This is a genomic window from Pseudomonas sp. o96-267 (assembly GCF_003935465.1).
Classification (GTDB): Bacteria; Pseudomonadota; Gammaproteobacteria; order Pseudomonadales; family Pseudomonadaceae; genus Aquipseudomonas; species Aquipseudomonas sediminis.
On sequence record NZ_RHQP01000013.1, the window covers coordinates 96,166 to 142,278 of the forward strand.

General features: G+C 62.5%; 47 protein-coding genes, 1 pseudogene and 1 riboswitch. Of the genes and pseudogenes, 16 read left to right on the forward strand and 32 right to left on the reverse strand.

The window, feature by feature from the left end:
• Positions 1-149: 149 nt before the first annotated feature.
• The 3 genes from EGJ86_RS11255 to EGJ86_RS11265 form a co-directional block, all read right to left on the reverse strand.
• A complete protein-coding gene (locus EGJ86_RS11255) occupies positions 150-1,517 on the reverse strand; it encodes a DUF1329 domain-containing protein (protein WP_125835161.1) in 1,368 nt (455 codons plus the stop codon).
• A 30-nt stretch (positions 1,518-1,547) separates the two neighbouring features.
• On the reverse strand, positions 1,548-3,347 hold the full coding sequence (locus tag EGJ86_RS11260; RefSeq protein WP_125835162.1) for a DUF1302 domain-containing protein: 1,800 nt from the start codon (positions 3,345-3,347) through the stop codon (positions 1,548-1,550).
• Between the two features lie 217 nt (positions 3,348-3,564).
• A complete protein-coding gene (locus EGJ86_RS11265) occupies positions 3,565-5,247 on the reverse strand; it encodes a fatty acid--CoA ligase (protein WP_125835163.1) in 1,683 nt (560 codons plus the stop codon).
• Positions 5,248-5,437: 190 nt separating this feature from the next.
• Here EGJ86_RS11265 and EGJ86_RS11270 point away from each other — a divergent pair, with 190 nt between their 5' ends.
• On the forward strand, positions 5,438-6,613 hold the full coding sequence (locus tag EGJ86_RS11270) for an acetyl-CoA C-acyltransferase (RefSeq protein ID WP_125835164.1): 1,176 nt from the start codon (positions 5,438-5,440) through the stop codon (positions 6,611-6,613).
• A 45-nt stretch (positions 6,614-6,658) separates the two neighbouring features.
• Here the strand turns inward: EGJ86_RS11270 and EGJ86_RS11275 are convergent, their stop codons facing one another.
• The gene (locus EGJ86_RS11275; RefSeq protein WP_125835165.1) at positions 6,659-7,288 is read right to left on the reverse strand and encodes a LysE family translocator; all 630 of its coding nucleotides are present in this window, start codon (positions 7,286-7,288) and stop codon (positions 6,659-6,661) included.
• Between the two features lie 79 nt (positions 7,289-7,367).
• On the opposite strand from EGJ86_RS11275, the gene EGJ86_RS11280 reads away from it, so the two are divergent.
• From EGJ86_RS11280 to EGJ86_RS11295, 4 genes are all read left to right on the forward strand, one after another.
• Positions 7,368-8,333 (forward strand): 2-hydroxyacid dehydrogenase, encoded by a 966-nt coding sequence (locus EGJ86_RS11280; RefSeq protein ID WP_125835166.1) that lies wholly within the window; start codon positions 7,368-7,370, stop codon positions 8,331-8,333.
• Positions 8,334-8,507: 174 nt separating this feature from the next.
• The gene (locus EGJ86_RS11285; protein ID WP_125835167.1) at positions 8,508-9,503 is read left to right on the forward strand and encodes a class I SAM-dependent methyltransferase; all 996 of its coding nucleotides are present in this window, start codon (positions 8,508-8,510) and stop codon (positions 9,501-9,503) included.
• A 36-nt stretch (positions 9,504-9,539) separates the two neighbouring features.
• A riboswitch (yybP-ykoY riboswitch) is annotated at positions 9,540-9,672 on the forward strand.
• 81 nt (positions 9,673-9,753) lie between these two features.
• Entirely contained in the window at positions 9,754-10,335 is a 582-nt protein-coding gene (locus tag EGJ86_RS11290; RefSeq protein WP_106733600.1) for a TMEM165/GDT1 family protein, read from the forward strand.
• Positions 10,336-10,445: 110 nt separating this feature from the next.
• Positions 10,446-10,889, forward strand: coding sequence for a ketosteroid isomerase-related protein (locus EGJ86_RS11295; RefSeq protein WP_125835168.1), 444 nt, complete (start codon positions 10,446-10,448; stop codon positions 10,887-10,889).
• A 54-nt stretch (positions 10,890-10,943) separates the two neighbouring features.
• On the opposite strand, the gene EGJ86_RS11300 is transcribed toward EGJ86_RS11295, so the two are convergent.
• Positions 10,944-11,765: a M48 family metallopeptidase gene (locus EGJ86_RS11300; protein WP_125835169.1), complete on the reverse strand. Its 822-nt coding sequence runs from the start codon at positions 11,763-11,765 to the stop codon at positions 10,944-10,946.
• A 1,287-nt stretch (positions 11,766-13,052) separates the two neighbouring features.
• Between EGJ86_RS11300 and EGJ86_RS25610 the strand changes: the two are divergent.
• A pseudogene (locus EGJ86_RS25610) lies at positions 13,053-13,253 on the forward strand (HAMP domain-containing protein); the annotation flags it as partial.
• Positions 13,254-13,268: 15 nt separating this feature from the next.
• Positions 13,269-14,111, forward strand: a complete 843-nt coding sequence (locus tag EGJ86_RS25615; protein ID WP_371919668.1) for a methyl-accepting chemotaxis protein — start codon at positions 13,269-13,271, stop codon at positions 14,109-14,111.
• Positions 14,112-14,194: 83 nt separating this feature from the next.
• Here EGJ86_RS25615 and EGJ86_RS11310 read toward each other — a convergent pair whose 3' ends face one another.
• Genes EGJ86_RS11310 through EGJ86_RS11320 form a run of 3 tightly spaced genes read right to left on the reverse strand, consistent with a single transcriptional unit; the run spans position 14,195 to position 15,282 of the window.
• Positions 14,195-14,812 carry an SOS response-associated peptidase gene (locus EGJ86_RS11310; RefSeq protein ID WP_125835171.1) on the reverse strand — a complete coding sequence of 206 codons (618 nt, stop codon included), beginning with the start codon at positions 14,810-14,812 and terminating at the stop codon, positions 14,195-14,197.
• Between the two features lie 27 nt (positions 14,813-14,839).
• Positions 14,840-15,100, reverse strand: coding sequence for a putative signal transducing protein (locus tag EGJ86_RS11315; RefSeq protein ID WP_092377504.1), 261 nt, complete (start codon positions 15,098-15,100; stop codon positions 14,840-14,842).
• Positions 15,100-15,282: a CPXCG motif-containing cysteine-rich protein gene (locus tag EGJ86_RS11320; RefSeq protein ID WP_092377507.1), complete on the reverse strand. Its 183-nt coding sequence runs from the start codon at positions 15,280-15,282 to the stop codon at positions 15,100-15,102. Before EGJ86_RS11320 ends, EGJ86_RS11315 begins: the two co-directional genes overlap by 1 nt.
• Before the next feature lie 98 nt (positions 15,283-15,380).
• Between EGJ86_RS11320 and EGJ86_RS11325 the strand changes: the two genes are divergently transcribed.
• Positions 15,381-16,544 carry a 1-acyl-sn-glycerol-3-phosphate acyltransferase gene (locus EGJ86_RS11325; RefSeq protein WP_125835172.1) on the forward strand — a complete coding sequence of 388 codons (1,164 nt, stop codon included), beginning with the start codon at positions 15,381-15,383 and terminating at the stop codon, positions 16,542-16,544.
• Positions 16,545-16,611: 67 nt separating this feature from the next.
• Here the strand turns inward: EGJ86_RS11325 and EGJ86_RS11330 are convergent, their stop codons facing one another.
• The gene (locus tag EGJ86_RS11330; RefSeq protein ID WP_099526148.1) at positions 16,612-16,887 is read right to left on the reverse strand and encodes a hypothetical protein; all 276 of its coding nucleotides are present in this window, start codon (positions 16,885-16,887) and stop codon (positions 16,612-16,614) included.
• 274 nt (positions 16,888-17,161) lie between these two features.
• Between EGJ86_RS11330 and EGJ86_RS11335 the strand changes: the two genes are divergently transcribed.
• Entirely contained in the window at positions 17,162-17,368 is a 207-nt protein-coding gene (locus EGJ86_RS11335) for a hypothetical protein (RefSeq protein ID WP_004424534.1), read from the forward strand.
• A gap of 61 nt (positions 17,369-17,429) precedes the next feature.
• Here EGJ86_RS11335 and EGJ86_RS11340 read toward each other — a convergent pair whose 3' ends face one another.
• Complete coding sequence (locus tag EGJ86_RS11340) at positions 17,430-18,014, reverse strand: YajG family lipoprotein (protein ID WP_099526150.1); 585 nt, start codon at positions 18,012-18,014, stop codon at positions 17,430-17,432.
• A 165-nt stretch (positions 18,015-18,179) separates the two neighbouring features.
• On the opposite strand from EGJ86_RS11340, the gene EGJ86_RS11345 reads away from it, so the two are divergent.
• The gene (locus EGJ86_RS11345; RefSeq protein WP_125835173.1) at positions 18,180-18,410 is read left to right on the forward strand and encodes a hypothetical protein; all 231 of its coding nucleotides are present in this window, start codon (positions 18,180-18,182) and stop codon (positions 18,408-18,410) included.
• 194 nt (positions 18,411-18,604) lie between these two features.
• Here EGJ86_RS11345 and EGJ86_RS11350 read toward each other — a convergent pair whose 3' ends face one another.
• Positions 18,605-18,844: a hypothetical protein gene (locus tag EGJ86_RS11350; protein WP_106733581.1), complete on the reverse strand. Its 240-nt coding sequence runs from the start codon at positions 18,842-18,844 to the stop codon at positions 18,605-18,607.
• A gap of 29 nt (positions 18,845-18,873) precedes the next feature.
• Here EGJ86_RS11350 and mqo point away from each other — a divergent pair, with 29 nt between their 5' ends.
• On the forward strand, positions 18,874-20,373 hold the full coding sequence (mqo, locus tag EGJ86_RS11355; protein ID WP_125835174.1) for a malate dehydrogenase (quinone): 1,500 nt from the start codon (positions 18,874-18,876) through the stop codon (positions 20,371-20,373).
• Between the two features lie 56 nt (positions 20,374-20,429).
• Here mqo and EGJ86_RS11360 read toward each other — a convergent pair whose 3' ends face one another.
• From EGJ86_RS11360 to rplU, 5 genes are all read right to left on the reverse strand, one after another.
• On the reverse strand, positions 20,430-20,891 hold the full coding sequence (locus tag EGJ86_RS11360) for a CreA family protein (RefSeq protein WP_125835175.1): 462 nt from the start codon (positions 20,889-20,891) through the stop codon (positions 20,430-20,432).
• 151 nt (positions 20,892-21,042) lie between these two features.
• Positions 21,043-22,161, reverse strand: coding sequence for a glutamate 5-kinase (gene proB / locus EGJ86_RS11365; protein WP_125835176.1), 1,119 nt, complete (start codon positions 22,159-22,161; stop codon positions 21,043-21,045).
• Between the two features lie 81 nt (positions 22,162-22,242).
• Positions 22,243-23,463, reverse strand: coding sequence for an Obg family GTPase CgtA (gene cgtA / locus EGJ86_RS11370; protein ID WP_106733579.1), 1,221 nt, complete (start codon positions 23,461-23,463; stop codon positions 22,243-22,245).
• Positions 23,464-23,629: 166 nt separating this feature from the next.
• Positions 23,630-23,887 (reverse strand): 50S ribosomal protein L27, encoded by a 258-nt coding sequence (rpmA, locus tag EGJ86_RS11375; protein ID WP_004424545.1) that lies wholly within the window; start codon positions 23,885-23,887, stop codon positions 23,630-23,632.
• A 36-nt stretch (positions 23,888-23,923) separates the two neighbouring features.
• On the reverse strand, positions 23,924-24,235 hold the full coding sequence (gene rplU, locus EGJ86_RS11380) for a 50S ribosomal protein L21 (RefSeq protein ID WP_004424548.1): 312 nt from the start codon (positions 24,233-24,235) through the stop codon (positions 23,924-23,926).
• Positions 24,236-24,481: 246 nt separating this feature from the next.
• Between rplU and EGJ86_RS11385 the strand changes: the two genes are divergently transcribed.
• Complete coding sequence (locus EGJ86_RS11385; RefSeq protein ID WP_125835177.1) at positions 24,482-25,450, forward strand: polyprenyl synthetase family protein; 969 nt, start codon at positions 24,482-24,484, stop codon at positions 25,448-25,450.
• A gap of 39 nt (positions 25,451-25,489) precedes the next feature.
• On the opposite strand, the gene EGJ86_RS11390 is transcribed toward EGJ86_RS11385, so the two are convergent.
• Together EGJ86_RS11390 and EGJ86_RS11395 are read right to left on the reverse strand one after the other, a co-directional pair.
• Positions 25,490-25,768 (reverse strand): YdcH family protein, encoded by a 279-nt coding sequence (locus tag EGJ86_RS11390; RefSeq protein ID WP_099522587.1) that lies wholly within the window; start codon positions 25,766-25,768, stop codon positions 25,490-25,492.
• Positions 25,769-25,836: 68 nt separating this feature from the next.
• Entirely contained in the window at positions 25,837-26,085 is a 249-nt protein-coding gene (locus EGJ86_RS11395) for a YdcH family protein (protein ID WP_099522588.1), read from the reverse strand.
• A gap of 196 nt (positions 26,086-26,281) precedes the next feature.
• Here EGJ86_RS11395 and EGJ86_RS11400 point away from each other — a divergent pair, with 196 nt between their 5' ends.
• Positions 26,282-27,307, forward strand: a complete 1,026-nt coding sequence (locus EGJ86_RS11400; protein ID WP_106732618.1) for a CNNM domain-containing protein — start codon at positions 26,282-26,284, stop codon at positions 27,305-27,307.
• Here EGJ86_RS11400 and EGJ86_RS11405 read toward each other — a convergent pair whose 3' ends face one another.
• From EGJ86_RS11405 to EGJ86_RS11435, 7 genes are all read right to left on the reverse strand, one after another.
• Positions 27,308-28,084: a ferredoxin--NADP reductase gene (locus EGJ86_RS11405; RefSeq protein ID WP_125835178.1), complete on the reverse strand. Its 777-nt coding sequence runs from the start codon at positions 28,082-28,084 to the stop codon at positions 27,308-27,310. It lies immediately after the preceding gene.
• 76 nt (positions 28,085-28,160) lie between these two features.
• Entirely contained in the window at positions 28,161-29,339 is a 1,179-nt protein-coding gene (locus tag EGJ86_RS11410) for a glycine hydroxymethyltransferase (RefSeq protein WP_125835179.1), read from the reverse strand.
• Between the two features lie 15 nt (positions 29,340-29,354).
• Positions 29,355-30,089: an amino acid ABC transporter ATP-binding protein gene (locus EGJ86_RS11415; protein WP_125835180.1), complete on the reverse strand. Its 735-nt coding sequence runs from the start codon at positions 30,087-30,089 to the stop codon at positions 29,355-29,357.
• Between the two features lie 12 nt (positions 30,090-30,101).
• Positions 30,102-30,794 (reverse strand): amino acid ABC transporter permease, encoded by a 693-nt coding sequence (locus tag EGJ86_RS11420; protein ID WP_125835181.1) that lies wholly within the window; start codon positions 30,792-30,794, stop codon positions 30,102-30,104.
• Between the two features lie 2 nt (positions 30,795-30,796).
• The gene (locus EGJ86_RS11425; RefSeq protein WP_125835182.1) at positions 30,797-31,534 is read right to left on the reverse strand and encodes an amino acid ABC transporter permease; all 738 of its coding nucleotides are present in this window, start codon (positions 31,532-31,534) and stop codon (positions 30,797-30,799) included.
• Positions 31,535-31,603: 69 nt separating this feature from the next.
• Positions 31,604-32,503, reverse strand: coding sequence for a transporter substrate-binding domain-containing protein (locus EGJ86_RS11430; RefSeq protein ID WP_125835183.1), 900 nt, complete (start codon positions 32,501-32,503; stop codon positions 31,604-31,606).
• A gap of 237 nt (positions 32,504-32,740) precedes the next feature.
• Positions 32,741-33,400 carry a GntR family transcriptional regulator gene (locus EGJ86_RS11435; RefSeq protein WP_256579229.1) on the reverse strand — a complete coding sequence of 220 codons (660 nt, stop codon included), beginning with the start codon at positions 33,398-33,400 and terminating at the stop codon, positions 32,741-32,743.
• A 226-nt stretch (positions 33,401-33,626) separates the two neighbouring features.
• Here EGJ86_RS11435 and EGJ86_RS11440 point away from each other — a divergent pair, with 226 nt between their 5' ends.
• On the forward strand, positions 33,627-34,751 hold the full coding sequence (locus EGJ86_RS11440) for a class I SAM-dependent methyltransferase (protein WP_125835184.1): 1,125 nt from the start codon (positions 33,627-33,629) through the stop codon (positions 34,749-34,751).
• Between the two features lie 5 nt (positions 34,752-34,756).
• Here the strand turns inward: EGJ86_RS11440 and EGJ86_RS11445 are convergent, their stop codons facing one another.
• The 6 genes from EGJ86_RS11445 to EGJ86_RS11470 all read right to left on the reverse strand — a co-directional run bounded on the left by EGJ86_RS11445 (position 34,757) and on the right by EGJ86_RS11470 (position 42,023).
• Positions 34,757-36,082: a TldD/PmbA family protein gene (locus EGJ86_RS11445; RefSeq protein WP_125835185.1), complete on the reverse strand. Its 1,326-nt coding sequence runs from the start codon at positions 36,080-36,082 to the stop codon at positions 34,757-34,759.
• Positions 36,082-37,524 (reverse strand): TldD/PmbA family protein, encoded by a 1,443-nt coding sequence (locus EGJ86_RS11450; RefSeq protein WP_125835186.1) that lies wholly within the window; start codon positions 37,522-37,524, stop codon positions 36,082-36,084. The genes EGJ86_RS11445 and EGJ86_RS11450 overlap by 1 nt, the downstream gene beginning before the upstream one ends.
• A 70-nt stretch (positions 37,525-37,594) precedes the next feature.
• Complete coding sequence (locus EGJ86_RS11455; RefSeq protein ID WP_099522599.1) at positions 37,595-37,744, reverse strand: DUF2474 domain-containing protein; 150 nt, start codon at positions 37,742-37,744, stop codon at positions 37,595-37,597.
• A gap of 10 nt (positions 37,745-37,754) precedes the next feature.
• Positions 37,755-38,762 carry a cytochrome d ubiquinol oxidase subunit II gene (gene cydB / locus EGJ86_RS11460; protein WP_099522600.1) on the reverse strand — a complete coding sequence of 336 codons (1,008 nt, stop codon included), beginning with the start codon at positions 38,760-38,762 and terminating at the stop codon, positions 37,755-37,757.
• A 2-nt stretch (positions 38,763-38,764) separates the two neighbouring features.
• A complete protein-coding gene (locus EGJ86_RS11465) occupies positions 38,765-40,204 on the reverse strand; it encodes a cytochrome ubiquinol oxidase subunit I (RefSeq protein ID WP_125835187.1) in 1,440 nt (479 codons plus the stop codon).
• A 541-nt stretch (positions 40,205-40,745) separates the two neighbouring features.
• The gene (locus EGJ86_RS11470) at positions 40,746-42,023 is read right to left on the reverse strand and encodes an acetyl-CoA C-acetyltransferase (RefSeq protein ID WP_125835188.1); all 1,278 of its coding nucleotides are present in this window, start codon (positions 42,021-42,023) and stop codon (positions 40,746-40,748) included.
• Between the two features lie 388 nt (positions 42,024-42,411).
• Between EGJ86_RS11470 and EGJ86_RS11475 the strand changes: the two genes are divergently transcribed.
• Positions 42,412-43,767 (forward strand): 3-oxoacyl-ACP reductase, encoded by a 1,356-nt coding sequence (locus EGJ86_RS11475; protein ID WP_125835189.1) that lies wholly within the window; start codon positions 42,412-42,414, stop codon positions 43,765-43,767.
• 127 nt (positions 43,768-43,894) lie between these two features.
• Here EGJ86_RS11475 and EGJ86_RS11480 read toward each other — a convergent pair whose 3' ends face one another.
• The gene (locus tag EGJ86_RS11480; RefSeq protein ID WP_125835190.1) at positions 43,895-44,887 is read right to left on the reverse strand and encodes an AraC family transcriptional regulator; all 993 of its coding nucleotides are present in this window, start codon (positions 44,885-44,887) and stop codon (positions 43,895-43,897) included.
• Between the two features lie 190 nt (positions 44,888-45,077).
• Between EGJ86_RS11480 and EGJ86_RS11485 the strand changes: the two genes are divergently transcribed.
• Complete coding sequence (locus EGJ86_RS11485) at positions 45,078-45,935, forward strand: MaoC/PaaZ C-terminal domain-containing protein (protein ID WP_125835191.1); 858 nt, start codon at positions 45,078-45,080, stop codon at positions 45,933-45,935.
• Positions 45,936-46,113: the final 178 nt, after the last annotated feature.

Sequence of the window (46,113 nt, forward strand, 5' to 3'; positions counted from 1 at the left end):
AGGGGGCGCTTTTCGTAGGAGCCAGCTTGCTGGCGATGCTTTTTATGGCGGATCGCCGGCAAGCCGGCTCCTACAAAGATCGAGTGCAACGGCTTAACTGACTGGCATTAGGCGCAAGGCCGGCTTCATCGTGTTGCCTGAGGCAGGTTTTAGCGCACGCCAGCCTGGCGCAGAGCCGCCGGGGTGAAGTCGCTGCCCGAGGCCTTATAGTTGAAGTCGTAGGCTTGTTTCTCCTCGTTCTTCATACCCAGGGCCAGGTAGCGACCGGACAGCAGGTCGTAAAGGGTTTCCACGGTGTACCACGGCACTTGCTTGTCGTAGTAGTACTGGGCATGCGCCTCAGCTACGCGCCACAGGGTGCCACGGCCATCGTAGTGGTCGATCAAAGCAGCTTGCCAGGTGTCCTCGTCGATGTAGAAGTCACGCTTGGCATAGATGTGGCGCTCACCCGACTTCAGGGTCGCAGTCACGTGCCATACACGGTGTAGCTCGTAACGAGTCAGGTCCTGGTTGATATGGCCAGCCTTGATGATGTCGGAGTACTTCAGGCTGGGCGAATCGAGCTTGTAGGCGTTGTAGGGGATATAGATCTCCTTCTTGCCTTCCAGTTTCCAGTCGTAACGATCCGGCGCACCGTTGTACATGTCGAGGTTGTCCGAGGTACGCAGGCCGTCAGCTGCGGTGCCCGGGCCATCGTAGGACACCTGCGGCGCACGGCGCACGCGACGTTGACCGGCGTTGTACAGCCACGCCAGACGCGGCTCTTTCACCTGATCGAGCGTCTCGTGTACCAACAGTACGTTACCAGCCAGACGCGAAGGCGCAGTCACCCGCTGTTTGAAGTAGAACAGCACGTTGCTGGACTTGCTCGAGTCGTAATCAGTCAACGCATCGCGAAAGACGAACTCGTCCTGGAAGTAGACCAGCGAGTAGGAACCGTTCGGCTGCGGAGTCGCCTGGGTCACCAGACGACGCACGCTGCCACCGCGGTAGCGGGTGATGTGGTTCCAGATCACTTCCAGACCGTTCTGCGGGATCGGGAAGGGGTTGGCGGTCTGGAAGTTCTCCAGGCCGTTGCCACCTTCCACCATCCTGGTGTTCACCGCGTTCTGCTTGGTCGCCTCGAGCACCGCAGCCGGCAGGCTGGCCGAACGGTGAGTCGGGTAGACCGGCATCTTGTAGCTTTCCGGGTAGCGCTTGAACATCGCCAGCTGGCCGGGAGTCAGCTTGTCCTTGTACTGGTCGACGTTCTGCGCGGTGATGGTGAACAGCGGCTGCTCGTTGGCGAACGGATCGGCCAAAAAGCCACGCGGATCGACCGCACCGGCGTTGGCCGGCAGACCGCCAGTCCAGGCTGGGATCGACCCATCGGCATTGCCTGCCATCTCGGCGCCTACCGGAGTCAGGGTGTTGCCCAGCTTCGCAGCCTCGTCAGGCGACACTGCCGCCATCACGCTGGTCGCCAGCAGAGACAGGGTCAGCACGCCGGATTGCAACAGGTTTTTTTTCACGTTCATCTGCATAGTGTCCTTATTCCTCGTTCGCATTTAGAAGCTCACGCCGAAGCTGACGGCCAGGAAGTCGCGGTCGACCAAAGTGTTGTAGTCGCCGCCGAAGAAGTTGGTGTAGGAGAGGCTGGTGGTGTAGGTGTTCTGGTATTCGGCATCGAGTCCGATGCTGATGGCCTTGGCGCCTTCGTTGAACACCGGCCCATAGCCGTCCACGTCATGGGACCAGGCTACATTCGGCTTGAGGTTGATACCGGCGAACACGTTGTTGTAGTCGAGGATGCCACGCGCCCGGTAGCCCCAGGAGCCGGAGGTGTAGAAGCCATGCCGGCCGTTCATGGCGATGGCGCTCGCATCGTTGTAACCGCCGTAGATCGCATCGCGGCCATAACGTACCTTGTCCAGGCTTTCCAGGCCACCGATGCGGGTGTAGCCGATCTCGCCGACCAGGGTCATCCGCTCGGCGCCGAGTACCTGATCGATGAAGTGGGTGAAGGTGGTCTGCAACTGGGTGACTTCCTTGCGGTTGTAACCTCGGTGCGCCTGCCCGGCCTGGGCCAGCGCCGCCGATACGTTGCCGACGGCCAGCGCACCGCCGATGCCGCTGGCCAACCAGCCGGTAGTGTCGACTGTATTGATCTGCAGCGGCATGTTCGGCCGGTAGCTGATCTCGCCCTGCCACGCGGTGCCGGTGGGCAGGGTGGTCGAGAAGCTGGCGCCATACAGGCGGATGTCTTCCGGGTAGTCCAGGAAGTAGCTGCCGGTTCCCAGCAGGCCCAGGGAAACGAATGGCGTCTGGAAAGCCGCCGGAAGACCTCCCGCGGTAGTCGCGATGGCGGCAATGGATGCCGCATCGGCATTGATGTAGCTCACGTTCGGCGTGCGGCTATGGTAGTTGAGCGCATACAGGCCGTATTCGGCCTCGTCGCCCAGCCAGCGCAGGGCCACGCCCCACTGGCCGCTGTCGCGCGCATCGTTGTCTCCGGCACGGCGCAGCATGACACCCTCGGAGCTGCCGGCGGCTCCCACGGCGCCCCGGGCGCCGGCCAGTCCCGCGGGATAGCTCTGCACATGGTAGTTGCTGGCACAACCATCCTGCAGCACGTCGACGGCGAAGAAGGTACCGCAGTTGTCGACGACCGTCTGGTCCCACTCCAACTGGTAGAAGGCCTCGGCAGACAACCGGTCGGTCAGACTCTGAGCCACATAGAGCATATTGACCGGGATCAGGCCTTCCTTGACCTCGGCACCTGGGCGGCGGAAGGCGGCGACGTCGACCGGGTTGATCGCGTTGATGCCGTTGATGATGAAGGTGCTCTCACCCCAGCTCACCACCTGCTTGCCCAGACGTACCGATCCAGGCTGGTCACCGATCGCGTAGTTGTGGTAGATGAAGGCGTCGAGAATCTCGGCCCCCGATGACTGTGCTCCCTCCTTGCGGTTGCTATCGCTGATGTCCTTGAAAAGGCGGCTTTCGTCCTTCAGTTCGAAGTCATACCAGTACTTGCCGCGCACGAATACGCCGGTGTCGCCGTATTTAAGTTCAAGATCGTGGATACCCTTGAAGATCTTCGAGAAGGTCTCGCCGCGCTTGAAGTTCAGGCGGCCGTCGTCACCGGTCTGGGTGAAGCCGGTACCGCCATTGGACGAACCGATCAGGTCACGATCCCGTTTGGCGGTCGACCAGCTCGCCCCCACCGACAGCGACGAATCGAACTGCCCTTCGATCTCACCGATATTGAAAGTGACGCCGAATGCCGGAGCGGCAAGGGTGGAAGCGAGGCTGACGGCCAGCGGCAGTTTTGCCAGGCGCCAGTAGGGTTTTGTTTTTGTTGTCATCGACGCTACTCCATGTGTTTTTTGTTATGGATGCTTGGACTATAGCCAGCAGGTGGTACTGCTTGATCCCTCGAAAGTGTGATTTGCAGCCCCCAGCCACTCTGGCTCGCAGGTTTCAGGCCCTGCCCCTAGCCAAGCATGGACGTGAAACAGCAATTAGCAAGCCAAACGCTTGTTTGACTGAGCGGTCACTTTCACCGCACAGTCAATTCGCACCTCACAGCGTAGACAGGAACGCGCTGCCCGCCTCCTGCCACTGGGCGATTTCGACGCGGATGCGCTTCTTGTCCAGTTTGCCGACACTGGTCTTGGGAATTTCAGTAACAAGGGCGATCTGCGTGGGAATCGCCCACTTGTTGATGTGACCTTGCTCGACGAAAGGCTTGAGATGCTCTTTCAAGCCTTTGGCATCCAGCCCCTGCTCTTCGCGCAGTACCAGCAGCGCAAACGGGCGCTCGCCCCACTGCGGGTCAGGCACACCCACTACCGCCACCTCACGCACCGCCGAGTGGCGACTGATCAGGTCCTCCAGCTCCAGCGAGGAGATCCACTCGCCACCGGTCTTGATCACATCCTTGATGCGGTCACGGATTTCGATGAAGCCCATACCGTCGATGGTCGCCACATCGCCCGTATGCAGCCAGCCGTGAGCCCAGAGTTCCTCGCCCTTCTCCGGCTCGCGAAAGTAGCCCTGAGTCAACCAGGGCGCACGCAGCACCAGCTCGCCCTGGGATTCGCCATTGCTCGGCAGCAATTTGCCATCGGCATCCATGATTGCGGCTTCCACCAGCGGCACCGGAATACCGGCCTTGATTCGATAGGTGGTGCGCTCGTCCTCGCTACCGGCGCGCAGCTCTTCATTGAGGTAAGCGCAGGAAATCAGCGGGCAGGTCTCGGACATGCCATAGGCCGCGGTCAACTGGATGCCGCGCGCCTTAGCTGCTTCGTACAGAGAACGGTTCAGCGCACTACCGCCGATGATCATCTTCATGCCGCCGAAATCATGGCCCTGCGCACCCGGCGCGCTCAGCACCATCTGCAGGATGGTCGGGACGCAGTGGGAGAAGTTGACCTTCTCCTCCTTGATCAGGCGGCAAAGCATGTCCGGCTCGTAGCGACCGGGGTACACCTGTTTGACCCCGAGCATGGTGGCCACGTACGGCACACCCCAGGCATGCACGTGGAACATCGGCGTGATCGGCATGTAGACATCGTCGTTGCCCAGCAGGCGGATGCTGTCGAGTCCACCCATGGTGGTCGCCATGGACATGGTGTGCAGCACCAGCTGCCGATGAGTGAAGTACACGCCCTTGGGGTTGCCGGTGGTGCCGGTGGTATAGAAGGTGGTGGCCACCGAGTTCTCGTCGAAATCGGCGAAGTCGTAGTGCGGGCTGGCGCCTGCCAGCAGGCTCTCGTACTCGCCGACGAGGTTCGGCAGCTCGGCGTTCTTGTCCTCGCCATCGGTAAGCAGCAGGGTCTTGTCGACGGGGGTGAGTTGCCCGGCAATGCCGTTGTACAGCGGCACGAACTCGCTGTTGACCAGCACGAAACGATCTTCTGCATGGTTCATGGTGTAGAGGATTTGATCCGGCGACAGGCGGATGTTGATGGTGTGCAGCACCGCGCCGAGCATCGGGATGGCGAACATGCATTCGAGGTAGCGGTGACTGTCCCAATCCATCACCGCCACGGTATCGCCGGCCTTGACCCCTGCCTCGCTGAGTACGTTGGCCAACCGTGCGACACGCTCGTTGAAGGTGGCGTAGCTGTAGCGCAGCTTGTCGCGATAGACGATTTCGCGGGTCTTCTCGTAACGACTACCGGACAGCAGCAGGCGCTTGATCAGCAGCGGATAGGCATGAGCGTTTTCAGCGGGGGGGATCAGTCGGGTCTGCAGCATGAAATCACCTTGAGGCACGCTAGGATTAGGTATGCAGCGACTCTAGAGCGGCTCGCGCAGCGCTCAATCAGCCCAAAGAATGATTTGCCACGTGACTCTATGGCCACTTTTGGTCACAGGTTAGAATCGAGCTCACCAGCCAGTCCTTAAAAAGGCGGCACAGAGCCACTCTTTCGTTCGAGGTAACAGCATGTCCGATATCGTCATCGTCAGCGGCGCACGTACCCCCATGGGCGGTTTTCAAGGCAGCTTGGCCAGCGTGCCAGCCGTAGAGCTGGGCGCGGCCGCCATTCGTGAAGCGGTCAAGCGCGCCGGTATCGAGCCAGCCGACGTACAGGAAGTGATCATGGGCTGCGTACTGCCGGCGGGTCTCAAGCAAGGTCCGGCCCGCCAGGCCTCGCTTAATGCAGGCCTGCCTGCAGCCACCGGCTGCACCACCATCAACAAGCTGTGCGGCTCAGGCATGAAGGCCGTGATGATGGCCTTCGATTCGCTGAAAGCCGGCAGCAACCAGGTAATGGTCGCCGGCGGCATGGAAAGCATGTCCAACGCGCCCTATGTACTGGAGAAAGCACGCACGGGCCTGCGCATGGGGCATGGCGAGATCAAGGATCATATGTTCCTAGACGGCCTGGAGGACGCGCGCACTGGCCGCCTGATGGGCTCTTTCGCTCAGGAAACCGCCGATAAGTACGGCATTACTCGTGAAGAAATGGATGCCTACGCCATCGAGTCCCTGCGCCGAGCTCAGGCAGCCATTCACGACGGCTCACTGGCTGCCGAGATCGTTCCGATTACCGTCACCTCGCGCAAGGGCGAGGTGGTGGTCAAGGATGATGAACAGCCGCTGACGGCCAACCTGGACAAGATCCCCACACTCAAACCCGCCTTCAAGAAAGACGGCACCATCACCGCGGCCAACGCCAGTTCTATTTCCGACGGCGCCAGCGCACTGCTGCTGATGACAGCCGATGAAGCGGCCAAGCGCGGTCTCAAACCGGTCGCCAAGGTGGTTGCCCACGCGACCCAAAGCCAGGATCCGAGCGAGTTCACCCTGGCGCCCATCGGCGCGATGAGCAACCTGCTGAAGAAGACCGGCTGGAGCAAGGATGAGATCGACCTGTTCGAGATCAATGAAGCGTTCGCCATGGTGACCATGCTGGCCATGCGCGAGCACGGCCTGGACCATGCCAAGGTCAACGTGTTCGGCGGCGCCTGTGCCCAGGGCCACCCGGTGGGTTCCACCGGCTCGCGGATCATCCTCACCCTGATCAACGCCCTGCAGAAGAAAGGTGGCAAGCGCGGCGTCGCCTCGCTATGCATCGGCGGCGGCGAAGCGACAGCAGTGGCCATCGAACTGCTGTAACCCAGCCCATCAGCAAAGAGCCCCGCAACTGCGGGGCTCTTTCGTTTAACGCATCTCGGTCAGCGCCAGCTTCACGCCAATCCCCCCCAGCACCGCGCCCATCAGTCGGTCGAACCAGTGCCCCATGCGGGCGAAGCCGGCGCGCACGCGTTGCTGGCTGAACAGCCAGGCCACCAGGCAGAACCAAAATGCGGTTGCCAGGGCCAGATAAAGGCCGTAACCCGCCTGCACCGCCACCGGCGTATGCGGATTGATCACCACGGTGAACAGGGAAAGGAAGAACAGCGTCGCCTTGGGGTTGAGCCCATTGGTAATGAACCCGGTGACGAACGCGCCACGGCCGCTGCGCTCGCCGGCGACCAGGCTCAGCTCGGCACTGGCCGGATCGGCCGGGCGCGCGCGCAGCGCCTTGATGCCGATGTACAGCAGGTAAGCCGCCGCCAGCCATTTCAGTGCGTTGAACAGAACGATGGACTGCGACACGATCAGGCCGATACCCAGCAACGAATAGGTAACGTGCACCAGAATGCCGGTGCCTACGCCAAAGGCGGTGAACAGCCCGGCGCGGCGGCCGTAGCCGACGCTCTCCCGCACGACGATGGCGAAATCCGGCCCTGGGCTGGCCACCGCCAGCAGATGAATCAGGGCAACGGTGAGAAATTCACTCCAGTACATGGCGGCTCCGCATCGACAGTGAAGGTCTGGTAGGCTCGCCAATCTACTCCTGCGACCCTCCTGCGAAAAGGTACAGCTGATGAGCAAAAGTCCCCGCGCCGTCTTCCTCGATCACGCCTCTCTCGACCTTGGCGACCTCGACATGCAACCGCTGCATCAGGCCTTCGCCGAGCTGACCCTGCACGCGCATACGCGTCCGGATCAGGTCGCCGAACGCCTGCAAGACGCCCAGGTCGCCATCAGCAATAAGGTGCCGCTGGACGCAGCCACCTTCGCCGCCTGCCCCGAGCTGAAGCTGGTGCTGGTGGCTGCCACCGGCACCAATAACGTCGACCTCAAAGCCGCCAGCGCCCACGGCGTGACCGTCTGCAATTGCCAGGGCTACGGCACGCCATCCGTGGCGCAGCACACTCTGATGCTGTTGCTGGCCCTGGCCACGCGACTGCCCGACTACCAGCGCGATATCGCCGCAGGCCGCTGGCAACAAGCCAGCCAGTTCTGCCTGCTCGACCACCCCATCGTCGAGCTCGAAGGCAAGACTCTGGGCATGCTCGGCCATGGCGAACTGGGCGGCGCCGTTGCCCGTCTGGCTGAAGCCTTCGGCATGCGCGTGCTACTCGGTCAACTGCCGGGCCGGCCCGCGCGCGCTGATCGCCTGCCTCTGAATGAACTGCTGCCGCAGGTCGATGCCCTGACCCTGCACTGCCCACTCAACGAGCAGACGCGCAACATGATCGGCGCCGAAGAGCTGGCACTGATGAAGCCGCGCGCATTTCTGATCAACACCGCACGCGGCGGCCTGGTCGACGAACAGGCGCTGGCCGATGCTCTGCGTAGCGGCCATCTCGGCGGCGCGGCAACCGACGTACTGCTGCAGGAGCCGCCCAAGGACGGCAATCCGCTGCTGGCCGCAGACATTCCGCGTCTGATCATCACCCCACACAGCGCCTGGGGTAGTCAGGAAGCACGCCAGCGCATCGTCGGCCAGATGATCGACAACGCGGCTGGTTTCTTCGCCGGTGCACCGTTGCGAGTCGTCGGGTAACAGGCCATTGAAAAACGTAGGCGAGGCAGGCAAGACAAGACAAAAGCGGCCGAAAAAGCGCAGTTTAGTTTTCTAAATGAGCATTTTGAGGCCGCTTTTAACGAAGTATTGTCAACGTAGGTAGTTTTTCAACGGCCTGTTAAGCTGCGCAGCTTTTTTAGGCAGGACCCCACCATGGATGCACGAAGCGAAGTTCTCTTGCGCCAGGCCGAGCTATTCGGTGGCGAGCTGTTGCTGGCCGGCCTGCCGGCTGACGACCTGCTTGGTGCCCTGCCTCAGGCACGTGGCTGGAACTGGCATGCCGGCGATCAGGCACTGCTCACCGCGCGCTTTGCCGGCCGCAGCCACTTCGACACACGTATGCCGGAAGGCGACTACCGTGCTGCCGTGCTGTTCCTGCCCAAGTCACGCGAGCTGAGCGACTACCTGCTGCAAGTGCTTGCATCGCGCCTGGCCGGCAAGCCGCTGTACCTGGTCGGCGAAAAACGTGGCGGTATCGAACGCGCATCAAAGCAGTTGGCAGCCTATGGCAAGCCACGCAAGCTCGACAGCGCACGGCATTGCCAACTCTGGTGCGTCGAGGTAGAGCAGGCGCCGCCCGTCCCCGACCTACATGCCCTGGCACAGAGCTATCCACTGCAGTTGGTCGACGGCGCACTGGAGATCGTTACTCTGCCCGGCGTTTTCGCCCATGGCAGGCTTGATCGGGGTAGCGCGCTGCTGCTCGAGCATCTGGATGAACTGCCTAACGGCCACATGCTGGACTTCGGCTGCGGTGCTGGCGTGCTCGGCGCCGCACTCAAACGGCGTTATCCAGACAGCGAGCTGAGCCTGCTGGATGTCGACGCCTTCGCTCTGGAGAGCAGCCGCCTGACCCTGGCTCGCAATGGCCTGACGGCCAACCTGATCGCCGGCACCGGAATCGAGTCGGCGCCAGAAGGATTGAGCGCCATCGTCAGCAACCCGCCGTTCCATCAAGGCGTACATACCGACTACCAAGCCAGTGAGAACCTGCTGAGCCAGGCAGCCCGCCACTTGATAAAAGGTGGCGAACTGCGCCTGGTGGCCAACAGCTTCCTCAAATACCCGCCACTGATCGAACGTCATCTGGGCCCTTGCCGCACCCTGGCAGATGCCGATGGCTTTCGCATCTACAGCGCCCGGCGCTGATTGGGGTTGCTCCCAACGCAGCGCTTGGGCACAATTGCGCCCGTCCTAGGGGAGTAGTCTCCCGCGAGCGCCCTGCTCGCCCGGTATACGTCAACACACTTGCTCCGCAGAGCATGGCGTATACGACCCAAGGCCTACATAGAGAGGCCTGCGGTTTGACAAGACCTATGACACGCACAACCTATACCCGGGGCGGGAAGGTCGTTCGTGTCATAAGCCGTGTCGACCCGCCCCTTTAGGAAACCTGATGCTGGAATCGCTGTTCGTCCCCACCCTGATCGTTGCCCTCGCCGAAATCGGCGACAAGACCCAGTTGCTCGCACTGCTGCTGGCCGCCCGTTTTCGCAAGCCGTGGCCGATCATCTGGGGCATCGTCGTCGCCACCCTGGCCAACCATTTCGCGGCTGGCGCCGTGGGTAACTGGGTAGCCGGTTTCTTCTCTCCTGCCACCCTCAGCTGGATTCTCGCAGCCAGTTTCGTCGCCGTAGCGGCCTGGACCCTGGTGCCGGACAAACTGGACGACGACGAGGAATCCGGCCTGAAGAAATACGGTCCCTTCCTCACCACCCTGATCGCCTTCTTCCTCGCCGAGATGGGCGACAAGACTCAGGTCGCGACCGTGATGCTGGCGGCGCAGTATCCGCACTTCATCCTGGTGGTGATCGGCACCACGCTGGGCATGCTGCTGGCCAACGTACCGGTGGTACTGGCGGGCAACTTCGCAGCCGAGCGCCTGCCATTGACGCTGATTCGCCGCCTCGCGGCCTGTGCCTTCGCCGCCCTGGCAATCTATGCCGGCTATCAGGCAATGAAACTCAGCGGCCTGATATGACGAATCACTGACGTCAACGGACTGGCATTTCGGCCAATCCCAGCCCCCTACCGCCTGCTGCTAAAGTGCGTGCCACGTCACGTCATACGGTATGCAGTCGGGAGGGCGGCATGTCATTGGATGATCGCAAGAAGGTGGTGTGCAAGCACATCGACCTGACCTGGAACAAGGGGCGCCTGGCCCTGGCCGAACAGCTGCACAGCCGCGACTTTCTCTACAAGAGCTCGTTCATGGGCCGCCCACTCGACAGTGCCGGCTTCGCCCGAATGGTGCAGGATATCCGCTACGCCATGCCGGACCTGCAGATCGTGATCGAGGAGTGCGTCGCCGAAGGCTACAAGGTGGTGACCTGGAGCACGCTGATCGGCACCATTCAGAAACCCGCGCTGGGCTATCCGCCCAGTGACAAGGTGCTGAGCATCTCGGCCATGGCCTTCTGGACACTGACGCCCAGCAATGAGATTCAGGAGATCTGCACCATGTTCGACATGGAAAGCTTCCGCGCCCAGCTGGGCCTGCAACCTCGCCCCTTCGCCGAAACGGCACTACCCTGAACGCAAACGGCGCGCCGTGAACCATCACGCCGCGCCGTTTTTTCGTGCCCGAACTTAGCGCCCGGACTTGGCCTGCTCGTACAGCGGCATCACCTTGGGAATCGCCGCCTGCAGCGAAGCGATACGGCTGCTGGAGGATGGGTGAGTGCTCATGAACTCGGGCGGCGCACCACCACCGGCGGCCTCCATCTTCTGCCACAGACTGATGGCCGCATTCGGGTCATAACCCGCGCGAGCAGCCAGTTCGAGACCAATCAGATCAGCCTCGTTCTCGTTACCCCGGCTGTTGGGTAGCGTCAGGCTGTACTGCACCACTGTATCCGCCATGGCCATGCCGCTCTCGCCGAGACCGAGCAAAGCGCCGGCACCCTGCTTGGCGACCTGAATGCCATAGGCCTTGGACATCGCCTCACGGCTGTGTTCGCGCAGGGCATGCGCCATCTCGTGGCCCATGATCGCGGCGATTTCGTCATCGCTGAGCTTCAGCTGCTCGATGATCCCGCTGTAAAAAATGATCTTGCCGCCCGGGCCACAGTTGGCGTTGAGCTCGGGACTCTTGATCAGGTTGACCTCCCATTGCCAGTTGGCGGCATCCGGGCGAAAACGCGGCGCCTGCGGAATCAGGCGATTGGCAACGGTCTGCAGACGCTTGGCATTGTTGCTGGTCTTGTCCAGCACGCCCTTGCTCGATGCCTCGCTTAGCGTCTGCTGATAGGACTGCGCGTACATCTGATTGACTTCATCAGCTGACAACATGCTGAACATGTACTGCTTGCGCTCTACGCCAACCGCACCACCACTGGTGGTATTGACGGCCTGACAACCTGCCAGCAGCACGGCCGCCGCCAGGCCACTCAGATATAGAACCTTGCTCATCGAGCTACCTCCTTGAATCGGACGCCCTATGCTAGGCCGCCCCCGCAGCACGAGCAACCGCGTTACTTGCGCGATAGCCGTACGCCATCTTTGCTGAATACGACACCAGCCTGTTCGTCACCACCAGTCCATTAAGGTTTTCATCTGTCACTGCCGATAGTTCGTGACAGGCGCGCTCTGCGCTCGGGAGCTCTCATGAAGTTCAAGTCGATCCAGTTTTCCGTCGCATTCCTTGCTGGCGCCAGCGTACTCGCGGTCGTTGTGGCTCTGGTGCTCTACGCCCTGTTCGCCAGTGGCCGAACCCAGAACCTGGTGCAGGAACGCACGCAGAAACTCCTGGAACAAGTCATCGAGCAGCGCCTGTCGGCATTGGCGCAAGCCCAGGTCAGCGAAATCCAGCGTGAACTGGAAGCTCCCCTGCAGATCACCGCCGACCTGGCACGCGTCAATGCCATGCTCGGCATGACCGATACCAACGGCAGCCCGATGCTCAGCATCAGCCGCGAAGAACTGGCCAACCTGGTGCATGAAACCACGGCGCAGAACCCTAAATTACTTGGCAGTTACCTGGGCTGGGAGCCGAACGCCTTCGATGCCAGCGACTACATCTATGCCGGTAGCAAGGAAAACGGCTACGACGGCACCGGCCGCTTCCTGCCCTGGTGGTATCGCAATGCCGACGGCAGCCTGGGCATCGACTCGATCGGCTCGACCGAAAGCGAAGAACTGCTGCCAACCGGGGTGCGCGCGGGCGAATATTACCTTTGCCCCAAAGAACGCAAGCGCCCCTGCGTGATCGATCCAGCCCCCTATGATGTCGGCGGCAAAATGACCATGCTTGCCTCCTTCACCTCGCCGATTCTGGTCAATGGCGAATTTCGCGGCATCGCCGGTGCCGACCTGGCGGTCAATTTCATTCAGGAGCTGCTGGTAAAGGCTGACACCCAGCTCTATGACGGTGCCGGCGAGATGGCGCTGATCGCCAGCAACGGGCGCCTGGTCGCCTCGACCAAGGCACCGGACAAACTTGGCGAGCCGGCCACCGCCCTGCTCGACGCCAATGAAGTGAGCAACCTGGGTACGCTGCAGTCCGGGCAGGTGCTGTACTCCATCGATGCCAAGGAAGATCCTGAGCACAGCCATATCGAACTGTTCCTCAGCTTCAACATCGGCCAGAGCGACACCCGCTGGGTGCTGATGCTGGTGCTGCCGCTCAAAGCGGTGATGGCCGATCTGCACCAGTTGCAGGGCGATCTGGCCTCGCAGCGCGACGCCGATACCCTGGGCATGACCCTGGTCGGCCTGCTGATCGCCGGGCTGGGCCTGTTGGTGATCTGGTTCGTCGGTTACGGCATCGCCCGCCCGCTGCGGCAGATGGTCGGTATGCTCGACGATATCGCCAAAGGCGATGGCGACCTCACAGTGCGCCTGCAGGTTGACCGCAAGGATGAACTCGGACAGATCGCCGCCGGCTTCAACGCCTTCCTGGCCAAACTGCAAACCATGATCGGCGCCGTGGTGACCTCGGTGCAGCAGGTCAGCGACTCATCCGAACACACTGCCGACATTGCCATCCGCACCAACCAGGGCGTGCAGAAACAGCTGGCAGAGATCGAGCTGGTGGCCACGGCAGTTCATGAGATGACCACCACCGCGCAGGACGTCGCGCGCAACGCCACCCACGCCGCCGAAGCCGCCAACCACGCCGATCGCGCGGCCAACCAGGGCAAACAGGTGGTACAGGAGACCTCGGCCGCCATCGCAGCCCTGGCCAGCGAGATCGGCCGCGCCGTGGGCGTGGTACAGAACCTGGCCAAGGACAGCGAGAACATCAACGCCATCCTCGTCGCCATTCGCGCCATTGCCGAGCAGACCAACCTGCTGGCGCTCAACGCGGCCATCGAGGCAGCTCGCGCCGGCGAACAAGGCCGCGGCTTCGCCGTGGTCGCCGATGAAGTGCGCAACCTGGCGCAGAAGACCCAGCAGGCCACCGAAGAAATCCAGACCATGATCCAGCAGTTGCAGCAAGGCACGCGCGAGGTGGTCAAGGTGATGGAGCAGAGTCAGAGCAAGACCGACGACAGTGTCGAACACGCCAACCAGGCAGCTCAATCGCTGGAGTCCATCACCCAGGCAGTGTCGGTGATCAACGACATGAACACGCAGATCGCCAGCGCAGCCGAGGAGCAGAGTGCAGTGGCCGAAGACATCAACCGCAACGTCACCAATATCGGCCAGGTCGCGAACGAGGTGGCAGGCGGTGCCGACGAAGCCAGTCAGGCCAGCGCTCAACTGACCAAGCTGGCCGAACAGCAGCGCAGGCTGATCAATCAGTTCAAGGTCTAAGAGACTGCATCAGATAGGGTGCACCGCACGCACAGGCTCTTGGTCAGCTGCGGTGCACCGGCCCCTCGACACCCTGCGTAGGCTCAAGCCGGCGTCAGGCACTCCGGCGCATCCAGCTTCGGGTCGTTGACCAGCGTCGACAGCGCGCGCTCACGCAGCGCAACCTGCGGCTTGGCCAGCAGCGCCGCCAACTGTTCGGGCGACGTTTCGTTGCTCAGCCACAGCGCCTGTTCATGCTCGTCGAGAATCAACGGACGCCGTAGCGTGGCCGCTTCCTGGGTGATCAGCGCAACGCTCAGGTACTCCTGCCCGCCCACCGGATAAAGCTCCCACAAGGCCGCGAAATACATCAGCGGCTCACCGCTGCTCATCCAGTACGGCCGCTTGCGCGCGCCCCCGCGCCATTCATAGAAGCCGTTGGCCGGCAGCAGTGCGCGGCGCTGGCGAAAGGGCTCGCGAAACATCGGCTGCACGGCCAGGGTTTCAGCACGCGCATGCGCCGGAGTCTTGGACAGGTCCTTGAGCCAGGCGGGCGTCAGCCCCCAACGTGCCGCTGCCGCCTGCGCCCCTCCCTCGCCCGCACGCAACCTCAGCACCTGGCCGTGGGGCGCCAGGTTCCAGTGCGGTTTCTGGTCAGTGGGAACGCCGGGCAACGCCGCAAACGCGGGCGACCAGCGGAACAGGGCATAACGCCCACACATCAAACGACTCGACAGGCAGGGGGCGCGTCAACAGAGCAACACGCCCTGAAAGGACTCTGGCTCATCGCCAGGCACAGGTTGCGCCGCATTGTACTCAGCGATCAGCGTACGCGCCCGTTCAGCGTGAGGATCAGCGACGACCAAACCGAGCAGGCCGCATGCCGGCAACTCCCCCACCGCACCGACCAGATGCTGACCGAGCAAATGCGCCTCGACACCTTCACTGGCCAGCATATCCACCAGCATCTGCCCTTCCAGAAGGTTTTCCGGTTCGTAGATTCGTTGCATCAATCGTTCTCCGCACGAACGTCCAACTCCCACTCGGTGCCGTCCGTGCGCAGCTCGAACTCGATCGGCCGGCAGCACACCGGACAGTCTTCGATGTAAGACTGATCCCCAGCCGACAGATCCAGCAGTGCTTCGGCCGGCTCACCGCAATAGGGGCAATAATACGACTCGCTTTCCAGCATCGCGGCCTCCTTGTGACTTGGCGTTATAATCGCCGGTCTACTGCTCACCCTGTTAAGCAGACACCATTCCAACCTTAGCCGTTCTAGAACAAGAGAGCATGATGGGCGCATTCGATGCCATCCGACCCTATGCCGATGCAGAAGTGCGCCCCGTACTGGCGCGCCTGCTCGCCGATCCGGCGTTTCTCGGTACCCTCACCCGTTTCCGCTTTCCGCGTCTGGCAGGGCCATTGGGCTGGCTGCTCAAGCCGCTGATTGCCGCACGCCTGCGCAGCGAGTTCGCCGATATCGACTCGGTCGCTGGCCTGCAGGAAAAGATCGAGCCTTACATCGACCGTACCATCGAGCATGCCAGTGATGGCATCAGCTACTCCGGCCTGGAGCACCTGCAGCCCGGCAAGCCTTACCTGTACCTGGCCAACCACCGCGATATCGTCATGGACCCGGCCTTCGTCAACTACGCCGTCTACCATGCAGGCCTGCAGACGCCTCGTATCGCAATCGGCGACAACCTGTTGCAGCGCCCCTTCGTCAGCGACCTGATGCGCCTGAACAAGAGCTTCATCGTGCACCGATCGATCAGCGGGCGACGTGAGAAGCTGGCGGCTTATCAATTGCTCTCGGCCTATATCAACCACTCGATCCGCGAAGATGGCGAGTCGATCTGGATCGCTCAGGCCGAAGGACGCGCCAAGGACGGTGACGACCGTACCGATTCGGCCATCCTCAAGATGTTCCATATGAGCCGCAAGGATGAGCCATTCGCAGACGTGATCGAGTCGCTGAACCTGATCCCGGTGTCGATCAGCTACGAGTACGACCCCTGCGACCTGGCCAAGGCCCGCGAGCTCTGTGTCCGCGCCGCCACGGGCAGCTACACCAAGGCGCCGGGCGAAGACGACGCCAGCATCGCCCTGGGCATCACCGGCTATAAAGGCCGCGTGCACCTGCACTTCAGTCCGCCTGTCGCCGGTCTGGAGGATACCAAGCAGCTTGCCCAAGAGATGGATCGTCACATTCTCGGCCAGTATCGCCTGTTCCCTGTGCACTACCTGGCCTACGCCATGTGGGAAGGCCGTGAGGCCGAGCTGAACGTGCCAGCAGCAAGCGAAGTATTCGATGCCGCGGAACTGGCCAAGGCCGAAGCGCAGTGGAACAAACGCCTGGCCGCCTGCAGCGCCGAGGAAAAACCGTTCCTGATCCTGCAGTACGCCAACCCGGTGCGAAACCAGTATCGGATCAAGGCAGGCCTGCCTCTGTAAGAGGCAGCCATCGCCACAAACGAAAACGGCAGCCCGATGGCTGCCGTTTTCATTTATCGCTCAAGCGTCAAAGCCGCGTACTGAACCAGGACAGCACCAGGGCTGCACCCAGGCAAATGCCACCGAAGCGATAGAAGAAGCGGTTGATCCGCAGGGTACGCTCGTCCTGAACCTCGGCTTCATCCAGCTCGCCTTGCGCCAGCACTCGTGCTACGCCGCGCTGCTCGCGCAAGTGAGTCATCAGGCACAGCCAGGCGCCCGCCAACGCGAAGAACAATGCCAGCGAATTGACCGCCCCTGCCGGATGGGCGAGGAACAGTGACCACAACATCTGCAGCGACATGCAACACCTCGAGAACAGCATGGTGCAGCAGCCTCGCCACTGCACCAGAATGGGGATTTTGACCGAGAAGCGGTGCGTCTCGACCCTCGAAAAGTCGTCGCGCAGTGTACTGAAATACCTCTTTTATAAGGTTCGTTTCCGACGAACGCGGCCCGCTATCCCGAAATCGTCTGAAAACTGTCATATGCCTGGCCTAGGGTTTGTATCTCCAAGAGTGACCAAACAGTCACGACTGTTACTGGAGCCAAACCTCAATGTCCCTGGAGGACCTGCCATGCTCAATTCTCAACCGCTGGACCGCGATTACCTGATCGACTCGCTAGATGAAGTGGACGCCGTGGTCGACGAGCTATCTTTCAACGTGCAGGACCAGCACTGGCTGGTGTACTGCGCCCTTGGCGGCCATGAGCATTACGACCTGCCGGATATCGACAACCGTACCGGCATGAGCCTGCCGGAGTTCTACGCCGAAGCAGCATGAAGACCCTGGACAAATGAAAACGCCCCGCAATGCGGGGCGTTTTTTATAACGATGCGCCGAATTACTGCAGCAGTACCTGGCCGATGGTCGGGTCCTTGAAGGCACGAGTCAGCGCGTCGCTGAGCACGTCACCCACCAGCTTGCTATTGGTCTGCTGGTTCGGTGCGGTGCCGAAACGCTGGTTCAGCGAGGCACCGTAACGGCCGGTATAGCGGCGGCTGCCACCTTGCACGTCGGCACGGATCGAGGCCGAGATATCCGCCTCGGTGACGTACATGCCCTCTTTGGGCGACTGATACTTCAGTTCCGCCAGGGTGATGGTCAGCTGTGGCGCGTTATAAGCATTGGGCGACGGTGTAAAACCGAGCAGACGCACAGCCGCTTCGGCCTCAGCCTGCAGCTTGGGCAGCACATAATCGGGGTTGACGCTGATGGAGCTGGTCTCTGGATACAGACCGCCGCGGGTGCCAAGCACCGGCGAAGGACGGCCGTCGACCACGCGCACCACCACCGGCTGACCCTGGCCGACTGGGGTCAGCGAACTGGTCAGCTTGGGTTGTGGGGTGAGTTGCTGAGGGCTGAGGGCGCAACCGGCCAGAGTCAGGCTGGCGGCAGCAAGCAAGGCGATCAACGCACGGTGCAGCATGCTCATCTCTCCGAGTGAGGTAAAAGTGGCCGGCAGTATAACCAGCGCGGCCTGAGGCCGACAGTAGCGCTGCATAGGACCGTTGGCATATCGCTGCGGTTCCTGTCATCAGCCTGTCACCGCGCGCGGGCATAAAGTACCTGTCACCACGCTGGAGCCTTCGCCATGCTGTTGCGCCGCCTGTTCAGCCACGCTCGCCCGATGCGCCATTTTGCCCTGATTGATGATCGTGGCGTTTGCTGTGCCCTGCGGCAGATGCAGGAACACCCGATCCAGGCGGGATGGGTGGAAGTTCGCGAGCCGAGCATCTCCTGGCTGGGCGCCCCACTGCCCGCCGGTGCCCGGCTCACCCCGGTCGCCACACACGCATCAGCAGCCCGCCCGTTGGCGGCCTGACCGGTGAAAGAATAAAAGTCACGCAGGGGCTCAATTTCCCCTCATTCACCGTTATAATCACGCCCCGATTATAAGGACGTCTCCTGATCGGGCCGAACGACCTCGCCGATGCAACGTCATCGCCCCGCCCCAGAGAGTCGCCCACTTCGAGCTGCCGCTTCCGGCCAGCCGCTTTCAGCCCATATGCAGAGCAGTTATGCAGCCATGCATTGCATGATTTGCACGGGCAAAAGCGCGCCGAGGCAGTCGAGCTTTTGAGGTTCACCGCTCCAAAAGAGCGTGAAAAAGACGGTTTTTACAAACTTCACAAGAGTGTGGCGAACAGATGAACAGTTTTGCGTCCGCAAATCCCAGCCTTGACCCTCCCCGCCGAACGACAGGGCATCACGCCTGAGTCTGCCGGTATCGCCCTGAAAGGCCGAACGGCCGTCCATCTGGTGCAGTTTTTCTTGGAGAGAGGTTAATGGCGCACAACGATTCCCAAAGCGTAGATGTGGTGCTGGTTGGTGCCGGCATCATGAGCGCGACCCTGGGCGTACTGCTCAAGGAACTCAACCCCGGCATCACCCTGGAAGTGGTGGAGCTGCGCGAGTCCGGCGCAGTGGAAAGCTCCAACCCCTGGAACAACGCCGGCACCGGTCACGCGGCCCTGTGCGAGCTGAACTACACCCCGGAAGGCGCTGACGGCAGCATCGACATCAAGAAGTCGGTGAACATCAACGCCCAATTCGAGGAGTCCAAACAGTTCTGGGCTTACCTGATCGAAAAAGGCGCGATCAACTCGCCGAAGACCTTCATCAACCCAGTTCCGCACATGAGTTTCGTGCGCGGCAACAGCGGTATCGCCTTCCTCAAGAAGCGTTTCGAGGCCCTGCGCCAGCACCACGCCTTCACCGAGATGGAGTACACCGAAGATCGTGCCACCATCGCCGAGTGGGCGCCGCTGCTGATCCCGGGCCGCGACAGTGGCGAGCCGCTGGCGATGACCCGCGTGCAAGCCGGTACCGACGTCAACTTCGGTGCGGTCACCGAACAGATGCTCGCCTACCTGACCACCCAGCCCGACGCCAAAGTCACCTGCAACCAGAAGGTCACCGACCTCAAGCGCGACGGTGAAGGCTGGCTGGTGGATATCAAGGACACCCGCTCCGGCGCCACGCGCAAGCTCAAGAGCAAGTTCGTCTTCCTCGGCGCTGGCGGCGGCGCACTGCCGCTGCTGCAACTGTCCGGCATCCCCGAAGGCAAAGGCTTTGGCGGCTTCCCGGTGAGTGGCCAGTGGCTGCGTTGCGACAACCCGGAAATCGTCAAGCAGCATCAGGCCAAGGTCTACAGCCAGGCTGCCGTCGGCTCACCGCCGATGTCCGTGCCGCACCTCGACACTCGCGTAGTGGACGGCAAGAAATCCCTGCTGTTCGGCCCTTACGCCGGCTTCACCACCAAGTTCCTCAAGTACGGTTCATTCCTCGACCTGCCGCTGTCGGTGCGCCCCAACAACCTCGGCCCGATGCTGGCGGTGGCGCGCGACAACCTGGATCTGACCCGTTACCTGATCAAGGAAGTGATGCAGTCCGAAGAGCAACGCCTGAACACCCTGCGCGGCTTCTACCCGGAAGCCAAGGCCGAGGACTGGCGCCTGGAAGTGGCCGGCCAACGCGTGCAGATCATCAAGAAAGACAGCAAGAACGGTGGCATCCTGCAGTTCGGCACCGAACTGGTGGCAGCTGCAGACGGCACCATCGCTGCCCTGCTCGGCGCCTCGCCGGGCGCTTCGGTGACCGTGTCGATCATGCTCGACCTGATCCGTCGCTGCTTCCCCGAGCAAGCCAAGAGCGAAGGCTGGCGCACCAAGCTGGATGAGATCTTCCCGGCCATGGCCGAGGTTCTGTCCCACGACGCCGAGCGCTATCGCCAGGTACAGACGCAATCGAACCAGCGCCTGCAGCTCGATACACCCAGCGCCTGATCGTCACGCACAAAAAAACCGCCCTTCGGGGCGGTTTTTTATGGGCGTTGCTCAGGTTACTGCTGACCCCAGGGCAGGATCGGAATGGCCGTCACCGCATTCTGCGGGCTGCCCTCGATCACCCGGTCGCTGTAGACCAGATACACCAGCGTGTTGCGCTTGACGTCGAAGAAACGCACCACCTGCATGGTCTTGAACACCAGCGAGGTGCGCTCCTTGAACACCTCTTCGCCATCCTTGAGCTTGCCCTTGAAGGCAATGGGGCCGACCTGGCGGCAGGCGATGGAGGCCTCTGCACGATCCTCGGCCAGGCCCAAGCCACCCTTCACGCCGCCTGTCTTGGCGCGCGACAAGTAGCAGGTCACACCGTCGACCTTGGGGTCATCGAAAGCTTCGACGACGATCTTGTCGTTCGGCCCTACCCATTTGAATACCGTCGACACCTCACCGATGGTTTCGGCCAGTGCCAGGCCAGGTAGCACCAGCAGGCTCAGCACACATCCCTTGAATAGACGCATCTTTCTCTCCTAGAACCTGTTCACGATCTCGCGAGCTAGAGCCATACAAGGCAAAAACAGGCGAGGAAGCGCAGTGTACTTCTGTACATGAGCATTCCGAGCCTGTTTTTAACGCAGTAGGGCCGACGCGCAGCAGATCGTGTACAGGTTCTCAAACCAGGATGAGATTATCCCGGTGCACCAACTCCGGCTCATCGACATAGCCCAGCAGCTTCTCGATGGCATCGGACGGCTGACCGATGATCTTCTGCGCCTCCAGCGCACTGTAGTTGACCAGGCCACGGGCAATCTCGCGGCCGTCAGGCGATACGCAGACCACCATCTCGCCGCGACGGAAACTGCCCTGCACCGCCTTCACGCCCACCGGCAGCAGGCTCTTGCGATCCTGGCTCAACGCCTTCACCGCACCAGCATCCAGCACCAGGGTACCGCGCGTTTGCAGGTGGCCGGCCAGCCATTGCTTGCGCGCCGCCAGCAAGCCGCGCTCGGGAGCCAGCAGCGGGCCCAGGCGCTCGCCGCCCTTGAGGCGGGCAAGCACCTGCTCGATGGCGCCGCCGACGATGACGGTATGCGCGCCGGAGCGCGCAGCCAGACGCGATGCACGCAGCTTGGTCTGCATGCCACCACGACCCAGTGCGCCACCGACACCACCAGCCACTGCATCCAGCGCCGGGTCATCCGCACGGGCCTCGTGAATCAGCTTGGCATCGGGATTGTGACGCGGGTCGGCATCAAACATACCGTCGCGATCGGTGAGGATAACCAGCAGATCGGCTTCGACCAGGTTGGCCCCCAAGGCGGCCAAAGTGTCGTTGTCGCCAAAGCGAATCTCGTCAGTGACCACCGTGTCGTTCTCGTTGATCACCGGCACCACGTCGAGATCGACCAGCGTGCGCAAGGTGCTGCGCGCGTTCAGGTAGCGTTTGCGGTCGGACAGATCATCGTGTGTCAGGAGAATCTGTGCAGTACGGCGGCCGTGCTCGGCAAAACTGGATTCCCAGGCCTGCACCAGCACCATTTGACCGATCGCGGCGGCAGCCTGCAGCTCGTGCATCGCACTAGGTCGACTGGTCCAGCCCAGGCGGCTCATACCGGCCGCCACAGCGCCGGAGGACACCAGCACCAGTTCCACGCCCTGCTCACGCAGCGCGCCCATCTGCTTGACCCACACTGCCATGGCCGCACGATCCAGGCCACGCCCGTCAGCGGTCAGCAGCGCACTGCCGATCTTCACCACCCAGCGCCGCGCGCCGGTCACCTTGTCACGCATGATCTTCCAACCTTAGCCAGAAAATGATGGGGTCCACCCCACCTACAAAAACGCCGCAATTAAGCGGCGTTGGAAACTTGCTTAATCCCGGACGTAAATGATTTCCGGGCCATCGTCGTCTTCTTCGTCGAGGAAGTCATCGTCCTCGTCGATATCGTCGACACTGCGCACACCGGATTTACGCAGCGCGCGCTGATCGTCCAGCGCCTGCAGACGGGCACGCGCCTCGTCTTCGATGCGCTGATCCAGCTCGGCCAGCTCTTCGGCGAATACCGGGTCTTCAGCGATGCGCTCGGCACGCACTTCCAGGTAATGCATGATGTCGCGGCTGATGCGCTCGGTGCCGTCGCGGCTGATGGCCGAGACCACATAAACCGGACCCTGCCAGTTCAGGCGGGCAACGATATCGGCCTTGCGCGCCTCGCGCTCGTCTTCGGGCACCTGGTCCATCTTGTTCAGCACCAGCCAGCGATCACGCTCGGCCAGCGCCGGGCTGAAGCGACCCAGCTCGTCGATGATCACCTGCGCAGCCTCGGCCGGATCGCTCTCGTCCAGCGGCGCCATGTCCACCAGGTGCAGCAACAGGCGGGTACGCGCCAAGTGCTTGAGGAAGCGAATACCCAGGCCAGCACCGTCGGAGGCGCCTTCGATCAGCCCCGGAATGTCGGCGACGACGAAGCTCTTGAAGCGGTCGACACTGACCACACCCAGGTTCGGCACCAGGGTGGTGAAGGGGTAGTCAGCGACCTTCGGCTTGGCGGCGGAAACCGCGCGAATGAAGGTGCTCTTGCCGGCATTAGGCAGGCCGAGCAGGCCGACATCGGCCAGCACTTTCAGCTCCAGCTTGAGATCACGCGACTCGCCCGGCTTGCCTGGCGTGGTCTGGCGCGGCGCACGGTTGGTGCTGGACTTGAAGCGGGTGTTGCCCAGGCCGTGCCAGCCGCCTTGGGCAACCATCAAGCGTTGACCGGCTTTGACCAGGTCACCAATCACTTCCTGGGTGGCCACGTCGATCACCGTGGTGCCGACCGGCACCGGCAGAATCAGATCCTCGCCCTTGGCCCCGGTGCAATCGGTGCTGCCGCCCTTCTCGCCATTCTGCGCATTGAATTTGCGCGTATAGCGGTAATCGATCAGGGTGTTGAGGTTGGCATCGGCCTCGAGGAATACCGAGCCGCCGTCGCCACCATCGCCGCCGTTGGGGCCGCCCTTCTCGATGAATTTCTCGCGACGGAAGGCCATCATGCCGTTACCGCCGTCACCGGCTTTTACAAAAATCGAAACTTCGTCGACAAATTTCATGAATACGCCTCCCGCAAGCGCTGCGGGTCAACAGAACAACGTAAAGGCCCTTGCCGGATGACCCCACGCAAACAGCGTGGCGTTATGGGTGATCGGGCAAGAACCCAAGGATACAGAAACAAAAAAGCCCCGTCCTACGGACAGGGCTTTTCCAGCGCGTAGGCGATTAGGCCTGAACGACGCTCACGTAGCGACGGCCGAAAGCGCCCTTCACTTCGAACTTGACCACGCCTTCGACTTTAGCGAAGAGGGTGTGGTCTTTGCCCATGCCCACGCCGAAACCGGCATGGAACTCGGTGCCGCGCTGACGAACGATGATGTTGCCGGCCTTGATGACCTGACCACCATACATTTTCACGCCAAGGCGTTTACTTTCGGAATCGCGGCCGTTACGGGTAGAACCGCCAGCTTTTTTGTGTGCCATGAGTCAATACTCCTATAAAGGATCGGGGCCGACGAATCAGGCCTGGATACCGGTGATTTTGATCTCAGTGAACCACTGACGGTGGCCCTGACGCTTCATGTGGTGCTTACGACGGCGGAACTTGATGATGCGCACTTTATCGTGACGGCCTTGCGACACGACTTCGGCAACCACTTTAGCGCCGTCTACGACCGGAGCGCCGATCTGAACGTCGTCGCCATTGCCGATCAGCAGAACGCGATCGAAAGTCACGGCTTCGCCGGTGGCGACTTCGAGCTTCTCGATCTTGAGGAATTCGCCTTCGGTGACTTTGTATTGCTTGCCACCAGTAACAATTACTGCGTACATGGTAAATCTCCGTTGATCCTGCTCACCCAGCGCTTTAGAAAAGTCGTTATTGGCTGGCATGGCTGCTTGGGGCCGGAAGTGACACCCTTGCAATTGCGTAAGGCAGGGAAATACCCAGGGGGAAGTTCAGGGTGCGCGATTGTACGCAAGCGCCGAACGCTTCGCAAGGGGCGCCAGTGCTTACCTTGACAGCCCCTACCCCGCCACCTAGCATGCCGCGCAACCTCAAAGGAGCACCAGTCGCCGATGCAACCCCAGGCTTTCTACCGCGTGGTAGCGGACGATTTCACCGCCGTCAATGGCATCATTCGCCAACAGGTGGTTTCCCGCGTGCCGCTGGTGGAGAAGATCGGCGACTATATCATCTCCGCTGGCGGCAAGCGCCTGCGCCCATTGCTGGTGCTGCTCAGCGGTCGCGCCCTGGGTTACCAGGCCGATGATCTGCGCCTGCTGGCCGCCACCATCGAATTCCTGCACACCGCCACCCTGCTGCATGACGACGTGGTCGACATGTCCGACATGCGCCGTGGCCGCAGCACCGCCAATGCCCAATGGGGTAACGCACCAAGCGTACTGGTGGGCGACTTCCTTTATTCACGCTCGTTCGAAATGATGGTCGAGCTCGGCTCCATGCCGGTGATGAAGATTCTCTCCCACGCCACCCGCGTGATCGCCGAAGGCGAAGTGCTGCAGCTGTCCAAGGTGCGCGACGCCAGCACCACCGAAGAAACCTATATGGAAGTCATCCGCGGCAAGACCGCGATGCTTTTCGAGGCCTCGACTCACGCCGCCGCCGCCCTGGCCAAAGCCAACGAGGCACAGCGTGAAGCCCTACGTACCTTCGGTGACCACCTGGGTATCGCCTTCCAGTTGGTCGACGACCTGCTCGACTACAAGGGCGATGCAGCCGAACTGGGCAAGAACGTCGGTGACGATCTCGCCGAGGGTAAGCCGACCCTGCCACTGATCTACACCATGCGCGAAGGCACCGAAGAGCAGGCTGCTCTGGTACGCCGCGCGATTCAGAAAGGCGGCATCGAAGACCTGGAAAGCATCCGCGCCGCCGTGGATGCTGCCGGCGCCCTGGAGTACACCGCACAGCTCGCTCGCGACTACGCCGAACGCGCCATTGCCTGCCTGGAAGTGCTGCCAGCCGGCGAATATCGCGATGCACTGATCGAGTTGAGCCGTTTCGCCGTCGCTCGTACGCATTAAGAGCAGCGGTGCGCACGGCGCACCGTGGTTACTAGGCTATCACCCCTTGCAACCGTTGCCACAGCCACAGCACTGCCCGGAGGCACGCTTGAGCTGACGAGCAAGTTCGTCTTTGAGCGCAACACGGTTGAGTTTCAGCGCGCTGAGGGTGACGTCATCGAGCAACTCGATACCGTCTTCTATCCGGCAGATGCGCTTGTCCAGCGCTTCGTACTCTTCGGCCTGGCGAGAGAACTGTTCGTCGCTCTGGCGCAGGCGCTGCAGTTCGTTGCGCAGTTCGGGGAAGTCATGAACCAAAGGATGGTGGTCGACGTGCATGATGAAGCCTCTGACAAGAAAGATGGCTCCAGCCTAGCGCTGCACGTCGACCGTTCATTTGATCCGGATCAAGCACTGCCCGCCTTACGCAGCAGATCGGCAATCTCGTCCTTCAGGCCCACACGCTGCAGCTTTAGCCCCTGCAATGTCAGGTCGTCGGCAGCTTCACGGCCGTCCTCTATTTCGTAGATGCGCTTGTCCAGCGCCTCGTACTCGCCAGCCAGGCGAGGGAAGTGTGGGTCACTTTGCATCAGCTTGCGCATGGTATCGCCTTGCTGAGGGAATTCGCGGGTCAACGGGTGATGTTCAAGCGGCATGGAGGACCTCCCCAAAGAGTGTCCCTTTAGCCTAGTCGAAGCTGGACCGCGTGCCGCCAATCAGCGATCAGCAAGCCAGCCGTCAGTCGACGAGCACTGCCTGTGCCCACACTTCGAAATGAAATGTTGCAGCTTTTCTGCTTTTCCTACCGCTCTTGCGCTAAATTCATCGGCCCTTGGCTACTTATCCCCCTACATGACACTCCTGATAGCGTTCGCTGTCCTCTCCATTCTGGTTTCGTTCATCTGCTCCATCCTCGAAGCCGCCCTGCTCTCCCTCACGCCCAGTTACATCGCTCAGCAGAAGGTCGAAAAACCTCAGCTGTATGAAAGGCTGAAAGAGCTCAAAGACAAGATCGACCAGCCGCTGGCGGCCATCCTGACTCTCAATACCGTGGCGCATACCGTTGGTGCGACCGGTGTCGGTGCGCAGGTGGCAATCGTCTTCGGCGACGGTTACCTGGGTATCGCCTCGGCGGTCATGACCCTGCTGATTCTGGTGCTCTCGGAGATTCTGCCGAAGACCATCGGCGCCCGTTACTGGCGCGCCCTGGCCCCCTTCCTGCCGAGCCTGCTGCGGGCGATGATCCTGCTGCTCAAGCCGTTCATCGTGCTTTCAGACCTGATCATGCGCCTGTTTGGCGGCAAGGAGCCGGAGCACGACATTCGCCAGGAAATCAAAGCGCTGACCCTGCTCGGCCGCGAAGTGGGCAAGCTCGACGAAGACGAGCATCGGGTGATCAGCAACATCCTCGACCTGCACGAGATTCGTCTGCGCGACATCATGACGCCGCGCATCGTCTGCGAGTCGGCCGCACCGGATGAATCGATCGCCGCGTTCAAGACCCGTGCCCGCGAGAGCCAGTTCTCCCGCTACCCGGTAATCGGCGAGGACGAGTCGCCGCTGGGCGTGGTGTTCCGCTATGACGCCCTGGCCGCCGAGAACGACGCCGAACCGATCACCCAGATCATGAAGCCGCTCAAGGTCGTGTCGGAAAGCATGAACGTGGAAAACCTGATGACCCTGCTGATGCAGGAGCGTCAGCACATGTGCCTGGTGTACGACGAATTCGGTAGCTGGCGCGGCCTAGTGACGCTGGAAGACATCATGGAAACCATCATCGGCAAGCCGATCCTCGACGAGACCGACGACATCCCCAACATGCGCCGCTTCGCCAAGCGCCGCTGGGAGCACCGGCTCAAGGCGATCCGCGAAGACTGATCACCAGTAGTTTTCGACTGCCACCTGACCCGGCCGCCGGGTCAGGCTCAGGTTCAGACCGCGCGCCTTCAGGCGTTGACGAATGTCGTCGATCATCTGCGGGTTGCCGCAGATCATCACTCGCGAATGCTCAGGCGTCAGCTCAAGCCCGGCGGCCCGCTCCAGCTCGCCACTGTCGAGCAAATCGGTGATGCGCGCGCTCAGGCAATCCGGCGCCTGCTCACGGGTGACCACCGGCAGGTAGGTGAGCTTGTTGGCGAACTCGGCCAGGTGCTCCAGTCCAGCAAGCCCCCTGATCAGCGGCTGGTAAGCCAGCTCGGCAGAGGTTCTTGCGCTGTACACCAGCACGATGCGCTCGAAGCGCTGCCACACCTCGAAATCCTGCAGGATCGACAGGAACGGCGCGATGCCGGTGCCACTGCCAAGCAACCAGAGGTCGCGACCGTCGACGAAGCGATCCAGGGTCAGGTAACCGGTAGCCATCTTCTCCACCAGCAAGCTGTCGCCACCGCGCAGCCGACTCAACTCGCTGGTGAACTCGCCATCCGGAACCACGATGGAGAAGAACTCGAGAAACTCGTCGTGCGGCGCCGAAACCAGCGAATAGGGTCGCCAGACCACCGAACCGTCTGCCTTTTCCACCCCCAGACGCACGAACTGCCCGGCGCGAAAACGAAAACCGGCATCACGGGTGGTACGCAGGGTGAACAGGCTTGGTGTGAGTGTCTGTACGTCGAGCAGACTCTCGCGCGTGAACTTGTCATCGCTGACGATCATGTGCAGCTCCTGAGCGAATGATGCCGGCAGTGTCGCGCAAAAGCCGCGCGACAAAAACCGGCAGATCGCAGGGGCATCAGACCACGGTCATGCGTCCATCCGGCTCACGACGCAGGGCAGCGGCCAGCCAGCGGGCGATGTTATCCACCTGCTCGTCCTGGCCTTGGGCAACGATGAACTGGGTACCAACACGCAGGGCATAGCCGCCAGGCGTGGTCGGGTCGTTGCAGGTGCCGACCAGAATGCCCTCCTGCTCCAGCGCCTTGATCGTCGCCGGAGCATCCAGTGCATTGCTCATCGGCACCAGCACCTGATGGGTGAACACCTCGCCCGGGTTCGGCGCAATCACCGCCACGTTCAGCTCACGCAACACCTTGGCGAAGGTCTGGCTGGCCGCGCAGACGCGCCGTGCATAGGCGCCGCCATCGGCTTCGGCCTGCTGCAGGGTGACCAGGAAGGACGGCAACTTGCCGGCGTCGTAGTTGGCCAGCAGCGCGCGGTCGATGAAGCGCGCCAGGCACTCGCCATCTTCGGCATGACGACCGGCGATCAGGCTGTGGGGGCGACCCGGCAGGGTCTTGTAGGTGGAGCTGGTGAGGATATCGACGCCCAGTTCCAATGGGTTGGGGAAGGTGCCGCCGGCGATCAGCCCGGACACGTGCGAAGCGTCGAAAATGGTTTTTGCCCCCACTTCGCGAGCGGCAGCGACCACCGGCTCGATGCCGTCGGGGGTGATGATCACCGAGCGACCGAGCATCACCAGAGTCGGCCGCAGCGTGTGCACCAGCTCGGCAGCGGCCTGGGCATCCAGACGGCAGGCACGGGTATCGAAAGGCAGATCGGCCACGCGCACCCCGGCCAGTTCCGGCGTGCCGCCGCGGCGCTGACTGAGGTGTCCGCCATGGGCCGCGGCAGGCGCCAGCAGCAGGTCACCCGGCCGGCTGAAGGCGTGGAACACCGCCAGGTTGGCGATGGTACAGCTGGGCAGGCGCGGCTCAGCCCAGGCCGCGCCGAACAGCGAGCAGATGCGCTCACGCACCGCCACTTCCAGGCCCGACACCAGGTCGGTATCCGGTTGCTCTTTGGCATAACTCGGCCCCATCGCCGGGTAGGCGCTCAGCTCGGGCGCATAGGCCTGCTGCGACTCGGCGCTGGGCAGGTTGGCACCGGCATAAAGCACCACGCGGCCATCACGCAGCGCAGCGCCGCGCGCAGCCGCCATCGCCAGCAATTGCTGCTCGTTGGGCATTTCCATGATTTTCGTCCGGCGTTAGTGAGAGAGAATTTTCGACAGGAACTGCTGGGCGCGATCAGAGCGGGCGTTGATGTCGCCGAAGAACTCCTCCTTCGGGCAGTCTTCGACGATTTGCCCGGCATCCATGAAGATCACCCGGTCGGCGACCTTGCGTGCGAAGCCCATCTCGTGGGTGACGCACATCATGGTCATGCCTTCGTGGGCGAGCTGCACCATGACATCGAGCACCTCGTTGACCATCTCCGGGTCGAGCGCCGAAGTCGGCTCGTCGAACAGCATCACCACCGGATCCATGGCCAGCGCACGGGCGATGGCGACGCGCTGTTGCTGGCCGCCGGAGAGCTGGCCCGGATGCTTGTGGGCATGCTCCTTGAGGCCGACGCGCTCGAGCAGTTGCAGGCCCTTCTTCTCGGCCTCGGACTTGCTGCGACTGAGCACCTTGATCTGCGCCAGCATCAGGTTCTCCATGATGGACAGGTGCGGGAACAGCTCGAAGTGCTGGAACACCATGCCGACGCGCGAGCGCAGCTTGGGCAGATTGGTGTCCTTGGCCGTGACGCTGATGCCATCGACAGTGATTTCACCGCTGTCGATGGGCTCCAGCGCGTTGACCGTCTTGATCAAGGTGGACTTGCCGGAACCGGAAGGCCCGCACACCACTACCACCTCGCCCTTGGCAACGGTGGTCGAGCAGTGCGTCAGCACCTGAAACGATCCGTAGGATTTGCAGACATCGCTGATCGTAATCATGACGAAGGGCCCTTAACGAATGATGGCGACGCGCTTTTGCAGGCGGCGTACGGCATAGGAGGCGAGCAGGGAGATCGCGAAGTAGACGAGCGCGGCGAAGACGTACATCTCCAGCAGGCGCCCGTCACGCTGAGCGATCTTCGCCGCGGCGCCGAGGAAGTCGGTGATCGAGAGGATGTAGACCAGCGAGGTGTCCTGGAACAGTACGATGGTCTGCGTGAGCATCAGCGGCAGCATGTTGCGCAGTGCTTGTGGCAAGACCACGTAGAACAGGCTCTGGCGGCCGGTCATGCCCAGCGCCATCGACGCCTGGGTCTGGCCCTTGGGCAGCGACTGAATACCGGAGCGGATGATCTCGCAGAAGTAGCAGGCCTCGAACAGGGTGAAGGTGATCACCGACGACCAGAACGGGTCGATGCGCACCGGGCGCGGCGCACCGGTGATCCACTGCACCACGAAGGGCACCATGAAGTAGAACCAGAAGATCACCAGTACCAGCGGCAGCGAGCGCAGCAGGTTGACGTAGCCACCGGCGAACATCGACAGCGCGCGATAACGCGACAGGCGCATGATCGCCAGCAGCGAGCCGAAGAAGATGCCGCCAATGGTGGCGAACAGCGTGAGCGTCAGGGTGAAGCTCATGCCGGTGGAGAACAGATAGGGGAGCGAGTCGACCACCACTCCCAGGTCGAAACTGCCAAACATGTTCAGCTCTCCTTCCGCAGGCCGTAGCCCGGCACAGCGGCCTTGCGCTCGACGGCACGCATGGCGAAGACGATGATCAGGTTGAGCACCAGATACAGGGTGGTTGCCGCAGTGAACGCCTCGAACGTCTGGAAGCTGTTTTCCTGCATCGCACGGGCGCTGCCGGTCAGCTCCATCAGGCCGATGGCCAGGGCGACAGAGGTGTTCTTGGTGCAACTGAGAAATTCGGAGGTGATGGCCGGTACCACGATGCGATAGGCCATCGGCAGCAACACGTAACGGTAGGTCTGCACCAGCGTCAGGCCCATGGCCAGACCGGCCATGCGTTGCCCGCTGGACAAACTCTCGAGCCCGGCACGCACTACTTCGGCCATACGCGCGGCGTGGTAGCAGCCCAGGCAGATCACCGCCGTGTAGAACGCGGAATTCGGCAACTGCTTGAACCAGCGCCCCAGGTCGGTGGGCAGCAGCTCCGGCAGCACGAAGTACCAGAGGAACATCTGCACCAGCAGCGGAATGTTGCGAAACAGCTCGACGAAGCCGGTACCCAGCGCACGCATCCAGGCCAGCGGCGAGGTGCGCGCCACACCGACCAGCGAGCCGAGCACGATGGCGATGGTGAACGCGCCGAGGGCCGTGGCGACCGTCCAGCAGGCACCCCAGATCAGCGTCATCAGGTAGGTATTGGTGCCATCGAGCGAAGGCTCGAAAAAGATCCACCAGTTCCAGTTGTAACTCATGGCCTAGCCCATCCAGTACATGTCATGGCCCGGTCGGCGCAGGGCACCGACCGGGTTGGCGCCACTCGATCAGCGATACAGCTCGGGGTTCGGATCGTCGGTGGGCTCGGCAATGACCTTCTTCAGCTGGCCGGACATCGGGAAGTTCATGTTGATGCCACGCGGCGGAATCGCCTGAACGAACCACTTGTCGTAGATGGCGTTGATTTCACCGCTGGCGTACAGCTCGTCGAGGGTGGCGTTGACCAGTTCCTTGAAGTCATCGTCACCACGGCGCAGCATGATGCCGTATGGCTCGACCGACAGCGGCTCAGCGGACATGACGAAGTCTCCGGGGTTCTTCGAGGTCGCGGCGGCGCCGGCAATGGACACATCGTCGAAGATCAGCGCCACGGCGCGTTCGGTCTGCAGGGTGAGCATGCCTTCGGCCAGGTCCTTCACGCTCAGCACGTTGAGGCCGAGGTTCTGCGCGGCGTTGATCTCACTGATGACCTTGACGCTGGTAGTGCCGGCCAGGGTGACCACGGTCTTGCCCTGGGCATCGGCCATGGTTTCGATCGGCGCACTCTTCTTGGAGAGGATGCGCACGCCAGCAACGAAATAGGTGTTGGAGAAACTCACCTGACGCTGGCGCTCGGCATTATTGGTGGTGGTGCCGCACTCCATGTCGATGGTGCCGTTGGCCAGCAACGGCATGCGGGTGGCGCCGGTCACGGGCAGGTAGCTGACCTTCAGCTCCGGCTCGTCGAGTTTGAGCTTGATCGCATCGACGACCTTCACGCACAGGTCCATGGCATAGCCGATGGGGCGCTGCTGATCGTCGTAGTAGGAAAAGGGCACGGCCCCATCACGGTGGCCGACGCTGATCTCCCCCAGCTCGGCAATCTTCGCCAGTGTGCCTTCCTGTGCCGACACTCCCGCTGCTGCGAACATCAGCATCATCGACGAAGCCGCAAAAATCTTCTTCATGGTTTTGCCCCCTGTTTTGTTATCGCGCAACGGCTCCCTTTCATGTGGTGCCGGCGTGCCCTAGCAAGCATCGCCAGAGCACTCTGCGGGACGGTAAAGGGCATCGTCAACAAAAAAGAATAATAAATAATGAATTCATTTTAATTGCACGAAGATAGAGCAATTTTTCGCGCAGATGCTCGAATATCGGGCGTAAAAACACCCAACAAGATAGGGATTTATGCAGAAGGTGAGCGACTATTCTTGATCGCTGACGAGCGCCGAGTCCTGCAACTCGTCGATGGAGTGACGCACCGTGCGCGCGGTATTCATCACGTGCTGACGCATGATCTTGCCGAGCCGACTGCCATCACGGGCAGCAAGGGCCTGCAGGATCTTCTCGTGGTCGCTCACCGCCTCTTTCCAATCCCGCGGGGCCTGACGCACGGTGTGACGGATGTTGCGAATGCGCAGTTCCAGGTTGCGGTACAGCGCCAGCAACGACGCATTGTCGGCCGCCTCGAAAATGGCGAAGTGAATGGCTCGATTGAGCCGCGAATACTCCAGCGAGCGCGACGCTCGGTAGGCCTCGATCATGTCCTCGTGCATCTGGCGGATGGCGTCGATCTGCGCATCGCTGATCTTCTCGCAGGCCAGCTCGCCAGCCAGCGCCTCGATGCTGGCGATGATCGGGAACAGCTCCTGCAACTCCTCATCGGTGATGGTGACCACGCGGGCCCCACGCTGCGGCAACAGTTCGATCATGCCTTCGGCCGCCAGCGCCTTGAGCGCTTCACGCAGCGGGGTGCGCGAGATATCGAAGCGTTCACACAGGGCTTTCTCGGGGATTTTCTGACCCGGCTCCAGCTCGCCGCTGACGATCAGCTCACGCAGATGGTCGACGATCTCACTGTGCAACGTCCGGCGTCGGATGGGTCTTGCTTCGGAAACGCTCAATCTTGTCTCTCGCTCATGCCTCACCAAGGTCTGCCGGCAGATCGCCCGCCAGACCGCTGGGTGAGACTTAGCCACTGGCGCACACACTTGTCCAGCGGCACATGTGGCTACCTTCAGGAATGTTGGGGTGCAGCGACGCCAGCGGCTATGATGCGCCAGCTCCACACGCCTCCGGAAAACGCCTGCCATGCCGTCACTCGTCACCCCATTCGCCGACCTTGACCTGATTCGCCAGCCCGAACAGCAGAACGAACCTCTGCAGGCCTTCGATGCTGCCGACGAATACCTGTTGAGTCATGTGCACGAGCAGGGCATCGACGCCACAAGCCGGGTGCTGGTGCTCAACGATGGCTTCGGCGCCCTCGCCTGCTCGCTGGCCACGCACTGCGAGGTGACCAGCAGCGGCGACTCGCACCTCGGCCACCTGGCACTGCAGAAGAACCTGGCGCGCAATGGTGTGGCGGTGGAGGCGGTCCGCTTCGTGACGTCCAGCGAAACGCCGCAGGGGCCGTTCGACTGGGTACTGATCCGCGTGCCGAAGACCCTTGCCCTGCTGGAGGAACAACTGATCCGTCTGCACGACCAGTTGGCGCCGAATGCCCGTGTGGTGGCTGGGGCAATGATCAAACACCTGCCGCGCGCCGCCGGTGATCTGCTGGAGCAATACATCGGCCCGGTGCAAGCCTCGCTGGCGGTGAAGAAAGCCCGGCTGCTCGTAGCCACGCCTGAAACCAAGGCGGCGCCGCACTCGCCCTACCCCACTCGCTACAACCTGGATAAACCGGCGCTGGAGTTGATCAATCACGCCAATGTGTTCTGCCGCGATGGCCTGGATATCGGCACCCGCGCCTTTCTTCCGCATCTGCCACGCCACCTCGGCCGCGTCCGCGTCGCCGATCTGGGTTGTGGTAACGCCGTGCTCGGCATCGCCTATGCTCTGGGCAGCCCACAAGCGGAGCTGACGCTGGTGGACGAGTCGTACATGGCCGTGCAATCGGCGCAGGAAAACTGGCGGGCGGCACTTGGTGAGCGACCGGTGACCATACGCGCTGGCGATGGCCTGGCCGAGCAGCCGGCTGACTCGCTAGATCTGGTGCTGTGCAACCCGCCCTTCCACCAGCAGCAGGTGGTCGGTGACTTCCTCGCCTGGCGCATGTTCCAGCAAGCCCGCGCGGCGCTGGTCACTGGCGGTGAACTGTGGATCGTCGGCAACCGCCACCTGGGCTACCACGCCAAACTGGCCCGGCTGTTCCGCGGTGTCGAACAGGTGGCGGCCAATCCGAAGTTCGTGGTGCTCAAGGCGAGAAAATAGATTCTCTACAAGGTCAGAGTAAACCGCGACAGCAGCGCGCCCGGCAACGCCATCGAGCCGGCCTGCCTGGCGCCGTAGGTCCCGCCCGGCAGCAGCAGCTCCGGCTCGCGGGTCAGGGCTTCCAGCTGCAGGCCGAGGAAGTCGAACAGCGAATCGTCAAAACGCATGGTGTCGACCGGCGCCTGGATCTGCCCATCCTCGACCCAGAAGGTGGCGAAGCGGGTCATGCCAGTCAGGCGTGCCGCGGGCAGGTCGGAGAAATTGCCGTACCACAGGTTACCGATATACAGCCCGGTGCCGAGCCGTTGCAGCACGTCCTGCTCGTCCAGCTCACCGCCATGCATCTGCAAGGACAGCGGGTATTCGCCGCTGCACGCGCCATTGGCGATCAGGCCATATTCCGCGGCACTGCGCGAGCTGACCAAGCGCTCGCCGGGTCGCCCCTGGCTGATCAGGCGCAACGGCCGACGCGGCCCTTCTGCGGTAAAGGCCGGCGCCAGGCCGCCTTCGATGCGCTCGTCCATGGTCACCAACGGGCTGAGTTCGGATTTACCGCTGAACAACCGCTGCAACGGGCTGCCACCCGACGCCAGCGCCTGGGCGCCGAAGCCCCAGCAGCACAGGCTGACCAGTTCTTCCAGCGCAGCCGGTGCCAGGTAGGCGCGATACCCCCCCGGCTGCAGCGCCTTCGCCGGCCGGCCGAGAAATTCCAGCTGTTGCCGCGCGCGGTCCAGCTTGCGGGCGAACGCCTGGGCGTCCCACTGCTCACCGGCATAGGCGCTTTTCACCGCCTGGCCATTGCCGTGAAACAGGCTGAATTCGAAGTTGAAACTGCTCGCGGCGTACCAGCCGAATGCGCCCCAGGAACTGGCGAAGCCCTGGTACTGGGGGCCCACGGCCAGAAAGCCAACCAGATCCAGACCAGCAGCCGCAGCCGCAGCGACGATCTGCTGCGCCATGACCGCACTGTCGAGCGAACCTGCTTCACTCGCCACCTCGCTGCGCCAAGCCTCACGGTTCAAGCGCAGATAAGGGTCATCACTCAAGGTTGGCAGCACGCCTCGCAGGCGCTGCACTATCTGCTGCAGACGCCGCAAATCCTCATCGAGCACACCGCTGAGTGCCAGTTTGCTCTCGGCATGTCGCTGCCCCAGGTACAGAGACAGGGTGACGTAGACCTGCTGCACATCGCCGGCCTGGCGCACCTGACCCTGATTGAACCGGATGAAGCTGGACACCTCGGCGCCATAGGCCAGGGTGAAACCCTCCTCGCCCACGACTTGCGCCTGCAGATGCTCGAACAACGCGCTGAAATGCTGACGTGCATCCATCAGGCCGCCCCTCCGAAAACGTCGATATCGGCGAATACGCAGGCCGGTGTAGCGTGCCCCACGCGAATCACCTGGTTGGGTTCACCCTTGCCGCAATAGGGTGTGCCCATCACCTCGAAGGTGCAGGTGTCCCCCACCGCGCGCAGGTTGCGCCAGAACCGCGAGCTGATGCCTCGGTAGTTAGGGTTCTTCACCACGCCCTTGAGCTCGCCGTTTTCGATCAACTGGCCCCACTCGCAGCCGAACTGGAATTTGTTGCGCGCGTCGTCGATCGACCAGGAGCGGTTGTTGCTCATCAGAATCCCGCGTTCGATACCGCCGATCAGTTCGGCCAGCGGCTGATCGCCTGGCTCCAGATTGAGATTGGCCATACGGTCGATGGGCGGCCGGTTCCAGCTGCAGGCGCGGCTGTTGGCCACGCCTGGCAAGCCGCTGCGCCATTGCGACAGCGCGCCGCCGAGCGGACGCTGAAGGATGCCATCACGGATCAGTAGCTGCCGTTCGGCCGGCGTGCCGTCATCGTCATGGCGGTAGCTGGACAACTCTCCAGGCACATCCGGATCGAAGCTGACATTGAGCAGCGGCGAGCCATATTGGTAATGCCCGAAATCGCTCTGACGGATAAAGCTGGTGCCGGCGAAATTGCGCTCGTCACCGAGAATGCGGTCCAGCTCCAGCGGATGGCCGATAGACTCGTGAATCTGCAGGATCATCTGGTCCGGCATCAATAGCAGGTCACGCGAACCGTTCGGGGTGTTGGGCGCCAGCAACAGTTGCAATGCTTCGTCGGCGATGCGCGCGGCGCTGCCGATCACACCCAACTGCTGCAACACCTCGGCGCCGCCTTGGCGCGCCAGATGCGTGCCGCCGAAGCTGCGGCTCTGGCTGTCGTGTTCGTCGCTGGCGGTAACGCCCACCTGCGGGAACACATAGCGCTGGGCACGCCGCAGGCAGGCGCCCGCGCTGTTGAGAAATATCTGCTCATGGCCGGTGAACGTCAGCCCAACATGGCTATCGACCAGACGCGCATCCTGGGGAATCAATGCCGACTCTGCCATCAACAGTTCGAACCAGTGGGCAGCCCCCGCCAACGGCTGTTCGTAGCCTGGCATCACATCGTCGCTGTGCTCGGTGGGGTACGGCAGGCTGCCGAGATCCAGCAGGTTATGCCCAGCCAAGGTACGTGCCATCTGCTCGGCGTGCTCCAGTGCAGCCTGCAAGCCAGCCTGACTGAGATCGCTGGTGGCCGCATAGGCTTCGACACCGGCGATACGCACTGTGAGCATGGCACCAGCATCGTCGACGAAGGAAGGCGCCTGCGCCACACGCCGCCGCACCCAGTAGGATTCCCTGCTCTCGCGCACATGGCGCAGCGACCAGTAGTCGGCAGTGGATTTCAGCGCGGCGAAGCGGCTTTTGAGGGTATCGCTGAGGGCGAACATCGAGCCTCCTTGGCGTGCGAACAAAGGAGGCCAGTATGGGAACAAGCACGCGCCGGGATCAACCGCGTGCTCAGCCCGGCGTCCCCAACCCCGCCGCGCTCATGAACTGGCGCAGCAGCCAGGCCACGATGCCCAGCGCGGTGACGCTGCAGGCCCAGATCAGCACCAGCCAACCCAGACGCTGCCACAGCGGTTTTTTATCCTGCTCGACCTTGGTCATTTCACGCCCCTCAGTGGTAGCCATCATCCACCGTCACCTTGCCGCGGAACACGTAATAGCTCCAGGCGGTGTACATGAGAATGAAGGGAATGATGAACAACGCGCCCACCAGCATGAAGCCCTGGCTCTGCGGTGGTGCGGATGCTTCCCAGATGCTGATCGACGGCGGAATCACGTTCGGCCACAGGCTGATGCCCAGGCCGCTGTAGCCGAGGAAGATCAGCGCCAGAGTGAGCAGAAATGGCGAGTAGTTGCGGTTGTTGGCCACCGAGCGCAGCAGTGCGTATGTGCACAGCAGCACCAGCACGGGCACCGGCATGAACCAGAACAGGTTCGGCAGGCTGAACCAACGCTCGGCGATCGCCGGGTGCTCGAACGGCGTCCACAGACTGACGATGCCGGTCACCGCCAGCACCACGAATACCAGTGGCCTCGCCATGTCATGCATCTGCTGTTGCAAGCGACCTTCGGTTTTCATGATCAGCCAGGTGCAGCCGAGCAACGCATAGGCAACGATCAGCGCCAGGCCGCAGAACACCGAGAACGGTGTCAGCCAGTCGAAGGCACCGCCGGCGAAGCTGCGATTGACCACCTCGAAACCGTCGATATAGGCACCCAGTGCCACGCCCTGAAAGAAGGTGGCAGTCAGCGAGCCGCCGATGAAGGCCTTATCCCACAGATGGCGCTTGGCGGCCTTGGCCTTGAAGCGAAACTCGAAGGCCACACCACGGAAGATCAGCCCCAGCAACATCAGGATCAGCGGCAGATAAAGCGCGTCGAGTACCACCGCATAGGCCAGCGGGAAGGCGCCGAACAGGCCGGCACCGCCGAGTACCAGCCAGGTCTCGTTGCCGTCCCAGACCGGCGCGACAGTGTTCATCATCACGTCGCGCTCGCCGTCGTCACGGACGAAGGGAAAGAGGATGCCGATACCCAGATCGAAGCCATCCATCACCACGTACATCATTACGCCAAAGGCGATGATCACCGCCCAGATCAGCGGAAGGTCGATACCCATGTTCAGCTCCTCTCCGGCAAGGTGTCGGTTTCACCATCTTCCAGGCCTTCTTCAGCCGCCGACAGCGGACGCGCTGGCGTACGCGGCTGGCCTGGCCCACCTTCGGACGTTTCCTTGCCCTCGTCGATCTTCGGCCCCTTGCGCACCAGGCGCAGCATGTAGCCGATCCCCGCACCGAACAGCACGAAATAAACCACCACGAACAGCGCCAGGGTAAAGCCCAACTGCGCCGCGCTATGCCCTGACGAAGCATCGGCGGTACGCATCAGCCCATGGATGATCCACGGCTGACGGCCGATCTCGGTGGTGTACCAGCCGGCGAGGATGGCGATGATCCCGCTCGGGCCCATCCACACCGCCAGGTGCAGGAACGGCCTGCAGGTGTACAGCCGCTCGCCACGGCGCAGCCAGGTGCCCCACAGGCCGGTGAGGATCATCATCAGGCCCATCGCGACCATGATGCGAAAGGTCCAGAACACGATGGTGGAGTTGGCCCGATCTTCCGGCGGGAAGTCCTTCAGTGCCGGCACCTGTTTATCCAGGCTGTGGGTCAGAATCAGGCTACCGAGTGCCGGGATTTCCACCTTGAAGCGGGTTTCCTCACGCTGCATATCCGGCCAGCCAAAGAGGATCAGCGGGGTCGGCTCGTCGCCGACGTTTTCCCAGTGGCCTTCGATGGCGGCGATCTTCGCCGGTTGGTACTTGAGCGTGTTGAGGCCATGCAGGTCACCGATGAAGGCCTGTACCGGTGCCACCAGCAGGGCCATCCACAGCGCCATCGAGAGCATCTTGCGGATCGCCGGGTTGTCACGCCCGCGCAGCAGGTGCCAGGCCGCCGAAGCGCCGACGAAGAAGGCGGTGGCGAGGAACGCCGCAGTCGCCATATGCGCAAGGCGATAAGGGAACGACGGGTTGAAGACCACGGCGAACCAGTCCACCGGGATCACCCGACCATCGATGATCTCGTAACCCTGCGGCGTGTGCATCCAGCTGTTGGAGGCGAGAATCCAGAAGGTCGAGATCAGCGTGCCGATGGCCACCATCACCGTGGAGAAGAAGTGCAGGCCAGGCCCGACCCGGTTCCAGCCGAACAGCATGACGCCGAGGAACCCCGCTTCGAGGAAGAACGCGGTGAGCACTTCGTAGGTCAGCAGCGGCCCGGTGACCGCCCCGGCAAAGTCGGAGAAGGCACTCCAGTTGGTGCCGAACTGATAGGCCATGACTAGGCCGGAGACAACGCCCATGCCGAAGTTGACTGCGAAGATCTTCGACCAGAAGTGGTAGAGATCGCGGTACAGCGTATTGCTGGTCTTCAACCAAAGACCTTCGAGCACCGCCAGGTAGCTGGCCAAACCAATGGTGATGGCCGGAAAGACGATGTGGAAGGAAATGGTGAAGGCAAACTGGATTCGGGCGAGATCAAGCGCCTCTAGGCCGAACATGTCACATCCTCATTCAGGGTTATTTCGGCCCCAGCACGCAAGCCGATCCATAGACTCCAGGTCTTGGAGTCAAACGAACTGAAATTGTTCTTATGGAAATGGTATGCAGCCGAGAAGCTGCTGAGTAAAGCGCGAAAAGGCGTATTGATCTGGATCAATGCGCACTAAAAGACTAGCCGCTAAAGGCATAACCGGCGCTGTGGTGATTTGCCGCGCGACAGGCCACCGCAGCAACCACTCATTGCAGGCGGTCATCGCGGCTAAAGCCCCTCCTACAGCCAGGCGGCGCTCAAAAAAAGGGCGGCCACGCGCTACGCGGGCCGCCCGAATCACGGAGTTGCTTAGAGCCTGGTCACGGCCTTGCGAGCTAGGGCCATACAAGGCAAAAACAGGCGAGGAGCGCTCGGAGTCGCGCTCGACTTTATGAGCTGTAAATGAGCATTCCGAGCCTGTTTTTAACGCAGTAGGGCCGACGCACAGCAGGTCGTGAACAGGTTCTTACATCGAGTGATCGCGATGACTTGCGACCACCCGTATTGGATTACCGTTCGAGGATTGCGGTCACACCCTGACCGCCAGCCGCGCATATGGAGATCAGTCCGCGCCCCTCACCGGCCACCGACAGCAGCTTGGCCAGGTTGGCGACGATACGCCCGCCGGTGGCCGCGAACGGGTGGCCGGCAGCCAGAGAACTGCCCTTGACGTTCATCTTGCTGCGGTCGATGGTGCCCAGTGCGCCGTCCAAACCCAGGCGCTCCTTGCAGTAGTCGGCGTCCTCCCAGGCCTTGAGCGTGCACAGCACCTGGGCGGCGAAGGCCTCGTGGATCTCGTAGTAGTCGAAGTCCTGCAGGGTCAGGCCGTTGCGCGCCAGCAGGCGCGGCACCGCATAGACCGGCGCCATCAGCAGGCCCTCCTTGCCCTGGACGAAATCCACCGCCGCCGCTTCGCCGTCGCGCAGGTAGGCCAGCACCGGCAGGCCACGGGCCTTGGCCCATTCCTCGCTGGCCAGCAGCACCAGCGAGGCGCCATCGGTCAGCGGCGTGGAATTGGCCGGCGTCAACGTGCCGCGCGGTCCGCGTTCGAAGCAGGGTTTGAGGGTCGCGAGTTTCTCGGCGCTGATGTCCGGGCGCAGATTCTGGTCGCGGGTCAGACCGAGAAACGGCGTCATCAGGTCATCGTGCCAACCCTCGGCGTAGGCCGCCGCGAGCTTCTGGTGACTGGCCAGTGCCAGTTGATCCTGCTCGTCACGCGGGATGGCCCAGCGCTGCGCCATCAGCTCGCAATGCTCGCCCATCGACAAGCCGGTGCGCGGCTCGCCATTGCGTGGAATGTGCGGCGCCAGGTGGCGCGGGCGAATCTTCAGCAGACTCTTGATCTTGTCGCCGGTGCTCTTACTGCGATTGGCCTCTAGGAGGATCTGCCGCAGCCCCTCGTTGACGCCGATGGGCGCGTCGGAGGTGGTATCGACGCCACCAGCGATGCCGCAGTCGATCTGCCCAAGAGCGATCTTGTTGGCCACCAGAATCGCCGCTTCCAGGCCGGTGCCGCAGGCCTGCTGCAGGTCGTAGGCCGGCGTCTCCGGCGCCAGGCGCGAGCCCAGCACGCATTCACGGGTCAGGTTGAAGTCCCGCGAGTGTTTGAGCACAGCCCCGGCCACCACCTCACCGAGGTGCTCGCCATGCAGATTGAAGCGCTCGACCAGCCCTTCAAGGGCGCTGGTCAGCATTTCCTGATTGCTCGCCCTGGCGTAGACGGTGTTGGAACGCGCGAACGGGATACGGTTGCCGCCTACGATGGCGACCCGGCGCAACTGGGTCATGTGGACTCCTTGCTGGTCGAGAAATCGAAGAAACCTGTGGCGAACTATTGCCCGTCAGCCGGTTCCCAGAAACATGAGACGTATAATCTGTTCACGATCTCGCGAGCTAGAGCCCTACAAGGCAAAAACAGGCGAGGAGCGCTCGGAGTCGCGCTCGACTTTACGAGCTGTAAATGAGCAGTCCGAGGCTGTTTTTAACGCAGTAGGGCCGACGCGCAGCAGATCGTGAGCAGGTTCTGACACTTTAGCCCTATGGTCGTACAGGCTAAACCTTGAATAGCCGCGAACATTGCCCGCCTCGCCGGCGCGTGAGGCAACAGAGTCAATTGCGCTTTGCCGACTGCCGCGTACAGTGACACGACTTTCGATTCGCCCGCAGGAGCCCTTCATGTCTGATCGTTACCTCGCCTTCGCCAATTCATCCACCGGCCGCCGCCTGGTTGGCGCCCTCGGTCTGCCGGCGCCTGTGCGCCTGGAACGCTGGATGGCCGGCCGCGTACGACCGATCGACGGGGCCCTGCTGTTCGGCGGTGAAGGCGACCTGGTCAAGGCCATCCAGCCTTTCGCCAGCAAGCTCACGGATCAGTTGTTCGCCGCGCGCGACGGCCAGTTCGACCTGCCCCGCTGGACCGCCGAGCACGGCCCCAAGCTCAAGGCGTTGGTCTTCGACGCCAGCCACCTGACCCGTTTCGAGCAGTTGATCGAGCTACGCGACTTCTTCCAGCCCGCCTTGAAGGGACTGGCTAACAGCCCTCGCGTGGTGGTGCTGGGGCGTGCGCCCGAGTCGCTCAAAGACCCAATCGCCGCCAGCGTGCAGCGCTCACTGGAAGGTTTTACCCGCTCGCTGGGCAAGGAAATTCGTCGCGGCGGCAGCGTGCAGTTGCTGTATGTCGGCAAGGGTGGCGAGCAGCAACTGGAAGGCGCGCTGCGCTTCTTCCTCTCGCCGAAGAGCGCTTACGTTTCCGGCCAGGTACTGCGGCTCAGCGCCTGCAGTGAACAAGTCAGGGACTGGACGCGCCCGCTGGCCGGCAAGAAAGCGCTGGTCACCGGGGCCTCGCGCGGCATCGGCGCCTCCATCGCCGAAGTGCTCGCCCGTGACGGTGCCGAGGTGGTGCTGCTCGATGTGCCCCAGGCAGCCGATGCGCTGCAGGCGCTGGCGGCGCGCCTGGGTGGACGCGCCGTGACCCTGGATATCTGCGCCGACGATGCACCGCAGCGCCTGGTCGAAGCCTTACCCGACGGCCTCGACATCGTCGTGCACAACGCCGGCATCACTCGCGACAAGACCCTGGCGAAGATGAGCGACGCGTTCTGGAGCTCGGTGATCGACGTCAACCTCAAGGCGCCGCAGGTACTGACCCAGGCGCTGCTCGACGCCGACAAGTTGCATGATAACGGCCGCGTGGTGCTGATCGCCTCGATCAGCGGCATCGCCGGCAATATGGGTCAAACCAACTACGCGGTGAGCAAGGCCGGCGTGATCGGCCTGGCTCAGGCCTGGGCGCCGGCCCTGGCGAAGAAAGGCATCAGCATCAACGCGGTGGCCCCTGGCTTCATCGAAACCCAGATGACCGCCGCCATTCCGCTTGGCATCCGCGAAGCCGGGCGACGGATGAACTCGATGAGCCAGGGTGGCCTACCGCAGGACGTCGCCGAAGCCGTGGCCTGGTTCGCCCAGCCAGACTCGGGCGCAGTGACAGCGCAGGTGCTGCGCGTGTGCGGGCAAAGTTTGTTGGGGGCTTGAGACCGTTGCTAGGGTGGGCTGAAGCGGATCGCCGCCCGGCCCACCCTAGGGTCATGGGCGAGTGACTATCTGTGGGAGGCGCTTTAGCGGCGACGCTCGCGGCTAAAGCCCCTCCCACGGGATGGCATCAAGCTTTGCCGCGCTTGCGAAATTCCACCGGCGTTTCCCCGACCCAGCGCTTGAACGCGCGGTAAAAGGTGCTCGGTTCGGAGAAGCCAGTACGTTCGACTATCACTTCGATACGCTCGTCAGTCTTGAGCAACAGCTCCTTGGCCAGGCGGCAGCGGTAATCGGTGATCAGGTCGTTGAAACGCACCCCGGCCATGGCCAGGCGCTCGCGCAAGCGCCGCGCCGGCATGTTCAAGCGTGCCGCGACCTGTTCCAGGGTGGCGCCGCCATCGACCAGCAGTTCGGCGATCAGCTCTCGCACCTGGCGCACCAGGTCCAGCCTCTCCACTTCCGCCAACTGCCGCCGCGCCAGCGACTCGTGCATGCGCAGGAATTCCGGGGCTGCGTGGCGCGAGGCCTTGTCCAGCACTGCAGCATCGAACAGCAGTGCACAGTCCTCGGCGCCCAGACGTACCGGGCAACCATAGACCGCCTGGTAGCGCTCAGCGGGCGCGCCCTCGGCATGCATGAAGCGCACTTCACGTGGGCGGAAATCGTTTTCGGTCAGTGCCGCGAACAGGCGGATCACCGCCCCTGCCAGCATCTCCGGAAAGTGCCGCGGCGTATCGGCCTCCAGTCCCAGGGTCAGCACGGCCACGTCGCCTTCCACGTCCAGGCGCGCGCTGAGGGTGTCGGAGAGCAGGCGCACATAGCGCAGCGCGTGGCGCAGGCCAACGCCAAAGGTTTCGCTGGAGAGAAACAGGTATTCCAACAGCAGGCCATGGAAGGCGGGCAGGTGCTGCGCCAGGTACAGGCCGACATGCTCCTCGCCACACTCTTCGCTGGCGGCCTTCCAGAATGGCGCCTGGGCGGCGTGAGGAAAGCGGCCAGCCGGCAGCCCACCAGGAGGCAGGCCAACGCGCACCAGCACGCGGTCAGGATCGGTTCCGCTGGCACGCAGGGCATCGATTACCGGGCGCATCAGCGCCACATCGTCGGTCAGATCACGCATGATTCCTGCTGTTCTTCTTATTAGTGAGCATTTTTCGTGAGCGGCGCCATCTTAGGGTCAGCGAGCCACCGCGCGCAAACCGCGTCGCAGGTCGGATTGACTGGCCTGCACACAAGCTGGGCAGAACAGCCAATGCCAGTGTAGGTCTGAGGGTTAAGCTGCTGTCATTCATTCGCCAAGGAGTTCGCCAATGGCCATCGACTGGCTCGACCTCGATACACCTCCGGCTCTGCCCGGCCTGTTCCTACGCGCGGCCCTGCGTCGCAAGGTGACCGGCCGCCAGCTACCCAATATCGGCCTGCGCTGCCGCGTGGACGTGGACCCGAAGCACCTGGCTCGCTATCGCCAGGTCTGCGCCATCGCAGACAGTCCCTACCTGCCACCGGTCTATCCGCATGTGCTGGCTTTCGGTCTGCAGATGCAATTGCTCACCGACCGCCGCTTTCCGTTCCCGCTGCTGGGCCTGGTACATCTGGAGAACCGTATCCGCGTATTGCGCCCAATGGGCGGGCTCGGACCGTTCCAGATCAGCGTGCAGGTGACCGACCTGCAGCCGCATGACAAAGGCGCCACGTTCAGCCTGATCACCCGCCTGGAAGATCAGCTCGGCCTGCTCTGGGAAGGTGACAGCCGCATTCTCTGCCGCGCTCTGCGTCTCGACGGCCAGGCGCCGCTACGCGCCGAACAGCCGCCGCTGGAGCTGATGCCACTGGCCGACTGGGCCGCCCCTGCCGATACAGGCCGGCGTTACGCGCGTGTGGCCGGCGACTACAACCCGATCCACTTCTACGCCGTAACGGCACGTCTGTTCGGTTTCCCACGCGCCATCGCTCATGGCCTGTGGAACAAGGCGCGAAGCCTCGCGGCCTTGCACGCCCACCTGCCGCAGGCCGGCTACGTGGTGGACGTACGCTTCCAGAAGCCCGTACTGCTGCCCACCCACGTTGCCCTGCAAGCCAGCGAGCCTGGCGCCAGCGGCCAGTTCCGCCTGATCGGCGAAGGTGACACCCCGCATATGGCTGGGAGCTGGCAGCCGCTAACGGTCTGACGTAGTCCGATGTCATCCGGGAGCTGATATCGAGAACATCCGCCCCGGATTGCATTCTGCGTTGCCGTAGGAGCGGGGGGGGGGGGGGGGGCCCGGGCCCGCGCGACAAATGCGGCGCGGGGAGGGGGGCCCCCCGCGCGGGTTAAACAAAAACGCGCCCCCCGCGACCGGGAGGGGG

Bases quoted from the DNA above. Each gene is read 5' to 3' on its own strand.
- EGJ86_RS11255 (WP_125835161.1), bottom strand. From the start codon at position 1,517: ATGAACGTGAAAAAAAACCTGTTGCAATCCGGCGTGCTGACCCTGTCT.
- EGJ86_RS11260 (WP_125835162.1), bottom strand. From the start codon at position 3,347: ATGACAACAAAAACAAAACCCTACTGGCGCCTGGCAAAACTGCCGCTG.
- EGJ86_RS11265 (WP_125835163.1), bottom strand. From the start codon at position 5,247: ATGCTGCAGACCCGACTGATCCCCCCCGCTGAAAACGCTCATGCCTAT.
- EGJ86_RS11270 (WP_125835164.1), top strand. From the start codon at position 5,438: ATGTCCGATATCGTCATCGTCAGCGGCGCACGTACCCCCATGGGCGGT.
- EGJ86_RS11275 (WP_125835165.1), bottom strand. From the start codon at position 7,288: ATGTACTGGAGTGAATTTCTCACCGTTGCCCTGATTCATCTGCTGGCG.
- EGJ86_RS11280 (WP_125835166.1), top strand. From the start codon at position 7,368: ATGAGCAAAAGTCCCCGCGCCGTCTTCCTCGATCACGCCTCTCTCGAC.
- EGJ86_RS11285 (WP_125835167.1), top strand. From the start codon at position 8,508: ATGGATGCACGAAGCGAAGTTCTCTTGCGCCAGGCCGAGCTATTCGGT.
- EGJ86_RS11295 (WP_125835168.1), top strand. From the start codon at position 10,446: ATGTCATTGGATGATCGCAAGAAGGTGGTGTGCAAGCACATCGACCTG.
- EGJ86_RS11300 (WP_125835169.1), bottom strand. From the start codon at position 11,765: ATGAGCAAGGTTCTATATCTGAGTGGCCTGGCGGCGGCCGTGCTGCTG.
- EGJ86_RS25615 (WP_371919668.1), top strand. From the start codon at position 13,269: ATGATCGGCGCCGTGGTGACCTCGGTGCAGCAGGTCAGCGACTCATCC.
- EGJ86_RS11310 (WP_125835171.1), bottom strand. From the start codon at position 14,812: ATGTGTGGGCGTTATGCCCTGTTCCGCTGGTCGCCCGCGTTTGCGGCG.
- EGJ86_RS11315 (WP_092377504.1), bottom strand. From the start codon at position 15,100: ATGCAACGAATCTACGAACCGGAAAACCTTCTGGAAGGGCAGATGCTG.
- EGJ86_RS11320 (WP_092377507.1), bottom strand. From the start codon at position 15,282: ATGCTGGAAAGCGAGTCGTATTATTGCCCCTATTGCGGTGAGCCGGCC.
- EGJ86_RS11325 (WP_125835172.1), top strand. From the start codon at position 15,381: ATGATGGGCGCATTCGATGCCATCCGACCCTATGCCGATGCAGAAGTG.
- EGJ86_RS11330 (WP_099526148.1), bottom strand. From the start codon at position 16,887: ATGTCGCTGCAGATGTTGTGGTCACTGTTCCTCGCCCATCCGGCAGGG.
- EGJ86_RS11335 (WP_004424534.1), top strand. From the start codon at position 17,162: ATGCTCAATTCTCAACCGCTGGACCGCGATTACCTGATCGACTCGCTA.
- EGJ86_RS11340 (WP_099526150.1), bottom strand. From the start codon at position 18,014: ATGCTGCACCGTGCGTTGATCGCCTTGCTTGCTGCCGCCAGCCTGACT.
- EGJ86_RS11345 (WP_125835173.1), top strand. From the start codon at position 18,180: ATGCTGTTGCGCCGCCTGTTCAGCCACGCTCGCCCGATGCGCCATTTT.
- EGJ86_RS11350 (WP_106733581.1), bottom strand. From the start codon at position 18,844: ATGGACGGCCGTTCGGCCTTTCAGGGCGATACCGGCAGACTCAGGCGT.
- mqo (WP_125835174.1), top strand. From the start codon at position 18,874: ATGGCGCACAACGATTCCCAAAGCGTAGATGTGGTGCTGGTTGGTGCC.
- EGJ86_RS11360 (WP_125835175.1), bottom strand. From the start codon at position 20,891: ATGCGTCTATTCAAGGGATGTGTGCTGAGCCTGCTGGTGCTACCTGGC.
- proB (WP_125835176.1), bottom strand. From the start codon at position 22,161: ATGCGTGACAAGGTGACCGGCGCGCGGCGCTGGGTGGTGAAGATCGGC.
- cgtA (WP_106733579.1), bottom strand. From the start codon at position 23,463: ATGAAATTTGTCGACGAAGTTTCGATTTTTGTAAAAGCCGGTGACGGC.
- rpmA (WP_004424545.1), bottom strand. From the start codon at position 23,887: ATGGCACACAAAAAAGCTGGCGGTTCTACCCGTAACGGCCGCGATTCC.
- rplU (WP_004424548.1), bottom strand. From the start codon at position 24,235: ATGTACGCAGTAATTGTTACTGGTGGCAAGCAATACAAAGTCACCGAA.
- EGJ86_RS11385 (WP_125835177.1), top strand. From the start codon at position 24,482: ATGCAACCCCAGGCTTTCTACCGCGTGGTAGCGGACGATTTCACCGCC.
- EGJ86_RS11390 (WP_099522587.1), bottom strand. From the start codon at position 25,768: ATGCACGTCGACCACCATCCTTTGGTTCATGACTTCCCCGAACTGCGC.
- EGJ86_RS11395 (WP_099522588.1), bottom strand. From the start codon at position 26,085: ATGCCGCTTGAACATCACCCGTTGACCCGCGAATTCCCTCAGCAAGGC.
- EGJ86_RS11400 (WP_106732618.1), top strand. From the start codon at position 26,282: ATGACACTCCTGATAGCGTTCGCTGTCCTCTCCATTCTGGTTTCGTTC.
- EGJ86_RS11405 (WP_125835178.1), bottom strand. From the start codon at position 28,084: ATGATCGTCAGCGATGACAAGTTCACGCGCGAGAGTCTGCTCGACGTA.
- EGJ86_RS11410 (WP_125835179.1), bottom strand. From the start codon at position 29,339: ATGGAAATGCCCAACGAGCAGCAATTGCTGGCGATGGCGGCTGCGCGC.
- EGJ86_RS11415 (WP_125835180.1), bottom strand. From the start codon at position 30,089: ATGATTACGATCAGCGATGTCTGCAAATCCTACGGATCGTTTCAGGTG.
- EGJ86_RS11420 (WP_125835181.1), bottom strand. From the start codon at position 30,794: ATGTTTGGCAGTTTCGACCTGGGAGTGGTGGTCGACTCGCTCCCCTAT.
- EGJ86_RS11425 (WP_125835182.1), bottom strand. From the start codon at position 31,534: ATGAGTTACAACTGGAACTGGTGGATCTTTTTCGAGCCTTCGCTCGAT.
- EGJ86_RS11430 (WP_125835183.1), bottom strand. From the start codon at position 32,503: ATGAAGAAGATTTTTGCGGCTTCGTCGATGATGCTGATGTTCGCAGCA.
- EGJ86_RS11440 (WP_125835184.1), top strand. From the start codon at position 33,627: ATGCCGTCACTCGTCACCCCATTCGCCGACCTTGACCTGATTCGCCAG.
- EGJ86_RS11445 (WP_125835185.1), bottom strand. From the start codon at position 36,082: ATGGATGCACGTCAGCATTTCAGCGCGTTGTTCGAGCATCTGCAGGCG.
- EGJ86_RS11450 (WP_125835186.1), bottom strand. From the start codon at position 37,524: ATGTTCGCCCTCAGCGATACCCTCAAAAGCCGCTTCGCCGCGCTGAAA.
- EGJ86_RS11455 (WP_099522599.1), bottom strand. From the start codon at position 37,744: ATGACCAAGGTCGAGCAGGATAAAAAACCGCTGTGGCAGCGTCTGGGT.
- cydB (WP_099522600.1), bottom strand. From the start codon at position 38,762: ATGGGTATCGACCTTCCGCTGATCTGGGCGGTGATCATCGCCTTTGGC.
- EGJ86_RS11465 (WP_125835187.1), bottom strand. From the start codon at position 40,204: ATGTTCGGCCTAGAGGCGCTTGATCTCGCCCGAATCCAGTTTGCCTTC.
- EGJ86_RS11470 (WP_125835188.1), bottom strand. From the start codon at position 42,023: ATGACCCAGTTGCGCCGGGTCGCCATCGTAGGCGGCAACCGTATCCCG.
- EGJ86_RS11475 (WP_125835189.1), top strand. From the start codon at position 42,412: ATGTCTGATCGTTACCTCGCCTTCGCCAATTCATCCACCGGCCGCCGC.
- EGJ86_RS11480 (WP_125835190.1), bottom strand. From the start codon at position 44,887: ATGCGTGATCTGACCGACGATGTGGCGCTGATGCGCCCGGTAATCGAT.
- EGJ86_RS11485 (WP_125835191.1), top strand. From the start codon at position 45,078: ATGGCCATCGACTGGCTCGACCTCGATACACCTCCGGCTCTGCCCGGC.